Here is a 55,971-nt window from a genome sequence, read left to right on the forward strand (position 1 = left end):
CGCGGGAAAAGGGCGGCGGTAGCGCAGGACGCCGGTCTTCGGATCGGGGCCCAGGTACTTTATCTTCACATCCACAGTCATGCTCTTTTTGTACCACCCGGCGTACTACCGGAGGCTTAAAGAGCGACGGGTTTCCGCCATTCCCGCAGAAAAAAGCCATTCCTGGCTTGACTGGTGCCCCTGGCCCGACTCGAACGGGCACGCCTTTCGACAAACGATTTTGAGTCGTTCGCGTCTACCATTCCGCCACAGGGGCAACGTCAGGCGGGGCGACGCTTAGACGGCAGTTGCGCAGCGTTCAAGCCCGATCGCGGGCTGCGGGTTCAGAAATTCCAGTCCATCGCGACGTGCAGCAGCCGCGATTTCATCGCACCCTTGCGCGAGCCCAGCGTGCCGATCTCGAAGCGGGGGCCTTCATCGTCGGGCTGGTAAGTCAGGCGCAACTTGGTCTTGTCGGGTTTGGCTGGCTCGGTTTCTACGTCCATCGACTGGGACCGCAATGCCGGCCGGCCCGCTCCTCGAAGTGTCTTGCCATTCACCGCGCCCAAGTCGAAATCCGCAGCCTCGGAAGGCGGGGCGGTCTGGGCCTCCACCGAAACCGGCATCGCAGCGCAGATCAGCGCAAGCGCGCAATGATGAGGGACATGGCGTTCCATGGCCCCGCATCATCACGCCGCTTGGGGAAAATACCAAGACGATTGCATGGCATTTCAGAGACGGGCGGGCCCTGCACGACGAAGCGCCTTGCCTATACGACGAACGGAGCCGCCAAGCATGGTCGTCGCCATCCCAAATGAAGCGCGCGGAGTGTTGTTAGCGGTCCCGCTTTGGCCGGGACCGCGCGACTCGTCACGCCTTGACAGCGGTCGCCAGCAACTTGTGGAGGCGCGAGTGGAGCACGTCGTTACCGGCCAGAATCTCGGTGTCGCAGATCGGCTGCGAGCGGCCCTTCCAGTCCGACACGAATCCGCCTGCCTCACGTACCAGCAGGCAGCCCGCCGCAGTGTCCCAGGGCTTGAGGTCGGCTTCCCAGAAGCCTTCATAGCGACCCGCCGCGACCCACGCCAGGTCGAGCGAGGCTGCGCCGAAGCGGCGGATACCGGCTACCTGCGGCGCCATCGCGTGGTAGATCCTGGTCCACTGACCAGCGTCACCGTGACCGGCGAAGGGGATACCCGTGGCGATCAGGCTCTCGTCGAGGTGGCGGCGCGAGGAGACGCGCAGACGGCGGTCCTGCAGCCAGGCGCCGCGCGCCTTCTCGGCCCAGTAGCTCTCGTCGGTGACCGGGTTGTAGATCAGCCCGGCGGTCACTTCGCCCCAGCCGTTGCCGTCGAGACGCGGTTCCTGCACCGCAATCGAGATCGCGAAATGCGGAATGCCGTGAAGGAAGTTGGTCGTGCCGTCGAGCGGATCGACGATGAAGCGCGGCTTGGTCGGGTCGCCCTCGATCTCGCCGGCTTCCTCGAAGAGGTAGCCCCACTCGGGCCGCGCGGCGCGCAGTTCGTCCCAGATCGTGCGCTCGGAAGCCTGGTCGGCCTTCGAGACGAAGTCTGCGGGGCCCTTGCGGCTGACCTGCAGGTGCTCGATTTCGCCGAAGTCGCGGCGCAGGCGGCTGCCCGCCTTGCGGGCGGCCTTCTCGATGACGCGGATGAGACCGGAAATGGCGGCCATGACTTTACTCTACTCCTGTGTCCGGCGCGGCCCCCGATGGGCTCGCCGGCCTCGAATTAACGGCCGCTGGGGGCCGGTGCCGGTGCGGGCTGGGTCGGATCGCCCTGGAAGCCGCAGACGGCGGTCAGCACGGCCAGAACCTCGGCGGGCTTGTCGCGGTGAACCTTGTCGGCGTTTTCGGCGAAGACCTTGTCCATCGATTCGCTGATCTTGCCGAGCGGGTTCTCGTAGAGACAGCCCACGAGCGCGCTCTTGGCTTCCTGCTTGATCTGGTCAGACTGCAACGCGCTGATCAGGACCTTGAGATAGAGCACCGCATGTTCGGACTGCGCGGCCTGGGCGGCAGTCGGGGCAGCGGGAGCGGTCGCCTTGGGAGCGGCAGCGGCCTTCTTGGGGGTCGCGGCATTCGCGGGAACGGCGCCCAGCGCCAGGCCGGCGACCGCGAGGATGGGGAGGATCGCGCGCATCAGTCGGCCTTCTTCACGTAGGCTTTTTCGTAGACGTCGACGATGATGCGGGTGCCGCTCGCGATGTGCGGCGGCACCATCACGCGCACGCCGTTGTCGAGCATGGCGGGCTTGAAGCTGGAGGACGCGGTCTGGCCCTTCACCACGGCGTCGGCTTCGACGATTGTGGCTTCGACCTGCTCGGGCAGCTGTACCGAGATCGGACGCTCTTCCCACATTTCGAGAAGGACCTGCATGCCGTCCTGAAGGAAGGCGGCGGCATCGCCCAGGAGGTCTGCGGGGAGCGAAATCTGCTCGTAAGTCTCGGTATCCATGAACACCAGGTCCTCGCCCTCGGCGTAGAGGAACTGGAAATCCTTGGTGTCGAGGCGCACGCGCTCGACGGTGTCGGCGCTGCGGAAACGCACGTTGGTCTTGCGGCCGTCGATCAGGTTCTTCATCTCTACCTGCATGAAGGCGCCGCCCTTGCCGGGCTGGGTGTGCTGCGTCTTCGCAACCTTCCAGATGCCCTTTTCGTATTCAAGGATGTTGCCGGGACGGATGTCGACGCCGCTGATCTTCATGGGTTCTTGCCTTCAGACTGGGAAAGAGCTCGAGGATCGCACCGGCGGCGGCGCCGTCACGATCCTTGGAAAGCATGGGCCCTTAGACGAGGCAGCGAGGCATGGCAATTGCTTCGCGCCGATGCTAGCCAATCGCCATGATGCGCGCCCATGCCCAGTTGTCGTCCGCCGTTGCCGGCCTTGCCCTTCTCCTCGCGCAGACAGGCTGCGCTGCCAGTGCCACGCCGCCGCTCGCCCCCGGCGGCGCGATCGCGACGCTGGCGCTGGGCTCCTACACATGCGAAATGCCGGGCGATGCAGGCGGCGCCGTCGGCAAGCCGGTGCCTGACTATGCGTTCCGCGTGGTCAATTCCTCAAGCTACAAGGCAGGCGGGATTCGGGGCAGCTACCTGTTCGTGGGGGACAGGGTCACCATGACCGGCGGCAAGCTCAAGGGCCTGAAGCTCCACCGCATCTCCGCCGGGTTCCTTAGGGAAGTGAAACCCGATGGAACGGACGGCGACCTGCGCTGCGTGCGCGCGTCGAGGAAATAAAGGCTGATCGCTCCCGCGGTTTGCCCCTGCCCTCTGCCCGGCCTAGCTCAACGGTAGCTATGGATAACGGGAGCACGGCATGGATTTCCAGTTACAGGGCAAGGTCGCGGTCGTCACTGGCGCGACCGCCAACATCGGACGCGCCATCGCTCTCGACCTTGCCGTCGAGGGCGCCGCCCTCATCCTTGTCGGCCGAGACGCGCAGGCCGGCGCGAGGCTGGTGGAGGACTGCCGGCAGCGGCGCGCAGCCGACGCAGTGTTCGTCGCCGCGGATCTGATCGACCCCGCCTCGCCCGCGAAAGTGCTGGAGGCCGCCGAGGCGATCGGACCGATCGCGGTGTTGGTCAACAACGTGGGCGGGAACGTCGACCAGGGCCTTTTCGTCGACAGCGATCCCGGCAAGTGGATGGCCGATATCGACCTCAACTTCGGCACCGTGCTGCGCATGACCCATGCGGTGCTGCCCGGCATGATCGCGCGGAAGACCGGCGCCATCGTCAACGTCGGCTCCACCGCCGCGCTGGTGGGCGACTACATGCTGCCGGTCTACTCGGCCGCCAAGGGCGCGGTGCACAGCTTCACCGTGGTGCTCGCCAAGGAAGTCGGCCAGCACGGCATCCGCGTCAACGCGATCGCGCCATACGCCACGATCCCCACCGACCCCGCGAGCCTCAGCGCCGGCAGCCGCTTCAATCCCGAGACCGGCGTGTTCTCCAAAGGCCAGGCCAGCGTCAGCGAGGAGGACCGCGCCATCCGCCAGCGCCGCACCTTCGTCGGAAAACCTTTCGCGAGCCCTGAGGAAATGGCGGCGATGGCAACCTTCCTCGCCTCGGGCCGCGCGAGCTTCATCACCGGGCAGGTCTATCCCGTCGATGGAGGAGCGCTGCTCTAAAACATCAGAACCATGGGAGAGAACGAAAATGGCCATCGATGAAACCGCCCTGCAGGCGCTACTCGACAAGGACGCGATCCGCGATCTGGTGCTGCTCTATTCGCGGGCAATCGACCGGCAGGACATCGCCCTGCTGCGCGACCTCTACACCGAGGACGCCACGGACAGCCACGGCGACAGTTTCGACGGTCCGGCGGACGGCTACTGCAAGTTCATCGAGGGTGCGTTCCCCCACATGCCCTATTCGGGTCATCACGTGTGCAACCACCTGATCGCGGTAGATGGCGACGAGGGCAGCGGCGAGGTCTACGCCCTGGCCTACCACCTCATCCCCGGCCGCGACGGCGGGAGCGAGGAAGACTTCATGGCGGTACGCTACATCGACAACTACCGCCGCTGCCCCGATGGTCGCTGGCGTTTTGCCAGGCGCGTGGTGACCTACGACTTCAAGCTGCGGCGGCCTTTCGACGGCGGCGGACTGCTGGGCCTGCGCGAGCGCGATCCCAGCTACGACGTCTGCACCCAGGCACTCTTCGCAAGAGGGCCGAGCGGCTGAGCATTCACTCGCCGGACTTTGCCGCCGGCGATGCAGCCTTTTTCGCGCTGGCTCATTGCTAGGCCCGACGGGGCAGGCGACGGCAATCGTGCGCGCCTGCCGCCGCGGGAGGAACCCAATGCCAGCAAGCGTGCCCGGAACGGTTAAAGTCGGCGTGCTCAATGACATGGCCGACTTTTCCGAACCGGACAACGGCGGCGTCATACCTAGCGACGTCACGGGCTGGTTGGAGCGCGAGATCGGCGTCCTGCACGAAGCCGGGAGGCTGTCTGCCACGGTCGAGTTCGTGCATGCCTATGGCCTCGGCCTTCCTTCGGGAACCGCCGAGGCGGTGGAGCGGGCCTATCGCCAGTTGGCCGATGCCGGTGTCGCGCTGATCGTCGGCCCGGCGATCGGCGACAATGCTCTGGTGGCGACCCCGCTCGCCGAACAACTGCGCATCCCCACGATCAACTGGGCCGGCGCGGAGCGCGCGCGGGGGCGCTACATGTTCCATCATCAGGTCGGCAGCCACGAGGACGAATCGCTCGTCATGGCGCGGCACATGGCAGGTCTAGGATGCAAGCGCCTCGCCGTCGCATACGACATCTCGCCTATCGGCACGCGGCACCTCAAGTACCTCGAGGACGAGGCCCGGGTGCTGGGCATCGAAATCGTTGCGCGGCACGGCCTGTCTCCGCTTGCCGAAGATGCCGCCGAGGCGGTCGACGCCCTGCTCGAGGACGGGCCGGACGGCTTCGTCTACCTCGGCCTCGGCGTGTCGGCTCCGGCCGTCGCGCGCGAGCTGTCGGCCGATGGCTGGGATGGGCCGAACATCATGAACACCGCGGGCCTGCGCGGCTATCACGGCGACTTTGCACGCGCCTGCGAGGGCTGGTTTTACATCGACATGCATTCGGACACGAACACGACCTTGCAGGCACAGATGTTGCTCCTGAACGCACCCCGGCAGCACGCGCTTGCCGTCGCCAAGGGTCACGACATCGGCCGCCTCGTCGCCGAGGGTCTAGCCCGCGCCACCGACCTCAGTCGCGAAGGCGTGCGCATCGGTCTGGAGCAGGTCAAGTGGCTGCCCGCCGCCGAGGGGTACGAAGGAACCTTGCTCGGCTTCGGCATCCAGGACCACGGCGCGCTCCATGGGCGCTACCTCGTGGTGCGCCAGTGGCTCGGCGGCGAAACGCGCGAAGTGGCCCTCTAGCGCCCCCTACATCGACGGCGCGTAGCCGCCGTTGAGCGGGTAGGTCTGCCCGGTGATCCACTCCGCCGCGTCCGAGCACAGGAACGTCACGAGGCCAGCAACATCCGCCGACTTGCCGTAGCGGCGGATGGTGTAGCGCGCCAACTGCACTTTGGCGTGGTCGCTGGCCATGAGTTCGGCCAGCTTCTCCTCGGGCATGTCCGGCATCAGCGAGGACAGCGACACCGCGTTGCTGGTCACTCCGTAGCGCCCCAGTTCCTTGGCGATCGAGCGCACGAAACCTTGCGCGCCAGCCTTGGCCGAGGCGTAGACCGCCAGCTTGGGTTCGCCCACACGGCCCGAGTCCGAGACGATGGTGACGATCCGCCCGCGCTTCGCTGCCACCATGTTCGGAATGAAGGCGAAGCAGGCATTGTAGACGCCGTAGAGGTTGGTGCGCAGGTAACGGTCCCAGGCGGCCGGCTCTTCCTCCCAGAAGTTGAGCGTGGGGCGCAGCGAGCCGCCGGGCCCCGCCATGCCCGCGTTGTTCACCAGGATCGTCGCCGGCCCGAGCTTCTCCTTGATCGCGGCATCGGCAGCCCTGATCGCGTCGAGGTCGCCCACGTCGAACGGCACCGCGAGCGCCGGGACGCCGGTGGCGCGGATTTCCTCGGCCACCGCCTCGGCGCGCTCGGCCACGAAGTCGTTGACCGCGATGCCGCCCGCGTTGTGGCGCGCCAGCTCGAGCGCGATCCCGCGCCCGGCGTTCTGGCCGGCACCGGTGACGACGGCGACTTGTCCGCCAAGGTCGAGAAGATCGTGTGTGCTCATGTCAGTGCCGCTCCCAATGCCCATTGCAGGCCTTTTAGATAGTATATACTCTCTAGTCATGGCGAGTCCCGGCGAGGGTCCGCGCAGGAGAGGATCCCCCGGACGATGCAGCCTCAACAGCCCGGTCCGCTGTCGGAGTATCTGGCCGATCTTGAAGGGGCCGTGGCCCACATTGCCAAGACCTGGCGACCCGACGATCCGGAATATCGCGCCGACGTTTACCGGCAGATCGTGATGCAGTTCTCCTATGGCTACTTCGCGTTCTTCCATGCGAGCGCCGAGCATCCCGACTGGGCGCCGCTGTGGAACCCGGTCTACACGCTGCAGCCCAACCCCGACGACATCTACCTCCAGAGCCCGGTCAGCCCGGCCTATCGTTACCGGGTCAGCGGCACGCGCGGGACGGTGAAGATGATCACGTTCAACACCCAGATGAACAACGCCGGCTACCCCGGCCCGGTCGACATGACCGGCGAGCATTATTCCGATCTCGACGACCGGCAGCTTACGATCGCACCCGACGGCAGCTTCGAAATCCTGCTCTCGGCGGAGCGCCCCGAAGGCCACGCGGGCAACTGGCTGCAGATTAAGCCCGGCGCCACGCTGCTGATGGTGCGCAAGCGCTCCTACGACTGGGCGGGCGAGGTCGACCCGGTGCTCTCGATCGAGAACCTCGATCCCGTCCCGCCCAAGCCGCGCCTTTCGGTGGAGGAAATCCTGGAGCGCATCCGCCACATGGCCGCGATGCCCGGACGTGCGCAGGAGCTGTTCTTCGGGATGCAGAACCAAATTCGGTCGAGCGCGGGGATCAACGTGTTCCAGCCCGCCCCGATCGGCGGCGCCCTGTCGCGCCAGATCTACGTGCCCGCCGTGTTCGAGTTCGACCCGGGCGAGGCGCTGGTGCTGGAAACCGAGCTGCCGGAGACGCGGCCTTACTGGAACTTCCAGCTCAACGACCCGTACTACAACGCGGTCGAATACGTGTACCGCACCAGCAGCACCAACGGCCATTTCGCGCATATCGGCGGCGACGGCAAATTCCGGGCGGTGATCGCGCTCGACGATCCCGGCGTGCCCAACTGGCTCGACCCGGCGGGCTTCCTGCAGGGCACGATCTACGGCCGCTGGTACGATTGCGACAGTTGCCCGACGCCCACCCTCACCCGCGTGCCGCTGAACGAGCTGCGCGCCCACCTGCCGCCCGAAACGCCCCGGTTCTCGCCCGAGCAACGGGCCGCGCAGATCAGCGAACGCGTGCGCGGAGCGCAGCGCCGAAGGAGATGGTAATGCTCGAAGGATTCGACCTCACCGGCCGCGTGGCCCTCGTGACCGGCGGCGGCACCGGCATCGGCAAGGCCATCGCCACCCTGCTCGCCCAGCGAGGCGCCGACATCGTGATCGCCGCGCGGCGGGTGGAGGCTCTGGAAAGCGCCGCTGCAGAGATCGGCGCGTTGACCGGGCGGCGGGTGGAGTATCTCACCACTGACGTCACCGATGCTGCCGCCGCACAGGCGCTGATCGACGCCGTGGTGGAACGGCTGGGAGGCCTCGACATCCTCATCAACAACGCCGGAAAGTCGAGCTATTCGGGCTCCTCCAAAATGCCGCCGGAGATGTGGGACAAGGATATCCGGCTCAACCTCAACGCGGCGTTCTACTGCGCGCACGCAGCGTTCCCGCACCTCAAGGCGAGCGGGCACGGCGCGGTCGTGAACATATCCTCGCAGGCGGGCATCACCGGGACGACAGGCTGCGGGGCCTACTCGGCGGCCAAGGCGGGGCTCCAGATGTTCACCAAGGTCGCCGCCAGCGAGTGGGGCGGCGCTGGGGTGCGGGTCAACTGCGTGGCACCGGGCATGATCGCCACCGACCTCGCGCAGAAAAGCTGGGCCAAGACCGGCTTCGACGCGCTCGGCGCAGCTACCACCGCCTTCGCGCTGCGCCGTCCCGGCAAGCCCGAGGAGATCGCCCAGGCCGTCGCCTTCCTCGCCAGCGACGCCGCCAGCTACATCACGGGTGAAACTCTGGCCGTGAGCGGCGGGGCAGGACAGAAAGGCATGATCGACACGGATTAAGGAGGTGCCCCCCGAAACCGGGGACGAGACGCCTACTCCCAGAGCGCTTCCGCAGCTGCCAGCCCCTGCTCCCCGCGCCCGCCGAGTTCGGCGGTCAGCAGCTTGAGCCGGTAGGTCCAAAGGTGCAGCGGGTGCTCGAGCGTCATACCCATGCCGCCGAGGAACTGGTGGTAGTCGTAGCACACCCGCTTGGCCGCCTCCTGCGCATGGAGCAGCGCCATCGCGGCATCCCCCGCATCGCCGGTCCCGGCCGCGCGCAGGGCGAGCCAGTAGACGCTATTGGTGATGACCTGATCCTCGGCAAGGCGATGCCGCATGCCCTGGAAGGTCGCGAGCGGGCGGCCGAATTGCTTGCGCTCGGACACGTAGGTTACCGTGCTTGCCAGCGCCGCACCGAGCAGGCCTGCCGCCTCAGCCGCCACGGCGACGCGCCATGCGCGCAGAACTTCGGCGGGCGCGACCTCGTGCACGGTCATCGCATCGGGCAGGCCGGTCAGCATCGCCACCGGGTAGGCGTAGAGCGTGTCTTCCTGCGCTGGTGCGATCAGGCGAGCGTCCGCCGCGAAGCTGCGCACCCCGGACGGCCCGACGACCACCACCGTGGCGCCCGGCCGCAGGAAGCGCACCGGACCGCCGGTCCGCCCTTCCTCGACGAGGCAGAGCGGGCGCGGCAGTTCGGGATCGATCAGCGGGCGGACGAGGGCCGACGCCGCCGCCTCCACCGCGAAAGGCAGGCGCGCCAGCTTCTCCGCCACCAGCGCGGCGGTGACGGGGCCGAGTTCCTCGACCGCCATGACGTCGAGGAAGCCGTTCTCGACCAGCGCCGCGTCCAGCTCGGCGCTCTCCAGCGCCAGCGAGACGTCGTGCATCGGCAAAGTCGCGTAAGGCCGGGCGAGGCTGTCGATGAAGTCGAGGACCTGGGTCTGGTCCTCGCTGAGGGCAAGCTGCATCAGCGCGGTTCCCGGGGCAGTTCCAGCACTTCGCTGGCGATGATGTTGAGCTGGATTTCGGCCGAACCGGCGGCGACGCCGGCGACGATGCCGCGCTGGTGGTGCATCTTGAGGTAGGCCGAGGCGCCGGCCAGCGCCTCGGGTACGAACTCGATGACGAATTCGCACACCGCTCGCTCGGCCATGACCGTGGCGTAGCGCGCCGAACTCGATTCCGCGCCGATGGCAAGACCGTCGACGCGCTTCTGGACGACGGCGTAGTTGGCCGTCCCCGCCGCCTCGCACAGCGCCGCACAGCGCGCTGCCTCGATCCGAACGTAGTCGCGCGCGAAGCGGCCCTGCGCCTGCAACATCGCCACCGCACGGTCGAGCGCGGCGCGGGCCAGCGTGAAGCGCGGGATCCCGAGACGCTCGTTGCGCAGCGAATAGGCGACGATCTCCCAGGCTTGGCCTTCCTCGCCGAAGCGGGCGGTCTCGGGCACGGTCACGTCGTCGAAGAAGACTTCGTGGATGTCGCCCTCGCCGATCAGCGAGGGGATCTGGCGCACGGTGATACCGGGCGTATCCATCGGCACCAGGATGATGGTGATGCCCTTCTTGCGGTCGTCGCTGGTGCGGGTCAGCAGGAAGCAGGTGTCGGCGAGGCCCGCGTAGCTGGTCCAGATCTTCTGGCCGTTGATGACGTAGTTGCCGTCGGTCAGGGTCGCCCGCGTCCGCAGCGAGGCGAGGTCGGAACCCGCATCAGGCTCGGAAAAGCCCTGGCACCATAGCGACTGGCCCCTGGTGATCGGCTCGAGGTAGCGCGCCTTCTGCTCTTCGGTGCCGTACTTCTGGAGGGTCGGGCCGATCCAGTTGACGTTCATGTACTGGCCGCCGCGCGGCTCGCCCGCGATCCACATCTCCTCGGCGAGGATCTGCTGTTCCCACGGGCCCAGCCCCTCGCCGCCCATCTCGACCGGCCAGTGCGGGAACAGGATACCCGCATCAGCGAGCTTCACGCAGAACTCGCGCGCGAAGGCGGTCAGCGCCGGGGATGCGGGGCCGTGCTCGGAGAACTTCTCCCAGTCTTCCGGCAGGTTGTCGTGCAGGAAGTCCCGGATCTTGTGCCGGAAGGCGTCCTGCTCGGGTGTCCATTCGAATTGCATCGGCGCAGGCCTCTCCCAGTCCTCTGGCGGTGGGTTAGACCCTGCCTGCCTGCCCGAACAAGGGTGCGCCCCCGTTTACCGCCCCGACGAATGTCCTACCGCGCCAGCGCCGCCGGAGAGAGGTAGCGGGTGGTCGAAATGCCGCCGTCTACCGCGATGGTCTGGCCGTTGACGAAGCCGGCCTCGTCCGAGGCGAGGAACGCGACCATGTTGCCGATGTCCGCTGCAGAGCAGTCGCGCTGGAGCGGGGTCAGTTCGTGGTTGGTGCGCCGGAAGAAGTCGAGGTCCCAGAAGGCGTCGGTCATCTCGGTGCGTACCACGGTCGGCGCGACGTAGTTCGAGCGCACGCCGCGGGGGCCATATTCGGCGGCGAGGGTCTGCATGAGGCCGATCTGGCCCGTCTTGACCGTGGAGTAGGCGCCTCCGCCCGGCGTACCGTAGAGGCCCCAGGTCGAGCCGATGAACAGGATCGAGCCGCCCTCGCCCATCGTCCCCAGCGCCTCGCGGCAGAGGCGGAAGGGCGCGCGCAGCGAGATGTTCAGCACTTCGTCGAGCATGTCGTCGGTGGTCTGGTCCACCGGGCCGAAGTTGAATGAGCCGGCGTTGTTCACCAGCACATCGAGGCGGCCGAACTTTTCCACCGCGCCGCCGACGATGCGCGCGGGGGCATCGGCGGCGGTGGCGTCGACGGCGACGAAGTCGAACTCCACGCTGCCGGCCAGCTTGTCCTTGAGGTCGCCGAGCTTGTCCGCGTTGCGGCCAGTGCCGAGGACCCGCGCGCCCTTGGCTCCGAGCGCCCTCACGATCGCCTCGCCGATCCCCCCCGCCGCGCCGGTGACGATCGCTACCTTGCCTTGCATTCATTCGCTCCGTTCATTGCTGGTGGGCCGTTGCGTTTTGGCGCCAGAAAAGCAGGATCCCCGCCTTCGCGCGTCTCAAACCGCCGCCGCTTCGCGCACACCCGCCGCCGCCCGTTGGTTACCCGAACGCTCGGCGATGTCGTTGGCGGCGATGTAGCCGAAGGTCATGCCCGGCCCGATCGTCGCGCCTGCACCCGGATAGGTGTCCCCGAACGGCGTGCCTGCATTGTTGCCCGCCGCATAAAGACCGGCGATCGGCGTGCCGGACTGGTCAAGCACCCGCGCCCGCGCGTCACACCTGAGGCCGCCCTTTGTGCCTAGATCGCCATTGTTGATCGGCACAGCATAGTAGGGCGCGGTGTCGATGGGGCCGAGGTTGGGATTGGGCTTGGAACTGGGGTCGCCGAACATCTGGTCGTAGGGGTTCATGCCGCGCCCGAATTCGGGGTCGATGCCGGTGGCGGCATAGGCATTCATCTTCGCGACGGTCTGGCGCACCGCATCGACCGGAACGTGGATCTTACGAGCCAGTTCCTCAATCGTGTCGGCGCGGAAGACATAGTGATCCCACCAGTCGGCGGGGACTTTCTTCTCGGGAGTGTGGACCGTGGGCATGAGGCCGCCCGCGCTGAACTTGCGGCGGAACTTGGCGTCGAAAATCAGCCAGCACGGCATGTTGGCGCCGCTGGCCTCCTGATCGCGGACCATCGCCTGCCCGAACTGGTCGTATCCGCAAGCCTCGTCAACGAAGCGCAGCCCCTTGCGATTGACGACCACGCTCCACGGGCGGCCGACGTCGAAGGCGGCCTGGTGGATCTCGTGGAAGTTCGAGGCTCCCTTCATCGGCAGCGTCATGGTGGGGATCCACCAGCCCTGCTCGGTATGCTCGGTGCTGGCCCCGACCTGTTCGGCGGCGAGCAGCGCCTCGCCTCGGTTGCCGTCTTCGGGCGTCGAGGAGTGGCGCGTGAGACCGGGGACCGGGAAGAAGCGGTCGCGCAGTTCCTGGTTCCACTCGAACCCGCCCGCCGCGAGCACCACGCCGTGGCGCGCCTCGACCGCGTAGCTGCGTCCGAAGCTGGACACTTCGACCCCCGTGATGCGCCCACCTTCGTCGATGGTCAGCCGGTCGAGCTTGGTCTCCAGCCGCAGCTCCACCCCGCGCCTGAAAACCTGCTCATAGGTCGCCCCCATCAGCGCCGCGCCCTGCGTGAAGCGCTTGTCGCGGTGCGAGACCTTGCGGGTCCCCCGGTCCATCCAGTAGCGCCCGATCATCTTGCCGGCCACCGTGCGCCAGCCCTTCGACTGCATCATCAGCGCGAAGGTCTCCGTGAGGTCCATGGCGTAGCGGCCGAACAGCTTGAAGCGGTTGTACTGCTCGCGCATCAGGGCATAGCGCCCGTCGCCCAGCCTGCGCCCGTCGAAAGTCGGCACGATCACCGAGCGGTCGGAGCGTGCGCCGGGACGACCCGGGAAATAGTCCGGCCACGCCGCCGCCATCACCGCGACGCCGGTGGACTTGAGATACTGCAGCATCTTCGGGGCTTCATCGACAAAGGCCTCCAGACGTTCGCGGTTGACCGGCTTGCCGATCGTAGCGTCGAGGTATTCGAGCGCCGAGGCGCGGCTGTCGCCCACGTCGCCGTCAAGCCCGTGGTTGGGTATCCACATCACTCCGCCCGAAGTCGCCGAGGTACCGCCGAATTTGTGCGCCTTCTCCACGATCAGCACTTTCATGCCGAGGTCCGCACTGCGCAGCGCCGCCATCGCCCCGGCCGCGCCCGACCCGACCACGACGACATCGAAGGTTTCCGCAAAGGCCACCGGCACTCTCTCCCATTTGGGGGCGTTGATGCCCTCGCCCGCTCCTTATCGCGTCCACGGCTTGCCCTAGAAATGACCGCCGGGGTACTGCGAGTTGCTTGGCCCTGCTCTGGCGTCCGCGGCGCGCTTGCGCCATGAGGTCGTGCGAAGCAGGGACGAACGATGCAGAAAGTCGAAACAGCACAATGAGCGAAAAGGCATTCGTCGCCGTGGCGAAACTGGAAGAGATTCCGGCAGGCGGCAAGAAAGTGGTCGAAGTGAACGGCGTGAGCGTGATCCTCGTAAACGCCAAGGACCGCATCTTCGCGGTGCGCAACCTGTGCAGTCACGCCTACGAGACGCTGGAATGCGGCCGCGTGCGGGCGGGCTGGATCTCGTGCCCCGTCCACGGCGCCCGCTTCGACCTCGAGACCGGCAAGCCGCTCAACCCGCCCGCCTCGATGCCAATCGACACTTATGAGGTCCGCATGGACGGCGACACGATCGAGATCGCGGTCTAGCCCCCCGATATCGCCCGCGCGTACCGCCCGTTGTGGACGCGAGTCCGGCGGCTGTGCTTGGACGTGGGCATGACCGATACGCCCGATCTCGCAGCGCTGCGTTCCGAAGTACGCGCCTTCCTCGAAGCAGAGGCCCCGACCGGCTGGCGCGATGCCAGCCGGACCCAGGATGACTTCGTCGCCACCCAGAGGGGCTGGTTCGCGAAACTGGTGAAAGCCGGCTATGCGATCCCGCACTGGCCGGCGCGCTTCCCCGGCGGCGGCCGCAGCCTGGCCGAGCAGAAAGTCATCTACGAGGAACTCGCCAAGGCCGACTGCCCGCGCCTGCTGCTTTCGTTCGTCTCCACCTATCACGCCTTCGCGACGCTCCACGAATGTGCCAGCGAGGAACAGCAGGCGCGTTACCTTCCCCGTATTCTTGAGGGCGAGACGTGGTGCCAGGGCTTCTCCGAGCCGGGCGCGGGATCGGACCTCGCCGCGATCAAGACCAAGGCGGTGCGCGAGACGCGCGATGGCCGCGAGGTCTATGTCGTCAACGGCCAGAAGGTCTGGTCGACGATGGCCCAGTTCGCGCAGAAGTGCCTGCTGCTGGTGCGCACCTCGTCGGACGGCGTGAAGCAGGCCGGCATCACCTACCTGCTGATGGACATGGACGCGCCCGGCGTCTCGGTGCGCCCGATCCACCAGATCCAGGGCGACGAGGAGTTCGCCGAGATCTTCCTCGACAACGTCGAGATCCCCGTATCCGAGCGTGTCGGTGAGGAAGGCAAGGGCTGGGCAGTGGCGCAGGCGACGCTCGCCTCCGAGCGCGGCCTCACGCTGATGGAACTCAGCTACCGCATGCGCGGCGCGCTGGGCCGCGTCGCCGCGCTGGTGCGCGACTACGGCCACGGCGAGGACCGCGGCGTGCTGCGCGACTTCGGCGAACTGGTCACGCAGGTGGACGCGGTCTGCGCCATCGCAGACCAGTTCCTCGACAACCGCATCAGGGGCATCGAGCGCGTCGGCGACGCCTCGATCGTCAAGAACAGCTACAGCCGCGCGCTCAGGGCCTACTCCAAGCTTGGCCTGCGCCTTGGCGGCATCGACGAGCAGTACATCGCGCCGATCACCTTCGGCGACCTCAACACCGGCAACTGGATGGCGGACTACATGAACTCCTACGCCTGGACCATCGCCGGGGGCAGCGAGGAAGTGCAGCGCAACATCATCGCCGAACGCATGCTCGACATGCCGCGCGAGCCGAAGGGCTGGGTCCTCTGACATGATCGAACTGAACGAACTCACCGACGCCGCGCAGAAGGCCTTCCCCGCCGACGCACTCTCCCCCTCGCGCGACGAGAGTTGGCAGCTGGTCGCCGAGATGGGCTGGCTGATGGTCCGCCTGCCCGAGGACGACGGGGGCCTCGGTCTCGGGCGAGAAGCCTCCACGGCGATCCACTTCGAGATGGGCCGGGTTCTGGCGACCACGCCGCTGATCCCCGCGCAGCTTGGCCTGCAGGCGGTGCTGGCGAGCGATGTCCTGCAGGACCGCGCCGAGTGGCTGGAACGCCTCGCTGGCGGCGAGTACGCCCCGCTGCACCTCCTGCCCGCCCGGCTGGAGACGGCGGCAGACGGCACGATGTCGGGCACCACCGGCGGCGTGTTCGATGCCGACATGGCCGTCGCGGTCGTCGCCAAACTTCCTTCCGGCTACGCGCTGGTGCCCACCGATGCACCCGGCGTAAGCCTGGTCGAACGCCCGATCTGGGACCCCAGCCGCCGCCTGTTCGACGTCGTCCTGGATGGGTATGCTCCAGACCCCTCGCTCGCGCTGACCGATGCGGCGGGCGCGGCGGCGCTGCACGACGCGCTGTCGCCGGAGGCGCACCTCGCGATCGCCGCCGACTGCCTCGGCGCCGCGAACGCCGCGCTCGATCTCACCATCGAGTACATGAAGATGCGCCGCCAGTTCGACCGGCCGATCGCCATGTTCCAGGCGCTCAAGCACCGCGCCGCCGACATGAAAACCCGCATCGTCATTGCCGAGTCCCTCCTTTGGAGCCGGGTGCGCGACGAGGAAGCCACCCTAACCCAGCTCGGCGCCGCCAAGACGCTGGCAGCCGAGGCCTTCGCCTTCGTCACCGAGGAAGCCATCCAGCTCCACGGCGGCATCGGCCTCACCGAGGAACACCCCATCCACCGCTTCATGAAGCGCGCGATGCTCAATCTCCAGCTCTGCGGCCCCTCTGACCTGTGGAACGAGCGCAGCGGCCGAGAGGCGCTGGCCTTGGCGTAATGTCGTCGTCCCCCGGTTCGACCGGGGACCGCTGTCCGGGCCGCACAGGCGCAAGGCATGGCTTTGTCTGAAGACGGCCACCGATCCCCGGCTGCGCGGGGATGACGGGGTGTGCGGGGTCGATGCGTCATCGCTCCCGCAGGCAACGCAAGCCCCGGCCGCACGTTATCGCCCGCATGGCCACACCATCCGAGCCGGGCGCGACCGGGCACATCCGCGACAACATCGTCCTCTACGGCGCGCTCGCCGCGAATGTCGGGATCGCCATCGCCAAGTTCGCGGCGGCGGGGATCGGCGGGTCGTCGGCCATGGCGACGGAGGGCGTGCATTCGCTGGTCGACAGCGGCAACCAGGTGCTGCTGCTCTATGGCCAGCGCCGCGCCAAAAAAGTGCCCGACGCCGCCCATCCCTTCGGCTACGGGCGCGAGCTGTATTTCTGGGCCTTCGTCGTCGCCATCCTGATCTTCGCGGGCGGCGCGGGCATCTCGATCTATGAGGGCATCGTCCATATCCGTGCGCCCCACCCGATCGCCGACCCGACGCTCAGCTACGTGGTGCTCGGCGTCGCCTTCGCGATGGAGGGCACGTCGTGGGCGCTGGCAGTGCGCGAATTCAACGCCGGGCGCGCTGGCCAGGGGTGGTGGCAGGCGGTCCGCCGATCGAAGGACCCGCCGGGCTTCATCGTCCTGTTCGAGGACAGCGCCGCGCTGGTCGGCCTCGTCATCGCCGCGCTGGGTATCTGGGCGAGCGGCTATTTCGACGATCCACGCCTCGACGGCGCGGCCTCCGTGCTCATCGGGCTGGTGCTCGCGGGTGTCGCAGTGCTGCTGGCGCGCGAATCCAAGGGCCTGCTGATCGGCGAAGCAGCCGACCCCAAGCTCATCGAGGAACTACGCGCGGTAATGGACGGCAACCCTCACATCACCTCGGTCAATCACGTGCGCACCGTCCACACCGGCCCCGATGCGGTCTTCGTCGCCATCAGTGCCGACTTCGCCGACGACCTGCCGATGGGCGAGGCCGAGACGCTGATCGAGGATCTGGAAACTCGGATGAAGGCGCTGTCGCCGAAGATCACCTCGATCTACATCCGGCCGGAGAAGCGCGAGCAGGCTTTTTTGGGATAGCGCTGCCGTCCCCATAACGCGAAACCCCTCCCCCGCGCCGGCGGAAGAGGGGCTTTTCACACCGGTCGGCAATTCAGCCGATCAGTCGTATTCGCAAAGCGCCTTTGCAGCAGCGGCGATGTCGGCCGGCTGTACGAGGAACGCGTCTTCCAGCACCTTGGCAAACGGCACCGCGCTGTACGGCGCGCCGAGGCGGCGTACCGGAGCCTTCAGCTTGCGGAACAGCTCTTCCTGGATGGTCGAGGCGATCTCGCCGCCCGGGCCGAAGTGGCGCACCGCCTCGTGGACGACGATGGCGCGTCCGGTCTTGTCGGCGGAGGCAAGGACGGCGTCCTTGTCCCAAGGCGACACCGTGCGCAGGTCGATGACCTCGGCGGAAATGCCCTGGGTCTCGAGCTCCGCGGCTGCCGCGAGGCAGTTGGCGACCATGCCCGAATAGGTGATCAGCGAGATGTGCGTGCCTTCGCGGGCCACGCGCGCCTTGCCGAGCGGGATCGGACCCTGGTCGGCCGCGACTTCGCCGGGCACGAACAGGGTGCGGCTGTTCTCGATGAACAGGACCGGATCGGGGTCCTGGATCGCCGAGAGCAGCAGGCCCTTGTAGTCTGCCGGCGTTGCAGGCGCGACGACCTTGATGCCGGCGGTGTGGGCGAACCAGCCCTCGTAGTGGTCCGAATGCTGGCCGGCGGTCTGCCAGCCGGCGCCGGTCAGCGTGCGGATCACGAGGGGGACGGTGCTCTGCCCGCCCGACATGAAGCGCAGCTTCGCGGCGTGGTTGACGATCATGTCCATGGCGACCGTGATGAAGTTCATCAGCATGATCTCTGCCACCGGCTTATAGCCGGCCATCGCCGCGCCCACCGCCGCGCCGACGATCGACTGCTCAGCGATCGGGGTCGAGCGCACGCGCAGGTCGCCGAACTTGGTCGACAGGCCGCGCGTCGTGCCCATCACGCCGCCGCCTTCGCGGTCGGCCACGTCCTCGCCGAAGACGAGGACCTTGGAGTCTTCTTCCATGGCCTGGAACAGGGCGGCGGTGATCGCCGCCTGGCCGGTCATCTTGAGCATTTCTGCAGTCTCGGTGCTCATGCCGGAATCTCCTCGGCAAAGACGTCGCGGCGCAGTTCGTCCACCGACGCGTATCCACTCTCGAAGGCGAAATCGATGGCGTCCTGGACTTCGGCCTCGATGCTCGTCTTCATCTCTTCGAGCTGTTCTTCGGTAGCAATGCCGTCGTCGAGCAGCTTCTGGCGGAACAGGACGAGCGGGTCCTTGGCGAGGGCCGCGTCCTTCTCTTCCTTGGTCATGTAGCTGTCGGCGTCGCCGAAGACGTGGCCCATGAAGCGGAATGTCTTGCACTCCAGCAGGGTCGGGCCGTCACCGGCGCGGGCACGCTCGATCGCGGCGTGGGCGTGGGCGTACATGTCGAGCGGGTCGTTGCCGTCGACGGTGTAGCCGGGCATCCCGTAACCGATCGCGCGCTTTGAAATGAAGTCCACCGAAGTGGCATTCTCGTAGCGCGTATGCTCGGCGAAACCGTTGTTGGAGCACACGAAGATCACCGGCAGCTTCCATACGGAGGCCAGGTTCAGCGCTTCGTGGAAGGCACCGATGTTGCTGGCGCCGTCGCCAAAGTAGGCCACCGTCACGCGCTTCGAACCGTCGAGCAGTGAGGCCCAGGCGAAGCCGTTGGCGATCGGCATCGAGGAGCCGACGATGCCCGTCGTCACCATCACGCCGGTTTCCGGGTGGGTGAGGTGCATCGGGCCGCCCTTGCCCTTGCAGGTGCCGTCGATGCGGCCGCAGATCTCGGCCCAGAGCGGGCGTAGCGGCATGCCCTTGGCGACCATGTCGTGGATGCCGCGATAGATCGTGCAGATCACGTCGTCGTCGGTCATCAGGTTCGACAGGGTGGAGGGGATCACTTCCTGGCCGCGCGCCGAATAGTAGGGCGCGGTGATGCGGCCACGGCGGATCTGGGTCCGGGTGAATTCGTCGTTCCGCTCGATCCGCACCATGCGGCGATAGATGTCGAGCTGGGTGGCGGCATCGGGGCTCGCCCTGTTTTCTAGCGTCTGGCTCATGAGTCCTCTCTCGAACGGCTTAGCCTTGTCGCCCCTGCTGGATCGGGGGCTGAACATAGGTTCAGTACCTGTCACGCCGGGCCTTGCAAGGGCGAGCAAAACGCCTCGGCGGTATCGCCCTGGAGACGCCGCACCGCCAGCTCGCGAACCTGGCTTGACTTGACCTTTTCGCTGCCGGTGATGGCGTAATCCTCGTCGCTGAAGAACAGGACGCGGCGCGGCACCTTGAAGCTGGCGATCTCTGCCTTGCAGCGCGAGATGACCTCGGTTTCGAGCACCTGCGCGCCGTCGAGCGGGACGATGCAGGCGACGACCATCTCGCCGAGCAGGTCGTCGGGCACGCCCACTGTCTGGGTGCGCTTTACCCCCGGTATCCGCGCGATCACGTCATCCACCTCGAGCGGGGAGACGTTCGCGCCGCCGGTCTTTATCATGTCGGTGAGGCGTCCTTCCCAGAAGAACCGCCCCGCCGCGTCGACCCGCCCGCCGTCGCCGGTGCAGAAAAAGCCTTCGGCATCCAGGCACTCCTCCGGCGCCTTGCCGAGGTAGCCGGACATCAGCGTCGGACCCTTGATGCACATCTCGCCGACCTGCCCAACGGGGACCAGGCGGCCCGATATCGGCTCGACGATCTTTAGCACATTGCCCGGCAGCGGCGAGCCGAAGGCGCCCTCGACGCGGCCCTCCGCGTCGTCGGCGACGAACGAGGTGCAGATCGTCATCGTCTCGGTGCAGCCGAACGACATCGGCACGTCCCAGTCGGTATCGACAGTGGGATGCTGCCAGATCATCTCACCGCGCGTGATGTATCTGAGGCTGGAGAGGTCCGCTTCTGCCCACAGGGGCGAGGCGGCGAGGCGCGCCCATTGGTGCGGGCGGCCGTTGAGGAACGTCACGCGCTCCTGCTCGGCCAGCATCAGCGCTTCGTCGGCCTCGAACGTGCGCTGGAGGATCACCGCGCCGCCCGTCGAGAAGGCAGTGCCCACCACCATCGAGACGTTGCCCGACCAGAAGAAGCCGTTGCCGGTCCAGCTGCGCACCGGCCCCGTCATCGCGAACAGCCGGGGCCAGCGCCACCACTGGATCGCGAAGGCGCGCTGCGAATGGACGATGCCCTTGGGCAGGCTGGTGGTGCCGGAAGAAAAGAACAGCCCGCCCGTCTCCGCCGGATGCACCGCGTCGGCGCGGGCGAGAACGAGGGCGTCGTCGATGCCCACGCCGTGACCGAGGAACGCGTCCCAGTTCTCCACCACGCCGCCAGAGAAGGCGTCGAGAGGCTCGACCTCGCCCGGCGCGCCGCCGAGCGCGACGAGCCGCCGCAGGTAGGGGTAGCGCGCCGAGGTCAGTCTGCCCGGCAAGCCTTCCGTGATGCCCGGCTCCAGTTCAGCCAGCATCGCAGCGAAGTCCTTCTTGAGCACCTGCTGCTCGAACAGCAGGATCGAGACCTCCGAAGCCCGCAGCAGATGGTCCAGCTCGGGCTGTGTCGAGAAAGTACTCAGCGCGGCAGGCACGCCGCCGGCCAAGGCAATGCCGAACAGGCCGGACAGAAACTCCGGCCGGTTGGTCATCAGGATGCCGACGCGCTCGCCCTTGCCCAGTCCGCAGGCGACCAGCGCGCGTGCAACTTCCAGCGATCGGGCGAGCAATTCGTCGTAGCTCCACGACAGGCGATGCGCACCCTTGCGGAGCACCACCGCCTCGCGCGGACCATACCGGGCGACGACTTCGCGCAAGTAACCACCGATGGTCTGCGCGCCCTGTCCCGGCTCGTCCGCGAGCGACGGCCCGGCGATCACCGAGAGCGCCTCCGGCATGTGTTCGCCGATCCCCTGCATCGCGTCCGCCCTCTCCCGGTTGTCCTCGAAAGCCTCGCCTAGCAGCGGCTCGGAGCGCCCGGAAAGCAGCCTGGCCGGGCAGGGACGCCGCAGTCACATGGCTGCACCGCGGCAGGCAAACCCATCGCCCGAGCGCACCGGAATCCGGCTGCGCGCGAGGACGTCCGTGGTTAGGCTGGCGTCTGAAAGTCTGACTTCGCTCGACACGAACGGAGGTGGAAGACGGGAGAAGAACGATGAAGCAGGCCACGATCGAGAGCGGAAAGGGCATCGAGACCATCGCGATCCGGGAGGTTCCCGTGCCTAAGCCCGGCCCTGGCGAGGTGCTGGTCCGCATCCGCGCGGCAACGCTCAACTTCCGCGACCTGATCGTCGCCAAGGGACTGATCCCCGGTTACGGCAAGACGCCCGAAGTCGTGCCGCTGTCGTGCTGCGCGGCTGTGGTGGAGGCGATCGGCGAAGGCGTCACGCGCGTGGCAGTGGGCGAACGCGTCGTCCCTCTCTTCGCCCCGCACTGGCTGAGCGGATCGTCGCCCGACCCGCGTATGCTCGGCGGCCCGATCGACGGCGTCGCGCGCCAATACGCGGTGTTTTCGGCGCATAGCCTGTGCCATCTGCCTGACGAACTCGGTGACCTCGAAGGCGCGACCCTCGCTTGCGCAGGACTGACCGCATGGTCCGCGCTGACCGCGTTCCGGCCAACCGCACCGGGCGAATGGGTGCTTGCCCACGGCACCGGCGGCGTCTCGATCGCGGCGTTGCAATTTGCCAAGGCCATGGGCGCGAAAGTCGCCATCACCTCGTCCTCCCCGGCCAAGCTGGCGCGCGCGGCGAGCCTCGGCGCGGACCTCTGCGTCGATTACCGAGCGACGCCGGACTGGGCCGCGCAGGTCCGCAAGGCGCTGGGCGAGCGGCCGATCGCCAACGTCATCGACACCGTCGGCGACGTTCAGTTCGACGACAATGCCGCGCTGCTCTCAAGCGATGGTCAGCTCTCGGCGATCGGTATGCTCGCTTCCGACTTCAGCTGGGCGCGGATGGGCCAGACAGACGTGAACATCGCCCCCATCGGCGTCGGCAACCGGGACCAGCACGAGGCCATGACCGCTTTCATCGTTCAGCATTGCATCCGGCCCGTCGTGGACGCGGTCTACGACCTCGACCGGCTCGCGGATGCCTACCGCCACCTCGAAAGCGGCGCCTTCTTCGGCAAGGTAGGTGTGAACCTGCTCTAGCGCCGATCACCCTGGCGAAAGCGGCAACCCGCCGGGAACGGTTGTCATTGCAGGCCCTGCTCCGCTACCAAAGCTGCGGCACGACCCCTGTCGAATCGGCCGCAGGATGGGGACTGCGATGACGCTCACCGACCCGGCCCAGACCCGTATTCGCGACGGCGCGCTGACCGCCGTGGACCTCGCCGCGACGTTCGTCCTGGCGGCCGAGTGCGCGCTGACCGGAGTGCAGGCCGACTTCGACCTCTTCGGCATACTGGTGCTGGCATTCGTCGGCTCGGTCGGCGGCGCCGTCATCCGCGACCTCTTGCTCGGCGAGCATCCGCCCGCTCCCTTGCGCGACTGGCGCTATGCCGCGCTGGCGGTTGCAGCAACGACCGTGGTGATAGCCGCATCGCTCGCATTCGGGCGCGTCGCCGACTTCACCCCGCCGATCTGGATCGACGTGTTCGAGGCGGTCGGCCTTGCGCTCGCGGCAGTGGCGGGCGCGCGCAAGAGCCTCGACTACAATCTCAACGGCGCCAGCGTCGTCGTTATCGCGACGGTAAACGGATGTGGCGGCGGCATCCTGCGCGACGTGCTTGGCGCACGCGTCCCCCACGTCCTGCACGAAGACTTCTACGCCACCGCCGCACTGGCCGGCGCAGCACTGATGGTCGTGTTGATGAACCGCTTCGGGGTCCGCAAGGACATGGCCGGCACCATCGCCGGCGTGGCGATCTTCGCGCTTCGAACCGCTGCCCTGCTCGGAGAATGGCGGCTGCCGCACCTACGCTGACATGTGCACCGCCCAACCGCGCTCAGGCATCGAAGACGTTGAATATCCCGTCCGCCGAGCCGACCGTCTCGCCGTCGACCTCGAACAGCCCGCGAGCGAAAACCAGCCGCCGGGTCCTGCGGACCAGTTGCGGCCGGCAAGTCACCAGCGCACCGACCACGACACCGCGCACGAAATGATAATTGAGCTGCGCCGTCGCGCAGCGCGGCTCGCCCACGGCATCGACCGCGACGATGCCGAGCGCGATGTCGGCGAAAGTCATCAGCGCGCCGCCGTGGATCACCTTCAGGTGGTCGTTCGCTGCCATCTCGCCAGTCAGAAGCGCGACTTCCCGCGCGCCCGGTTCGCCGCGCATCCAGGTTGGACCAATCGCCGCGGAGAAGGCGCTGGCCTGCGTCGGCACCCAGCCTTGTGCCTCCAGTGCCGCTGCGTCCACCGCGTCAGGCAAGTTGATTGCCGAGCCCGGCCGCGTGCTTGGCGGCGATCCAGCCGAAGGTCATCGACGGACCTACGCTCGCTCCTGCTCCCGGATAGACCCGGCCCATGGGCGATGCCGTAGTGACGCCGCAGGCATAGAGCCCCGCAATGGCGCTTCCATCCTCGCGCAGGACCCGCGAGTCGCAGTCGCACACGACGCCGCCGTAGGTCCCCACGTCACCCGGCACGACCGGGATGGCGTAGAACGGGCCTTTCTCGATGGTGCCCATGCACTGGTTCGGGCCGTCCTTGAAGAACGGGTCACCAAGCCAGTTGTCGTACGCACGCTCGCCCCGGCTGAAGTCCTCGTCGCGGCCGCCGCGCACGAAACCATTCCAGCGCTCGACCGTCCCCTTGAGCGCATCAACGGGAACCTCGATCAGCGCGGCCAGAGCGTCCACTGTATCGGCCCGGCGCATCCAGCCCGAGTTGAGCCAGCTGTCCATGTTCTTCTTGGCCGTACCTTTCCCGGCGACGGCGTATTCGTCCATGTACTGCTGGTCCATGATCGCCCAGCTGGGGATGGCGGGAACGGTGCGGTTACGCACCAGCATGTTCTCGCAGAACTCCTCGTAGGAGCCGCCCTCGTTCATGTAGCGCACGCCGGTCTGGTCGACCTGGATGGCGTGTGGCTTGCCCGTGGTGCTCTGGGTGCCAGGCTTGACGTAGTCGGTGTCCCAGCCGGGCGCCTCGCTCATCTGGAAGCCGACCATCTGGTCCATCTGCCCGAGTTTGGCGCCCTTGGCGGCGAGTTCGACGTGCATGTCGCCGGTATCGGTCTCGATCCCGTTCGACCACTTGGACTGGGTGCCAGGCATATATTTGTCGCGCATGGCCTGGTTCATCGCGAAACCGCCGGCGTTCATCAGGATGCCGAGCCTGGTGCCGATCCGCCACGGCTTGCCGTCCCTGACCGTGACGACGCCGACCGCGCGCTCACCGTCCATGATGACCTCGTTGACCGGAGAATTGACGCGGATGTCGGCGGCCTGCTTCTCAAGCACTGCCTTGAGCATCCGCCCCTGCAGCGCGGCACCGGCGGTGACCCAGTGCTTGCCGGTCAGCTTGCCTGCGACGACCTTGAGCGCGATCTTGAAGAACATCCGCTTGATCGCCCAGGAATGCTTCATAAAGGGCAGCTTCATGCCGTCGTCGAGCCGGACAGGCACCTCGAGGAATCCCTGCCGAAGCTTGGGCGCCCATTCCTTGCCCAGTTCCTTCTTGTTGAAGGGCAAGGCGGTGACGGTGCGGCTGGTCTTCATGCCGCCGGGAAGTTCGTCGTAGTAGTCGGGCCAGAAGGTCGAGCCGCGCTCCATGTCGACACCTTGGCCGACGATGAAGTCGAGCATCTTGGGCGCTTCCACCGCGTAAGTCCGGCGGCGCGCCGGGCTGGTGCCGGGAGAATCGGGGCCGTCGGGAACGACTGCGTCGAGGTACTGGCAAGCCTTGTCGAGGCTGTCCTCACCCGGTTCCATGAAGCGGTTGGCGGGAATCCACATGACCCCGCCCGACTTGCAGGTAGTGCCGCCGACCCACTCGGCCTTCTCGAGGATGACGACTGACTTGCCCGCCTGCTTCATCAGCAGCGCCGAGGACATCGACCCCGCACCGCTGCCCACGACCACCCAGTCGAAAGTCTCGTCGAACTGCGCCATCGTGCCTGCTCCTCTCAACCGTCATGCTGCGCTGCTGCGCATGCGTTCAGCCCGGTAGATCGGACTTCGCTGAGTTTGGCAACGCCGCGCGGGCGATCCCTCACAAGGTTTCGCCGGAGCGAAGGGTTGGCCGCCATCTTGCGTTTTCGCGTGGCCTCGGCGGCGTGGCTGCCTATGAGGTGGGGAAGAGAGAGGGAGACCAGCCGCAATGACCGAAACCGCGCCCGCGCTACCGACCCTGGGCACTATCGAAATGGCCCGCGAAGGTCGGCTGCTGCGCATCACCCTCAACCGCCCGGATGCCCTGAACGCGGTGAACCTGCAGCTTCACGATGACCTTGCCGAGGCCATGTGGTTCGCGCAGATCGACACCGGCTCGGACGTCATCGTGCTGACCGGCGCCGGGCGCGCGTTCTCGGCCGGCGGCGACCTCGACCATATCGAGCACAATGCCCGCAACCCGCACCTGTTCGATCACGAGACCCGCGTCGCCAAGCGCATCGTCTCGACCCTGCTCGACATCGACAAGCCGGTGATCTGCCGGATGAACGGCCATGCGGTCGGCCTCGGCGCGACGCTAGCGCTGCTGTGCGACGTGATATTCGCCGCAGAGGGCGCGAAGATCGGCGATCCGCACGTCGGCCTCGGCCTCGTCGCGGGCGACGGCGGCGCCGTGATATGGGCGCAGCGGATCGGCCTGACGCGCGCCAAGGAATACCTGCTCACCGGCGACCTGCTGACCGCCGCCAAGGCCGCAGAAATCGGCCTTGTCAACCACTGCGTATCGCTGGACGAACTGGACGAGCGGGTCGATGCATTCTGCGCGAAGCTGCTGAACGGCGCCACGGTCGCCATCCGCGCGACGAAAATCCTCACCAACCTCGAACTGAAGAGGCTGGCGACGGCGCTGATGGATGCGGGCATCGCCTATGAAAGCGTCAGCGTCCGCAGTGCCGACCACCTTGAGGGAATCCAGGCGCTGAAAGAAAAGAGGAAGCCGCACTTCACCGGCCGGTGAGACTTCCGCTCGGCAGGAAGCAGGTTGCCGGCGGCCAGGACGTCCTTGCTGCCGGTCGCGCCGATCCCACGCGGGACCGGCGCGCAATTGATCAGCCCGGAACCACGCGCTCACCGTGTTCGGTGAACAAGGCGGTGTAGCAGGTGCCGAAATCCTGCGCGTCGCTCTGGGTCAGTTCGCCGCCCTGCGCCGCCGCGCCCATCGCGCCGAGGAACGCCATCGGATCGTCCGCCTCGATGTCATAGATCGCGAGGAATTCGTTCTCGTCGCTGCCCATGAGCTTGGCTGCGAGCTTGTAGCGCTGGGCGCCGGCCATGCCGAACTTGTTGACCAGTTCCGGCAGGTGCGTGTTGTTGTACCAATCGTGATATTCCGCCTCGCGGCCGGGCTGCGGGCGAGTGAGCGCAACGAGTTTCATCTTCATGGGCATCTCTCCTGATTCCATTTCCGGAGAACATTCGCCGGCCTAGGGAGCGATGCAAGTGCGCGCTATCTTGCGCGCGCAAGCATCGCCTCCCCGCGCTTACTGGAGCAAATTGCTGGCGACCGGGTACTCCGGGAAAGGCTCCGCTGCCGGGATGAGCACACCCGCCGCCATCTCGCCGCCCGCCGGTTCATTGCCGCATTCGCCGCGATATTCGCGGGGATTGGCACCGAACACCCGCTTGAACATGCGGCTGAAATGGGCCGGGCTCTTGAAGCCGACACCGTAGGCGATCTCGCTGATCGAGATGTCGCGCGGATCGGAGCTGGAAAGCCAGGCCTTAGCCTTCGCCAGCCGCTGCTCCCACACCAGTTCGGAGAACGACGTCTCCCGCAGCCGCAGTAGGAACGAGAGGTAGCGCGGGCTGATGCCGCAGCCCTTGGCGACCATCGCGGTCGACAGCTGGGGGTCGGACAGATGCACCTCGATGAAGCGCAGCACTTCCTCGAGCCGTCGGTCGGCGATCGACTGACGCACCGGCTGGACGTCCTCGCCCGCACGCACTGCATTGCCTATGAGGCCCAAGGCGGTCTCCACCAGCAACCGAGCCGATTCCTCGCCGAGACCGCAGTCATCGTGGAAGACGTCGGTCAGCATAGTCTCGGCGATCGCCATTTCGGGGCGCTCCATCGCCATGAACAGCCCGGTGCTGAAGTCCTGCCGGACGTGCGCGCGCAGGATGTGCGTGGGCACGGTCACGTGAAGGACCTCGTGAACGCCCTCACCATCCGTGCGGCATTCCATGAAGAACGGCGACATCGAGCGAGTGATGATGAAGTCGCCCGGGCGCGCCACCTTGTTGCCGCACTGGTTGGAGAACGCGAGTTCACCGCGCTTGACGAACCACAGGATCGACAGGTCGGTCGCGTCCTCGCGGATGTGCTGGCGCGAGCGGCGGAAGAACAGGTTGGCCGCCGAACGCTGCCGGATGATCGAGACGGGTCCCACGGCCTTGCGCTCCGAGCGGACGTCGATGATCGAGCCATCCTCGATCCAGAAGTCGCCGCGATAGTATTCCTGGTCGCGGGTGCCGCGGAACATGTGCTGGCATTCGCGGTAGTTGCGCTTGTCGAACGAGAACAAAGTCTCTGCCATGGCTCTCTCCCAATGGCGGGAGAACGGGCGCATTGCTGCGTCACCATCGTTCCCACCCCTGACTGCCGCCGATTCTTTCCGGTCGGGTCGATGTCCTTGGTAACACGAGAGGGCGCGCAGGCTCTACCTTGCGCGCAAATCGATCTTCATTGCGCGCATTGTCGATAAATATCGGTACAAGCCCGCGCGAACTCCCGCAGTTACCCTTCGCGCCCTTTCTTCGAAAGACGCCACTCGGGGGGATAATTGAGGTCGTGGTTCTTCACGACCTTGCCGATGCCCTGCTGGAAAGTATCGCCCTTGCCGAGGTTTACGTCGTTGGCACCGTCGTCCTTCATCAGCGGCAGCATGCCTTCGAGCCAGCCGGTAAGCAGGCTGCCCATGTATTCGCCGCGGTACTGTTTGTAGGCTTCGATGAAGGTCTTCTGCGCGACGACCACGTCGGTCGGCCGGGTAATCGAGCAGGCATGGGCATATTTGGCAGTCTCGGCTTCCAGCTTGTCTCGCGGAACCACCGAGTTGACGAAGTTGCAGTTCTGCATTTCGTCCGCCGTGAAGGGGCGGCCGGTGAAGAGCATCTCCGAGAAGCGGCGCAGGCCGACCATCTCCAGCCACTGCCACATGCGCGGTCCCCAGCCGGCGTAGCGGAACGAGGGGTGGCCGAACAGCGCGTCGTCCGAAGAGACGATGATGTCGGCGTCGGCGCACTGGTAGAAGTGCCAACCGTAGCAGTAGCCCTTGGCCTCGATGATCGAGATCTTCTTGAATTCCTGCAGCGGCCGGTTGCCCGAGCGTGCCTTGGCGTAATAGTCCGTCAGCCCGTGGAGGTAGCGGAACGAGCCCGGGGGCGGATACTTCACGTCGGGGTCCTCGATCTCGAGATCCGTGAGGAAGCCGTCGCCCGGCTGCGGGTTGAGGTAGAGATCGCCGTGCTCGTCGAGATCGCCGCCGCTGCCGAGGTTGTCGCCCTCGCCGCGGATCACCAGGACCTTCACGTCGTCGTCGATGTTGGCCTTGAACACCAGTTCGCCGAAACGCGCGCGCATGCCGATGGTGGCGGTGTTGTGCTTGTCGAGGCGGCTGAAGGTGATGGTGGCGATCTTGGTCGCCTTGTCCTTTTCGTAGCGGACGTGTTCCTCGGCCACCTTCTTGTGGTCGGCAATGGTCTTCATGAATCTCCCTCCCGCTGTTTTCGGTGCGCCACTGGAGTGGCTGCGCCGTGCTTTCCCGGGTGCTGCCACAGGCAATGCGGGGGGTATTGGCAATTCATGCGGGGTTCTCGATACTGCGCGCCGAAGGATGCGAGGCGCGCCGGTCCGAGCGCGCCCGGCCTGAGAGGATATGCCATGGGCCAGAACAGCTTTTTCAGCCTGGACGGACCGCTCGACGTGACGCCGGGCGGCGGCCAGGTGCGCGCCGCGAATTTCGCCGGGCTCGCCGGACTCGCCCGCAGCCATGGCCGCGATGCGCGCGGGATCGTCGAGCGGCACGGGATGGAGGCGCGGGTGCTGATCGACCCCGAAAGCCTCGTCGCCCCGCAGCAGGTGGCCGACACGCTCGAATACTGCAGCGCCCTGTTCGACGACCCGCTGTTCGGCCTCCACATGGCCAGCACGCAGGACCCCGAGGTGTTCGGCTGCGTAACCGCGCTGTGCCGATCGGCCCCCACGGTGCGCGCCGGCATCCGCTGCCTGATCGACTTTCTGCCGGTGGTCCACGCGCCCGACTGCGAGGTCGTGCTGATCGAGGGCCGCGAGACCGCCGAGCTGACCTGGCTGGTCAACACCGACATCGGCGTCAACGAACAGGCCAACTACCAGGCGGCCATGCTCAACGTGAAGCTGCTCCAGGCGATCGGCGGCCCGGCCTTCAAGCCTAGCTGGGTGAGCCTTTCCGCCGACCCGCGCGCCACCGACCTGCCAGAGATCGAGAAGACGCTCGGCTGCCGGGTCATGGGCCAGTCGACCCGCAACTCGATCGGCTTCCCCGTCCGCGCGCTGGAGCAGCCGGTGCCCAGTGCCAACCGCCTGCTCTACCGTCTGCTCGGCTCCTATCTGCAGCGGGTGAAGTCGGAGCACAGCCAGTCCATCATCGACAAGGTCGACAGCTACATCCGCGGTGCCCTCGCGACGGGTTCATGCTCGATCGAGCGCTGCGCCGAGAAGACCGGCATGTCGGTTCGCACGCTGCAATCGCGGCTGGCGGCGGAGGACGCCAAGTTCTCCGAACTGGTCGAGAAGCAGCGCGAAACCCTCGCCCGCGCCCATCTCGCCGACCGCCGGCTTTCGCTCGACGAGATCGCCGACCGGCTGGGGTACGGCGAGCAGACCAGCTTCGGGCGGGCGTTCAAGCGCTGGACCGGGATGACCCCGCAGCAGTTCCGGGCGGGCTGCTGAGGCTGCACAAGGCGACACAGGTTTACACGGTTTACACGGTCCAGGGGGGAAACTGCTCCCTCCGGGCCAAAATGTGTCGCCTTGCGCCCGAAAAGTGTCGCCTTGCGCGCAAAGAGTGTCGCCTTGTGGGTTACAGGTGTCGCCTTGCGCGGGGAAAGTGTCGCCTTTGGTGTCGCCTTGCACGCTCGCCCAAGGTGACACCTGTCACCTTGCGGGGGCGGAGACGGGGGAAGTTTACCGTGTCGGAACATGCCCGCCACCGTATCGCGGGCGGGGGTGTGTAGGAAAATGGATTGTCCTGACCGCCCTTTCTTGGACAGCGGCCGAGCCTCCTTGCTTCGTCATCTCCGCAAAGTTGGGAATGACGAGAGAAGGGGGAGCCGCTGGCAGATCAGGCCTTGGGCGTGACCCATACCTCCACCGGCGCCACGAACTTGCCCGGCGCGGGCTTGCCGACGTTCACGCGGTCGGCGGTGACCAGTTCGCCGGTGGCGAGGTTGAAGCTGGCCCAGGGCTTGGGCATGCGCCCGAAGGTCATCTTCTGGATGGGCTGGCCGGTGGCCGAATTCATGATCGTTGCGATGATGCTCATGAGCGCGCCGCTACCGAGCGGGCCACCCCTTCGTCCATAGGGCGCGCCCACGTTTTCCACGCTCACTCCATGGTGAGCACCACCCTGCCCGCCGCCTTGCCCGAGAACGCCGCGTTCATCGCCGCCGCATAACCGGCGATCGGATAACGCTTTGCAATTGCGGGGGAAAACAGCCCCTCGCCCGCCAGTTCCATCACCTTGCGGCGCATGGCCTCGGCCTCGGCCGGGCGCTTGAGCGCATGGTCGCGCATCTGCACGCCGATGAGGCTGGCGCTCTTGAGCAGCGGCAGGTTGGTGCGCAGCGCCGCGATCCCGGCGGGGAACCCGATCACCAGATGGCGCCCATCGTAGCCGAGGTTGCGGAAGGCGAGTTCGGTCGCATCGCCGCCGACCGGATCGAAGACGATGTCGACCGGCCTCCCGCCGTTCGCCGCCGCCACCTGCTCGCGCCAGTCGTCCGCGCCCGTGGTGACCACCGCGTCGGCGCCGCCCGCCAGAGCGGCGGCCTGCTTCTCCGCGCTCGAGGCCGAGGCGATGACGTGCAGGCCAAGGTGCTTGCCGACCTGGATCGCCGCGAAGCCCGTTCCGCCCGCCGCGCCGAGCACCAGCAGCGTCTCGCCCGCCTGCGCGCGGCCCCGGTCGGCGAGCGCGTAGTACGCCGTCTGGTAGTTCACCGCGAAGACCGCGGCGGATTCGAAGCTCATCGCGTCCGGGATCTTGGCCATGTTGGCGGCGCGGAAGCAGTTGGCCTCGGCAAACAGTCCGCCGAGCCCACCGCAGAACACGCGGTCGCCCGTCGCCAGATGCGTCACGCCCAGCCCCACCGCCTCGACCACGCCCGCGGCCTCGCTGCCGGGAATGAACGGCAACGGCGGCTTGAACTGGTACTGGCCCATGGCGGTCAGCACGTCGACGTAGGACACGCCCGCCGCCCGGATGGCGACGCGCACCTGTCCCTCACCCGGGCTGCCGGGGTCGAAGGGTTCGAGGGCGTAGCTTTCGGGCGGGCCGAACTGGCGGCCGATCACGGCGTGGGTCATGAAAGAGCTCCCAAGACGAGGTCCTTGGCCCCTGAACTTCCCTCCCGCAGGCGGGAGGGGTTGGGGGAGGGCTTGTTACGTTTCATAAAATCGCCGCAGAAAGGTCCACAGGCCCTCCCCCGGCCCCCTCCCGCCTGCGGGAGGGGAGATTGATGGGTTTCTGCCTGCGGCGGAACGGTTTTTTCAATGCTGGCCGCCGTCGCAGCGGACGATCGAACCTGTCACGTTCACCGAGGCCGGGCTCGCCAGGAACAGCGCGGCGGTGACGATCTCCTCCGGGTTCGCGGCATGGCCGCGCGGGATGGCGATCGGTCCCTGACCCTTGTCCGGCCAGGCCTCGACGATGTCGGTGCGGAAGGCGCCGGGCGACAGCGTGTTCACCCGCACATGCGGCGCATATTCCCACGCCAGCGAGCGGCTCATCGCATTGAGCGCCGCCTTGGACGACCCATAGGTCACCACCTGGGGCAGCGGCATCATCGAGCCCGACGACGTCACGTTGATGATGCAACCGCCCGGGCCGCCCGCCTCGGCGCGATCGAACATGCGTTTGGCGATGAGTGACGAGAGCCGGAACGGGCCCTTGAAATTCAGGTTCAGGACGGAATCGAACAGCTTCTCCGTGACCTCGTGGCTGGGCATGCGCGGGCTCATCCCCGCATTGTTCACAAGGATATCCACAGCCCCGAAGGCGGCGTAGGCCTCCTCGACCAGTCGGTCACACTCGTCCCAGCGGCCGACATGGGCGGCGATGGTCTGTGCCTTGCGGCCCAGGCTGCGCATCTCCTCGCAGACCACCTCGCACGCCTCCAGCTTGCGGCTGGCGACGATGACGTCGGCGCCGCGCTCGGCGAAGGCCCGGACCATCTGGTAGCCAAGCCCGCGCGAGCCGCCGGTGACCAGCGCCACCTTGCCGGTGAAGTCGAACAGCGGGTCCATCAGGCGTCCCGCGCGTTCGGGTAGCGTTCGAGCGCGGCAGCGGTGCGCGTGGGGATATGCTCGGAGGGGAACATGGTATCCACCGGCTTGGCGCGCTTCAGGTACGCGCGGGCGAGCTGCGAGCGGTGCGCGTCGGTCGGCCCGTCGGCGAAGGCGAGCGCCATGTTGCCGCCGTACCACTTGGCCAGCGGCATATCGAGCGAGATGCCCAGCGATCCGTGGATCTCCAGCGCCCGCCCGACCACGTTGGCGTAGACCGACGCCATCGCCACCTTGCACATGCCGATGTGCTTGCGCGCGGCGCCGTGCTTCAGGCGCCCGGCCTCGATCTCGTCGATCAGCCACGCGGTCTTGAGCACGAGGAGGCGGAACTGCTCCAGCTCGATCACCGAGTCGGCGATCTTGCCCTGCACCAGCTGGTGATCGCCCAGCTGCTTGCCCTTGGTGTGGCGCGAAACCGCGCGCTCCAGCATCATGTCGAGCGCGCGGTTGCACATGCCGACCGTGCGCATGGCATGGTGGATGCGCCCGCCGCCGAGCCGCGCCTGCGCGACCTTGAACCCCTCGCCCGGACCTCCCAGCATGTGGTCGAGCGGCACGCGCACCTTGTTGTAGCGCAGGTGCGCGTGGTGGCCGTTCTCGGGGTCGAAGTCGCCGGCGATGGCGACGTTGCGCAGGATTTCCAGGCCGGGCGTCTCGGCGGGGACGACGAACATGCTCATCCGCTCGGTCAGCGGAGCGTCGGGGTCCGTCACCGCGATGACCAGCAGGAAGCTGGCGAAGCGGGCGTTGGAGGAGAACCACTTCTCGCCCTCGATCACCCATGCGTCGCCCTCCCGCGTCGCCTTGCAGGTGAACACGTCGGGGTCCGAACCGCCCTGCGGCTCGGTCATCGAGAAACACGAGACGATCTCGCCGGCCATCAAAGGGCCGAGGTACTTCTGCTTCTGCTCCGGGGTTCCGAACAGGGCAAGGATCTCGGCATTGCCGGTGTCGGGCGCGGCGGTGCCGAAGACGGTGGGCGCCCAGGTGGAGCGGCCGATGATCTCGTTCATCAGCCCCAGCTTGACCTGCCCGTAGCCGGGCCCTCCCAGATGCGGGCCGAGGTGGCAGGCCCAGAGTCCCTGCGCCTTCACCTGTTCCTGCAGCGGCCTGAGGTGGCGCCTCGCCGCCGTGTAGCCGGGATCGAACTGCGCGCCCTGTTCGGGGAACAGCAGGTCCATCGTCTCGCACTCGTCGCGCACGAAGCGCTCCATCCAGTCGAGCTTGGCCTGGAATTCGGGTTCGATTGAAAAGTCGATCATGAAAGCCTCTCCACCATCCGGCCCGTGTCGACGAAGCACTGTTCCACGATCCTCGCGAAGAACCGCCCCGTCTCCTTGCTCAGTATCCCCGCCTCGGCCTGCGCGACCTTGTATTCGAGCAGGCAGCCCGACTTGAACTTCGCGAGGACCCCGAAGTAATCGAAATCGCGGATATCGCGGCCCGTGCCAGCGCAGTAATAACGCCCCAGTTCCTGCCGCGTCGGGAAGTTGGCCGGGTTGTTGAGCGCGGTCGGGAACTCACGGTCCGGCTCGTCCTCGTCGCGCATGCCGCCGGTGAACCAGCCCATGTCGATCATCGGATCGCCGATGGTGGAAAGCTCCCAGTCGATCATCGCCGCGAGGCGCGCGGGCGGGCCGTGATGGAACATCATGTTGGGCGTGCCGACATCGCCGTGGATGATGCCGCGCGTCTCATTCGGCAGGACATTACCGCGCAGCCATTCCTCGGTCGCGGCGTATCCCGGCAGTTCGCGCCCCTCGTAGCCGTAGCGCTCCTTGTACGAGGCGAGCTGGCCGGCCCAGCGATCGACCTGCCGCTGCAGGAACGGGCCGGGCTTGCCGTAGTCGCCGAGCCCGATCGCCTCGTGGTCGACGTTGGCGAGCTTGATGAGCCCGTCGACGATGGCGAAGGGGATGCCGTATTCGTAGGGCATCGTGTCGAACGGCGGCTCGTTGTGGATCTTCTCGTCGCGCAGGTTCGGCGCCCAGCCCTCGACCTTCTCCATGACGTAGAACGGCGCGCCGGCCACGCTTTCGTCGGCGCAGGAGCCGTAGCAGATCGGGCGCGGCACGTCGGTCTGGTTGAGCGCGGTGAGGATGCGCGCCTCGCGCAGCACGCCCTTTTCCGCGCCCGGCGGCGGCACCGCGGGCGGGCGGCGCATGACCATCGGCTTTTCCCCCCGGTCGAGCGTCAGCACGACGTTGGACGTGCCGCCCGAGAGCAAGCTGGTACGCAGCGGCCCGTTGCCCAGCTCCGGAACGTGTGCGTCCAGCCACTCGGTGAGCGGGCCTATCGGCGCGAGTATGTCGAGATCGGCGTCCATCATCTTCTCCTCAGCGGGCGCCCACCGGCTGCCTGAGCCGCGCCTCTATCTGTTTCCTGAGCGCTCGCAGCGCCGCCGCCGCCGCCCGGATCTCCTCCGGGTCGAGCCCGGGGACCAGCTGCTGCGCGATCTCGTCAGCGCGCGCGTCGATGGCGCGCTTGAGCGCCACGCCCGCCGGCGTCGGGCGCAGCAGCGCGGCGCGCTTGTGGTCGGGATTGTCGATGCTCTCGATCAGTCCGGCGTCGCGCAGCGCATTGGCGGCGCGCTGCACAAGCTGGCGGGCATGCCCCATCGAGCGGCCGATCTGCGCCACCGTCGGCGCCTGCTCCGCCTCGACCACGGCGTTGAGCACCATGTGCTCGCTGTCGTTGAGCGCGCATCCCGCCCGCGCGGTGCCGAAGACACTGCGCAGGCGGCTGTTCAGGCGGATGGTCTCATCGACGAGGCCCACCAGCGGATGACGCGACTCAGAAGCTTCGGTATCCATGACAACGGCGTGTCATGTTGACACGATCATGTCATTTCTTTGCCGCTGCCTGCTCGTCAAGCATCGCCCGGGCGAGCTGGAGGAACGCGGCGGTATCACCCTGCGCGGAGGGGATCGCCTTGCGGAACGTGGCGAAGCCGTGGATCAGCCCCTTGCCCTCGTAGAACGCGGTCGGCACGCCTGCCTCGACCAGCCTGGCGGCATAGGCCCGCCCCTGGTCGCGCAGCGGATCGAGTTCGGCGGTGACGAGCACCGTCGGCGGCAGGCCCGTCAGGTCGCCCAGGATCGGAGAAGTGCGCAGGCTCTTCGGATCGGCGGCGTAGTGCTGGCTGAAACTCGCCATGCTCTTGGCGTCGAGCATGTAGCCTTGCGCGTTCTGCGTGTTCGACGGATAGGTCCGGGAGAAATCGGTCGCCGGGTACATCGGCACCTGCAGCACCACGGGCACGGCCGCCGGCTTGTCCCGCAGCGCGGCCGCCGTGACGAGGGTGAGGTTGCCGCCCGCGCTGTCCCCGCTGAGGACGAGACCGGTGAACTCGCGCCCGAACGCCTTGCCGTTGGCCGCGACCCAGCGCGCCGCCGCTTCGCCGTCGTCGGGCGCGGCGGGCCAGGGATTCTCGGGCGCGAGGCGGTATTCGACCGAGACCACCGGCAAGTCGAGCTGCCGCGCGATCTCCGCGGCGATCCCCGCATGGGTATCGATGCTGCCGAGCACGTAGCCGCCGCCGTGGTAGAACACCACGACCGGGCCGGGCGCCCGCGTCGCGCGCGTGTCGAACAGGCGCAGCGCGATCGGGCCGGCTGGTCCCGGCATGGTCAGGTCCTTCGTCACCGCCATCGCGCCGACCGGCAGGTCCTGCTGTGACATCGCGGCGAGCGCGGCGGGCGGCAGCTTGTGGATCTGCATCAGCATCTCGCGCGTGAACGCGGGCTGGGGCTTGGCGTAATAGGCCTTGAGATAGGCTTCGACATCGGGCCGGATGTAGGGCTTGGCAACCTCGGGAGCCTTGGCGGCAGCCGCGACGGGCGCTGGCTCCTTTGCTGCCGCCAGCATGGGACTGAGGGAGAACAGGGCCGCGCCGGTAACCAGCAGGCAGCGAAGGGCAGGCATCCTCGACATCGTCATCATCGACTTCCTCTCTTGCGGGGGATCGTTCTTGTAGCAGCGCAGTACAGCGCATTTTGGTCAGCGGCGAAGTATTCTGCCTCAGACCACCGCGACCGAATTGCCGTAGAGCTTGCGCAGTTCATGCTTGGCCAGCTTGCCCGAGGGCAGTCGCGGCAGTTCGGGGACGAATTCGTATTCGCGCGGGGCGGTGACGGCGGAGATGTTCGCGGCGCACCAGTCGCGCAGGGATGCCTCGAGCGCGGGCCCGGCCTCGGCCCAGTCCTTGGGCTGGACCACCGCCTTGACCTTCTCGCCGTACTCCGGATCGGAGACGCCCAGCACCGCCACGTCGAGGACCTGCGGGTGGACGATCAGGCAGTCCTCGATCGCCTGCGGGTAGATGTTCACCCCGCCCGAGATGATCATGAAGTCCTTGCGGTCGGTGAGGTAGAGATAACCCTCCTCGTCGAGCCGCCCGATGTCGCCCACCGCGAACCAGTCGTCATGGTCGGGATGCGTCGCCCCGCGCGTCTTGGCGGCATCGTTGAGATAGTTGACGCGCCGTCCCCCAGGAGCCTCGAAGTAGACCACCCCTGCCTCGCCCGGCGGCAGTTCGCGGCCCGTCTCGTCGCAGATGTGGATGGGGCCGAGGGATGTGCGGCCGACCGAGCCGGGATGCGCCAGCCACTCCTGCGAGGTGATCGCGGTGGCGCCGACGCCCTCGGTACTGCCGTAGTATTCGAAGAGGATCGGGCCCCACCACTCGATCATGCGCCGCTTGATCTCGACCGGGCACGGCGCGGCGGCGTGGATCGCCATGCGCAGCGAGGACATGTCGTAGGCCGACCGGACCTCGTCCGGCAGCGCCAGGAAGCGCACGAACATGGTCGGCACGAACTGGGCGATGCCCACCTCGTAACGGTCGATCGCGGCAAGCACGCCCTCGGCATCGAACTTGCGCTGGGTGACGAAGGTGCCGCCGAGCCGGTGCGCGCAGATCATGCCGGACAGCGGCGCGCCGTGGTAGAGTGGGCCGACGTTGAGCGATACCAGCGGATCAAGCTGCCGGTACATCGGCAGCACGCCCTCGAGCGCGTTGAACTCGTCGATCGGGCCCGGCGTGAAGGGCAGGACGATGCCCTTGGGGCGTCCCGTGGTGCCGCTGGAGTAGATCATGTGAAAGCCGGAAATCTCATCCGGCACGGGCTCGGCGGGCTGCTCCGCCAGCGCTTCGGCCAGCGACCGGGCGCCGGCCATGGCGCCCTCGCCCGCCAAGTCGCCGGCGTGGAACACCTGGGTCACGCCGGGGACAAGGCTCTCGCGGTCCTGCGCCAGCGCGCGCGGCGTCTCGCCGATCGAGGCGGAGAGGAACAGCACCCTCACCTCCGCGTCGCCGATGATGTAGGCCGCCTCGGCGGGCTTGAGATGGGTGGAGAGCAGCGTCACGAAGCACCCGCACCGCGTCGCGCCCCAGTAGACCATCGCGAACTCGGGCGAGTTGCGGAGCATCACCGCGATCCGGTCCCCCGGCTTCAGGCCGAGCGAACGCAGCAACTGCGCGACGCGGTTGGAGCCTTCGTCGAGCGCGCGGTAGGTCAGCGTCTCGCCGGTGTCGGCGACGACCAGCGCGGCGGCGTCCGGCGTCGTTTGGGCGTGGTGCGACGGATGATGACCCGGCATCGTGACTTCTCCCCTGAGCGGCCGCGGCGTGATCGCCGTCGGCCTTCAGGGGATCAATATACGCCGCCCTGCTCTTCCGCAAAGTTCCCGGCATCGGCGTGGTTGGCCGCGGCGGATGCCTCGCGCGCATCGCGGGCACCCCGGATCTGCGACACCAGCGCATCGCGGCGGCGGGTGAATTCGTCCTCCGCGGTGTATTGCCGAGGTTCGGTGTCGGGCTTGAAGGCTTCCCAGATTACCGCGGCTTTCGGCTCGTCACTGGGCTCCACGCCCATGACGCGCTTGCCGGTCACGCGGTCGATGCGGACCATGCGGACGCCGGTCGGAGCGACGAAGGGCTGGTGGCCCCAGCGCGCGCGCGTGGCTTCCAGCACGTCCTTGAATATCGGCGCGGCGATGCGGCCACCCTGGGCATAGCCGCCCAGCGAGCGCGGCGAATCGTAGCCGAGGTAGACGCCGCCGACGTAGTCCTGGTTGCCGCCCATGAACCACACGTCGGTCGGCCCGCTGGTGGTGCCGGTCTTGCCGAACAGCGGCAGCTTGAGGTCGCGCAGGCGCTCGGCGGTGCCGCGGGTGACCACGCCCTCGAGCATGTGGACGGTCTGGTAGGCGGTCGCGGCGTCGATCACCTGCTTGCCCTTGCGGGCGACGCGCGGCATCGGCTTGCCGTCCCACTGCGGCATGTTGCAGGTGTCGCAGCGGCTCTTGTCGGCGCGCCAGATCACCTTGCCGTTGCGGTCCTGGACGTAGTCGATGACCGAGCCCGAGAACTGCACGCCGTTGTTGGCGAGCGCCGCGTAGGCGTTGATCATGCGCGCCACGGTGGTCTCACCCGCGCCGAGTGCGAACGAGAGATAGTTCTGATAGTCGCCGATCCCCATGTTGTGGAACGTGCGCGTGACCTTCTTCATGCCGACGTCGTTGGCGATGCGCACCGTCATCAGGTTGCGCGACTGCTCGAGCCCCCAGCGCAGCGTATGGCTGCCGCCCCCGCCCCCGCCGAAGTTACGGAAGCACTTGTTGCCCAGGTTCGCGCCCTGGAAGACGCAGAACGTGCCGTCGAGCACCTGCGTCGCCGGCGTCATGCCGTTCTGCAGCGCGGTGGCATAGACGAAGGGCTTGATCGTCGAGCCCGGCTGGCGCTCGGCCTGTACGGCGCGGTTGAAGGAATCGAGGCCGGCGTCGAAGCCGCCCTGCATCGCGACGACGCGCCCGGTTGCGGGCTGTTCGATGACCATGCCGCCCGAGACCTCGGGAACCGCGCGCAGCGCCCAGGTTCCGGCGGTGACCGGCGCGGCGGTGACGAGGTCGCCCGCCTTCGCGCGCTCGGAAATGCCGGTCAGCGTGGCGATGTTGCCGTCGGAGAAGCCGATGCGGCCCGTTCCGCCAATGGTGCCGGGCGTGTCGAGGATGACGCCGACGCGCCAGTCCTTGTAGTCGACCGTCTTGTTGGCGACGACGAGCTGGGACTGCCAGTTCTCGAGGTCGTTGAGATGCGCGATCGGCCCGACCCACCCCCGGTTGCCGTGATAGCGCAGCAGTCCGCCGCGCAGCGCGTCGCGCACGGCCACCTGCATCCCGGTGTCGAGCGAGGTGCGGACCCAGAGCCCGCCTGCATAGACGCTGTTCGGGCCGTCCTCGGCCTTCTCGCCGTACTTGTCGATCAGGCGGCGGCGCACTTCCTCGACGAAGTAGCCGTTAGACGCCTGGTAGGCGTTGCCGCGCTGGGTGACGAGGCCGAGCGGCTCGGCCTTGGCGGCGGCGGCGGCATCGGCGGTGACCCAGCCGTTGCGGACCATCTGGTCGAGCACCCAGTTGCGGCGCTCGATCGCACGGTCCTCGTTCTTCTTGCGGCCGTAGACCTCGGGCGCGCGCGGCAGGATGGCGAGGAACGCGGCCTGGCTGAGCGTCAGGTCTTCCACGTCCTTGTCGAAATAGGCGCGCGAGGCGGCCTGGACACCGAACGAGCGGCGGCCGAGCGGAATTTCGTTGAGGTAGAGTTCGAGGATCTGCTGCTTCGTCAGCACGCCTTCGATACGGCGCGCGAGGAGCATTTCCTTGAGTTTGCGGGTGACCGAATACTCGTCACCGATGAGGATGTTCTTGGCGACCTGCTGCGTGATCGTCGAGCCGCCCTTGGCGCGCACGCCGGTGCCATACTTCGACGCATAGTCGACCACCGCTCCAGCGAGGCCGCCGATATCGACGCCGCCGTGGGTCCAGAAAGTGCGGTCCTCGGCCGAAAGGAACGCGTTGACCAAGGGCCTCGGGAAATCGACGAAGCGCAGCTGCACGCGCCGCTCGCGGGCGTAGGAATAGACGATCTCGCCGTCCATGCCGCGCACCATGGTCGGCAGCGGCGGCTGGTATTCCAGCAGCTTGTTCGCATCGGGCATGTCGCGCGTCAGCACGATCCAGAATACCCCGAGCCCGACCAGTCCGGCCGCGCAAAGGTAGCCGAAGCGGCGAAGCCACTTGCGCTCGCGCCAAGCCCTACCGATCGAGCGCTTTACGCCGGCGAACCCGCCGGAAGCCTCGCGGCGGATGCGGAAGGTCGCGTCTTCGGGCGGCTGCTCGCCGGGATCATTCGCGTCGGTCATTGCGCCGGTCCTCTAGCACGGCGATTTCGCGCAAGGCCAGACACCTTGAGGCGAGCGGTTGGATCAGGCACCCAGCTTCCTCGCGAAATAGGCCCGGATCGCCTTGGCCCCGGCCTCCGCCAATGCCTGCTGGCCCTGGGCGGAGCCGAGCACTTTCGCGTCGGCGGGATTGTTTATGTACCCGGTCTCGAACAGGATCGAGGGAATGTCGGGCGACTTCAGCACCGCGAGCGCAGCGGTCTCCGGGCGGTCGCGGTGCAGGCCCATGCCGCCGTCCGACAGTTCGCGCAGCAGCAGACTTGCAGCCTGCGTCGAGCCCGACTGCGCCCCGCGCTGCGAAAGGTCGAGCAGGATCGCGCCGACGGTGGCGCTGGTCTTCGACAGGGCGACGCCGTTGATGCGGTCCGCCCCGTTCTCGCGCGCGGCGAAGCGAGTCGCGGCCTCGCTCGATCCGCTTTCGGAGAGCACGTAGACGCTGGCACCGCGCGCCGAATCGCTGGTTGCGCTGTCCGCGTGAATGGAAACGAACAGGTCCGCGTTGAGGCGGCGGGCGATGTCCGGGCGGTCGGCGAGCGCGATGAAGCGGTCGGTGTCGCGGGTCAGCGCGACGCGCAGCCCGCCGCTCGCCAGCAGCTTGTCGCGCAGCGCGAGCGCGACCTTGAGCGCGACGGTCTTCTCGCGCAGGTCGCCCTGCCCAGCGCCGGGATCGAAGCCGCCGTGGCCGGGATCGATCACCACCAGCGGACGGCTCGCATCCGGCGGTCCGTCGACGCGCGGCAACCCGACCGGCGCGCTCGCGCTCGGCAGGTCGAAGCGCACCACGTAGTCGTAGGCGTCCGCGCGGGTTGGGAAAGTCCCGTTGATCACGAACACGGCGACGAGCAGCGCCAGCGGCGTCGTCATGACCAGGATCAGCTGCAGGGTACGCGACATGGCCGGATTGACTAAGTCGACATGACGGCCACCGCAATCCGCCGCCGCCCGGCTTTCCCACGGATTTCTGTAAAGGAACGGCTAACCACGCGGTCCGTAAAACCGATTAAGCCAAGGAACTTGCCGTCATCCGTCATGAATGCTAGTCCAACCGCACCGGAGCCACGACGCTTTCGGTCCTCGCATTCCGGAACAACATCACCATATGATGCCGGGCAGGATCGGCAGAGCATAACTCCGGTCCAGGGAGCCGGGAAATCCTTTCCGGAAGACCTCACAGGTTGAAGCGAGCCATGAGAAGCCAATTGCCGCCCTGCCAGCCGGCGCCCGAACGGGCGGTGGCGGTGTGGTCGCAATTTTCCGCGCGTGCCCCAGAGCAGCGCGATCTTCCGCTCGCAAAATCAACGGCTTCCCTCAGGCACGCTGCCTTCATGGCAGAACATCAATTCGCCGCGCACGAGGCGCTGGATTGCCTCGGCTCTGAGCCGCTCCCGAAGCGGCAGATGCACACGCACGAACTCGCCCGCGAAACGAAAGGCCCCGCCGCTGACGGCCGGGCCATCGCCACGCACATGGGCACATCCGACACAATCGAACACAAGCGCGTCCCCCCGGCTGATCCGGCCGGGCGTCGACGCGCACGGAGACTATCAAATGGCAACGCGCATGCTTATCGATGCGCGCCACCCGGAAGAAACGCGGGTGGCGGTACTCAAGGGCAATCGAATTGAAGAATTCGATTTCGAATCGAGCGAACGCAAGCAGATAAAGGGTAACATCTACCTGGCAAAGGTCACCCGCGTGGAGCCTTCGCTCCAGGCAGCCTTCGTCGATTTCGGCGGCAACCGCCACGGCTTCCTCGCCTTCAGCGAAATCCACCCGGACTACTACCAGATCCCCAAGGAGGATCGCGAGGCGCTGCTGGCTGAAGAAGCCGCCCACGCTGAGGAAGAAGCCGCGCTCCGCGCCACCGAAGGTGACGACGAGGACGAAGACGGCGACTACGGCGACGACGACGGCGGCCTCACCGAGGTCGACACGTCCGACAAGGACCACGTCGCCACGATTGAGGACGGCGCTGTCGAAGGCGCGTTCCCGGCCGACGACGACGGCGAGCATTCGGAAGACGAAGGCGATTCCGGCAACCGCCGTGGCCGCGGCCGTCGTCGCCAGGGCCGCCCCTCGGGCCGCTCGAAGGAAGCCGACGACCTGCGCGCGCGCCGCATGGCGCTGCGCCGCCGCTACAAGATCCAGGACGTCATCCATCGCCGCCAGGTGCTGCTGGTGCAGGTCGTCAAGGAAGAGCGCGGCAACAAGGGCGCTGCCCTCACCACCTACCTCAGCCTTGCAGGCCGCTACTGCGTGCTCATGCCGAATTCGAGCCACGGCGGCGGCATCAGCCGCAAGATCAGCTCGGCCTCGGACCGCAAGCGCCTGAAGTCGATCATCTCGGAACTGCAGCTGCCCCGCTCGATGGGCTGCATCGTGCGCACCGCCGGCCTGCAGCGCACCAAGACCGAGATCAAGCGCGACTTCGACTACCTCGCCCGCCTCTGGGACGACCTGCGCGAAGTGACGCTGCGCTCCGAAGCGCCGACGCTCATCCACTCGGACAGCGACCTCATCAAGCGCGCCATCCGCGACATCTACAACCGCGACATCGAGGAAGTGGTCGTCGAGGGCGAGGAAGGCTACCGCGCCGCGCGGGACTTCATGAAGCTCCTGATGCCAAGCCACGTGCGCAAGGTTAAGCCCTACTCCGACCCCGTGCCCCTGTACCAGCGCTACGGCGCCGAGGACCAGCTGACCGCGATGTACGACCCCGTCGTGCAGCTGCGTTCGGGCGGCTACATCGTCATCAACCCGACCGAGGCGCTCGTCTCGATCGACATCAACTCGGGCCGCGCCACCAAGGAGCACGGGATCGAGCAGACGGCGGTCGCCACCAACCTCGAAGCCGCGCAGGAAATCGCGCGCCAGCTGCGCCTGCGCGACATGGCGGGCCTGGTCGTGATCGACTTCATCGACATGGAATACGGCTCGAACGTCCGCAAGGTCGAGAAGGCCGTCAAGGACGCGCTCAAGAACGACCGCGCCCGTATCCAGGTCGGTCGCATCTCCAGCTTCGGCCTGATGGAAATGAGCCGCCAGCGCCTGCGCACCGGCGTCCTGGAAGCGACCACGCGCTCGTGCCCGCACTGCGACGGCACCGGCCTCGTCCGCACCGCCAGCTCCGCCGGCCTCTCGGCGCTGCGTCTCATCGAGGACGAAGCGGCCAAGGGCAAGGGCGTGGTGGTTTCGCTGTTCGCCTCCACCGAAGCGGCCATCTACATGCTCAACGCCAAGCGCGCTGACCTGGCCGACATCGAGGACCGCTACGGCGTCACCGTCGAAGTGATCCCAGAGGGCGAGAACGAAGGCGCGAAGATGCGCGTCGTCTCCTCCGGTCCGCGCAACGAGTTCGTCCCCCGCTTCGACCCGATCGCCGAGGAAGTCGAAGACGACTTCGTGATCGAGGAAGAGGAAGAAGAGGAAGAAGTCGAGCGCGAGGAAGCCGCTCCCCAGCGTGAGCGCGGCGAGCGTACCGAACGTGCCGAGAGCGAAGAAGGCGAAGGCAGGGGCCGCAAGCGCCGCAAGCGCCGCCGTGGCCGCAACCGCGATCGCCAGAACGAGGACGGCAGCGAGTCGACCGAAACCGAGGCAGAAGCTGCCGAGGGCGAGGAAGGCGAAGCCGGCACCGAGGTCGATCAGGCCGAGGATGAAGGCGAGGCCGAAACCACTTACGCGGAAGGCGAAGAGGGCGATGCGCCCAAGAAGCGCCGCCGCCGTGGTGGTCGTCGCCGGCGTGGTCGTCGCAGCGAGGGTGAAACCGGCGCTGAAGGCGAAAACGGCGAAGCCTACGGTGACGATGTCGCCGAAGCTGCCGAGCCTGCTCCGGCCGCCGAAGCGGTGAGCGAAGCCGAGCCCGAGGCGCCCGCTGCCGAGGACGCTCCGGCCAAGCCCAAGCGCACGCGCCGCAAGAAGGCCGACGCTGTGGAAGCCGTGGTCGAGGCGCCCGTGGAGGCCGCCATCGAACCAGTCGCCGAGGAAGCGCCTGCCAAGACCAAGCGCGCGCCGCGCCGCAAGAAGGCCGACGCAGCGGAAGCTGCCGAGGTTGCGGTCGAAGCGCCCGTCGAGGCCGCCATCGAGCCGGTCGCCGAGGAAGCGCCTGCCAAGGCCAAGCGCGCGCCGCGCCGCAAGAAGGCCGAGGCCGAAGCTCCGGTCGAGGTCGTCGCCGAGGAAGCGGCCGCCAAGCCCAAGCGCGCGCCGCGCCGCAAGAAGGCCGAGGCGTCCGCCGCTCCGGGCGAAGCGACCGTCGCTGCTGCCGAGCCCGAGGCGACCTCCGCCGAAGCGCCTGCCGATGAAGCCGCTCCCGCGGACGCGCAGTCGGAAGCCGACGGCTCGCCGCGCCGCGGCTGGTGGCAGCGCACCTTCGGCGCCTAAGCCAGGCTGACAACAAGGCAAACGCCGCGCGCGATCTTCGGATCACGCGCGGCGTTTGTCGTTTCAGGCCTCGCGCTTGCTCACGTTCACCGGAATGCCCGAAAAGCGCGGCATGAAGTTGATCGGCTCGAGGTCCTGCGTGAGCGAGGTCAGCTGACCGACGTTCGCGCCGCCGTCGGCATCGAGATCGCCGGTGGACACGAGCGGCCCGAACATGTGCGTCATCGAGATCACGCCCCGCCGCAAGCGATCCTCCGCCTTAGCCCGCGTAACGATCACGCCGTGCTCGGAGGCGATTTCGACGGGATCGTCGTCCGCCAGTCCCTCGCGTGCCATGTCGTCGGGGATCATGTAGGCGAAGTTGACCTTCAACCGCCGCCGCGTCTGGCCGGCATCGCGGAACGCCCCGTTCAGCGCGTGGAGTATCCGCCGGCTGGTCAGGCGATAGGCGAAGCGCCGGTCCTCTTCCTCCGCAAGAATGGCGGCGAGTTCGGCGGCGACATCCGGCGGCATCAGCTCCAGTCGGCCTGTGTTGATGGGAGCGGGCTGCACGAAATGGTCCTGCATCGCGGGTCGCACGCCTTCGGGATGGGTCAGCAGTTCGTCGAAGGGAACCGCGCTACCGGCAGCGAGGAATCGGCACAGGTCCTCCGGATCGGGCCGGACGTCGCCGCTCAGCGGCAGGCCCTCGGCGATATCCTCGAAACGCAGGCCATAATTCCAGAACTTGAACGTCAAGGGCAGCCCCATGCGCGCGGCGAGCGCCCAGAACACCTCCCAGTCGTGCAGCACGCCTCCGGGTTTCTCCACCACGGGGCGCGTGTATTGCGCAAAGGGCGCCGGATAGAGCGCATCGCCGGGGATCGAGATTTCGTGCCGCTCGAACGGCTGGCTGGTGGCGAGGACATAGTCCGCGATCCGTCCCGTCGCGTTCAATCGCGCGTCGAGACACACCAGCAGGTCGAGGTGCTCGAACGCCGGCTGCGCCACTACCGGATCGCCGACGGCCATCAGCGGATCACCGCCCAATACGATCAGCGCTCGGATGCGATCCGGATGGTCGGCCATGATCTCGCCGGGCAGCAATGCGCTCGGCATTTCGCCGAGAAGCTGGCCTGTATCCGCGCTGAGGCACCTGGGCTCCTGCTCGAAGCTGCGGGTCGGGGAGACCGCCATCTCGTAGGCCGGCTTGGTGCGCAAGGTGCCGGGATTGCGCATCCGGTCGCCCTCGCGGCGATAGCCTCCGCACAGCGCGTTGACGAGTTCGATCATGTGGTCGTTGGTATTGGAATGGGCCGAGAAAGACGGCCCGGTGCCGCTACCGGCGTAGACCCGCCGCCCCTCGCCCAGCCATTTCGCGGCCAGTTCAATCTGCTCGACAGGAATGTCGGCGCGCGCCGCCGCCAGTTCGGGCGTGAACGGGGCGACCGCCTCCCGCACGGCATCGAGGCCGTTGCACCATTTCTCGACGAAGGCCCGGTCGAACATGCCGTCGCGCAGCAGGATATGGGCGATCGCTGCGAAGATCGCAGCGTCGTGGCCCGGCAGCGGCTGGATCAGCAGATCGGCATGGCGGGCGGTTTCGGTGCGGCGGGGATCGACGAGAATAACCTTGCACCCATTCGCCCGCGCAGCCTCGAACCCGCGCGAAGGGGCGCCGCTTTCCGCCAGCGCAAAGGGCGCGCCCTGGTGGGTGACGAGCGGATTTCCGCCCGCCAGCAGCGCGACGTCGCAGTCGCGTAGGGCGTTCTTGCCGCTCGCCATCACGCCCATGCGCGCCATCGTCACCCACTTGGCCGACTGGTCGATGGTCATGGTCGAGAAGAAGTTCGGCGTGCCCAGCGCGGCGACAAAGGCCCGCTCCATCAGCCCGCCAAGCACCGTGCGGTAGGCCCCGGTGCCGTGATAGACCGCCACGCAGCGCGGGCCGTGCTCGGCGACCAGCGCCTTCAGCTTCGCGCCGATCGCATCGAGCGCGGCTTCGGCCTCAATCGGAGCGAGCACGCCGTCGACGCCGCGCGCCAGGCTCTCGAACAGCCGATTTTCCGCGCCATTGTGGAACTCGATCGCCGACTGGCCCTTCGGGCACAAGTAGGCGCCATAGGGCGAGACGCTGCCGTCGGGCCGGGCGCGCAACATGCGGCCGTCCTCCACCTCGATCTCCATCGCGCAGAGCGCGCTGCAGTTGCGGCAGAAGGTCTTCACGTTCTCGATCATGCCGATGCTCTCCCGGCAGCCAGCCTAGCAGCCGCTCAAGCCGCATTCGACGCCCGCGCCTTGTCCCTTGCGGCAAGCGCGAGCGTCGCCCGGTTCAGACCCCGGCGGCCATGCCTCCGGTCACGCGCAGCGTCTCGCCGGTGACGAAGCGTGCTTTGGCCGAGGCGAGGTAGAGCATGGCATCGACGATGTCCTTCTCGATGCCGTCGCCCGGGATCAGCTGCATGGCCTGGACACGCTGCTTGGTCGCCTCGGGCAGTTCGTTGCGGATCGTCTCGGTTAGGATGAGGCCCGGCGAGATGGCGTTCACCCGGATGCCGTCGGCGCCCAGTTCGCGCGCGAACGTGATCGTCAGCCCCGCCACCGCGAGCTTGCTGTCGCCATAGGCCGAGCCGCCCATGTGCGCCGCGCTCGAGGAGATGTTGACCACCGATGCGCCCGCCCTGCCCTTCATGTGCGGATGCGCGGCGAGGGTGCAGCACACCACGCCCAGCACGTTGACGTCGAACAGGCGGCGCACCTTGGCGAGACCCATCTTGAGGATCGGCTGGCCATATTCGTCGGAGTGGAGACCGGCGTTGTTGACCAGCAGGTCGACGCCGCCGTTCACCGCCGCGGCCTGCTCCATGATCGCGGCCATGCGCGCCTCGTCGGTGACATCGCCGCCCACGCCGTCCGCCGAGCCGCCCGCCGCACGGATTTCCTCAGCAGCGGCCTCGGCCACGGCGTCGTCGATATCGACCAGCACGACATGTGCCCCTTCCGCCGCCAGCGCCGTGCCGAACGCCTTGCCGAAGCCCCTGCCGCCGCCGGTTATCACCGCCGTGCGTCCCTGCCATTCGCCCATGTAACCGCTCTCCGCTCATTCGATTTACTCTGCAGGACAAGCATCTGGCTACGCACCAGACAAGCGGATTGCTGCCGATCCGCATCGCTCCCGCGGTTCCGGCAACGACGACGGCGACGCGACTTGATTGCCCCGGAGGTCCCTCGCCGATTCCTTCCCGCTGCCGTTCGCGATCGCCTTCCCACCCACCCCATCGGCCCGATTGCTGCGAACGCATCGCAACTGGGGGCTGGTATCGTACTTTGAGCCAAAACCTCGCCATTCTCACCCCTTGCCCTGTGCCGACGAATCGCTAGAGGGGTGACATCAGTCGCGGTTCATGCCGCAGTGCAAGATCACGGGGATTCTTCATGGCGACCTTCACCCTCCCGGCCAACAGCAAGATCAAGAAGCAGGGCAAAGTCCACAAGGCCGAGGGCGCCACCAAGGTGAAGAAGTTCACCGTCTATCGCTACGACCCGGATTCGGGCGAGAACCCGCGCTACGACACGTTCGAGATCGACCTCGAAAAGTGCGGCCCGATGGTGCTCGACGCGCTCATCAAGATGAAGAGCGAAGCGGATCCCTCGCTGACCTTCCGCCGCTCGTGCCGCGAAGGCATCTGCGGTTCGTGCGCGATGAACATGAACGGCAAGAACGGCCTCGCCTGCACCACCGCGATCGAGGACCTGAAGGGCGAGATCCGCATCACGCCGCTGCCGCACATGGACGTGATCAAGGACCTCGTGCCCGACTTCACGCACTTCTACGCGCAGTACGCCTCGATCCGCCCCTGGCTGCAGACCGTCTCGACCACGCCCTCGGGCAAGGAGCGCCTGCAGAGCCCCGAGCAGCGCGAGAAGCTGGACGGCCTCTACGAGTGCATCCTGTGCGCCTGCTGCTCCACCTCGTGCCCCAGCTACTGGTGGAACTCCGACAAGTTCCTCGGCCCGGCGATCCTGCTGCAGGCCTATCGCTGGCTGGCCGACAGCCGCGACGAGATGACCGGCGAGCGCCTCGACGAGCTGGAAGATCCGTTCCGCCTCTACCGCTGCCACACGATCATGAACTGCGCCAACGTGTGCCCCAAGGGCCTCTCGCCCGCACGCGCCATCGCCGAGATCAAGAAGATGCAGGCGGAGCGCCAGGTCTAAGGGGCCAGGGCCGAAGCGGGCCTTTTCGTGGCGACAGGTGCATTCATCCACGAGCCGGACCCGGAATTTCCGGGCTGGCATACGTGGACGTCGAGCAACGGCGTGCGGTTCAACGCCCATGGCCTGGGCCGGATGATCATCCGCCGCGAAGGTGAACGCAGCACTCGCTTTCGCCTGGTCGAGACTACCGGCCTGCACAGCAACATGCATGACAACGTCCACGGGGGCGTCACGCTCGCGCTGATCGACGTCGCCATGTTCGCGACCATCTTTGCGGTGCTCGGCGCCGACGCCGCCGGCTCGGTCACGCTCGACCTCCACAACCAGTTCATCGGCGCCGGCCGCGTCGGGCAGCCGCTCGACGTCGTGTCCGAAGTGATGAAGGAAACGCGCCGACTCGTGTTCCTGCGTGGCACCGTCGAACAGGGCGATCATCTCGTCGCCAGCTTCGTCGGGACCCTGCGCAAGCCCAGCGCGGCAGCCGCATCATGACAGCCATGCTCGAACGCTACGAAGCGCTGGTCGCCACCGGCGAACTGCGTTCAGACCCGGAGCAGGCCGCCGCCGCCGAGCGCCTCAGCCGTCTTCAGCGCGATCTCTACAAGGCGCAGTCCTCGACCGGCCTCTTCGGCAAGCTGCTCGGCAAGAAGCCGGCGCCGCCACGCGGCATCTACATGTGGGGCGGCGTCGGGCGCGGCAAGTCGATGCTCATGGACCTCTTCGTCCAGACGCTCGACATGCCCGGCAAGCGGCGCATCCACTTCCACGCGTTCATGCTCGAAGTCCACGCGCTGCTCCGCGACGAGCGCAAGAAGGAAACCGGCGACCCGATCCCGCCCGTCGCCGCGACGATCGCCAAGGGCACGCGCTGCCTGGCCTTCGACGAGATGGTGGTCAACAATTCCGCCGACGCTATGATCATGAGCCGCCTGTTCACGTACCTGATCGTGAACGAGGGCGTGACCGTGGTGACCACCTCGAACCGCGCGCCGTCGCAGCTCTACAAGGATGGCCTCAACCGTGAGCACTTCCTGCCGTTCATCGCGCTGATCGAGCAGGAACTCGACGTCCTGACGCTCAACGGCCCGACCGATTACCGCATGCAGCGCCTCGGCGGCATGGCGACCTGGCACCTGCCGCTGGGCGAGCCTGCCACCGAAGCCGCGCGCGAGGCATTCTACCGGCTGACCGACTATCCGCCCGAGGACAGCGAACATGTCCCCTCGACGGACATCGACGTCGGCGGCGGGCGCATGCTCCATGTCCCCAAGAGCCTCAAGGGCGTGGGTGTGTTCAGCTTCAAGCGCCTCTGCGGCGAAGCGCGCGGCGCGGCGGACTACCTCGCCATCGCCCGCGCCTACCATACGGTGATCCTGGTCGGCATTCCCAGGATGGGGCCCGACCGCCGTAACGAAGCCGCGCGCTTCGTGACGCTGATCGACGCCCTCTACGAGAACAAGGTCAAGCTGATCGCAGCAGCCGATGCCGCGCCGGAAGATCTGTACCAGGCGGGGACCGGACGTTTCGAGTTCGAGCGCACCGTGAGCCGTCTCAACGAGATGCAGAGCGCTGACTATCTCGCCCTGGGCCACGGCGAAGACTGAAACTCGTTAACGAATCCCGAATCGGGATGTGATTCGCAGGCCTCGTGATGCCGGAAGCGAGCCACGCAAACTCAATACCGTTAACAATCTCGGCGCAAATGATGCGCTCGGGAAGAAGCGCGCCCTAGGTATCGCCACGCGTTCATCAAGTACGTGCACGGCAGACAAAGAAAAAGCGCTTTCCAAAAGACAGGAGTTCTTCTGGAAAGCGCTTCTTTTTTCGTGCAGCGGCCCATTCTATTCGAAGTGGGCTTTAGCAGGTAACGGCATCAATTAGATGCCGCCGCCCCACCAACCGCCGCCCCAGATGTCCTTGTTCATAGTCATTCCCCATGTGAACGACCGCATCGCTGCGGCCGATCAAATGGATAACAACAGGTTAACGAAGCATCAAGGAATTTTTAACCAATCAATCGCGCCCTCCGCCCCGATACGAAGTCGAGGAAATCCCGGAATGGGACGGGACGGCTGATGTAGTAGCCTTGGACCAGGTCGCATTTCATCCCGGTAAGCATTTCCAGGACCTGTGCCGTCTCGACCCCTTCGGCCACGACGACGCGGTCGAGCGAGTGCGCCATCTCGATGATCGACTGCACCAGCAGCAGGTCATCCTTGCGGCCTTCCATCGAGGATACGAAGGTTTTGTCGATCTTCACTTCGCTCGCCGGCAGGTAGCGCAGGTAGTCGATCGTCGCGTTGCCGGTGCCGAAATCGTCGATCGACAGGCGCAGGCCCGACTGGACCAGCCGCTGCAGCATCTGGAAGGTGCGCGAACTGCGGTCCAGGCGATCGGTCTCGGTGATCTCGAGGATCAGGCGATTGGGCGAAAGGCCGTGCGTCGCCAGGATTTCCGAAATCATGCCCGGCAGGCCCGGGTTGCGGAGAAGTTGGGCCGAGATGTTGACCGACATGGTCAGCTCGTAGCCGTGACGCTCCAGGTCCACGGCGACGCGCACGGCATCGTTGATGACGAAACGCGTGATGCGCTCGATCCGGTGGAATTCCTCCGCGATGCGGATGAACTTGTCGGGGCTGATCGGCCCGCGCTCCGGGTGGGTCCAGCGCACCAGGGCTTCTGCGCCGCAGATGCGGTTGGACTTCAGCTCGAGCTTGGGCTGGTAAGCGACCCATACCTCGCCGTTGTCGATCGCACGGTCTAGCGAGGTGAGCAGCGAGATCTCCCACTGCGCCTCGTGCTTGCGCGCATCGTGCTGGTAGACCAGTTCGTCGTTGCGGACGGCTTCCTCGGCCGCCTGCATGGCGCTGGCCACGCGGCTCGACAGCGGGCGGTCGAATTCGGAATCGATCCCGCAATTGAACGACAGGTCGATGTCGATGCCGCCGACCTGGATGCCGTTCTGGACGATCCGATGAAGGCCCTCGAGGTTCTCGAACAAATCGAAGCTGCTGCGGATCGACGACAACCAGACGAACATGCCGCCTTCGTGATAGATCAGCACGCTTTCATCGCTGATGCGGATGCGGCGCACGATCTCCTTGGCGAGTTGGGCTTCGACGTGTTCGGCGAAGCTACCGATGATCGCGCCGTAGTTGCGGATCTTCAGGGAAACGAGGATGCGTGAAGACAGATCGCCCGAGCTTCGGAGCGCCTGCACACTCGGAAGTCCAGAACCTGCATTGGTCTCCCCGGCCACCTCCACGCGGTCGAGGTTGCGCATCCGGATGACCGCGACCAAGGCGACCGCCAATGCCGGAATTACCTCGACCTGGATGCCGAAATAATCGAGCACGAACGGCGCTGCTCCGAGCACGGCCACCAAGCCGGTGAAGCGATAGACGTCGAGCATACGCCCCCTGCCGAGGCCGGTTGCGATCACGATCATCACCAAAAGGAACGGCGCAAACCACCCGTAATCGCGAGGTATGCCACGCTTCAACGTCTCCGCACCTATGAGATGGAAGAAGGCACCGGGCGCGGTGATATTCTGCCCGGGAATCCGGTGCACGTCGTTCAGGCTAGTCGCGGCAGGCGCGATCAAGACGTCTTTTCCACGCACCTTCGACTGATCGAAGTTATCGCGCATCACATCAATGTAGCTAAGCGTGGGAACCGATGCTGCCGAAATGGAAAAATCAGGGAAGAAAAGATCGTCGGAGTTGTTCGTAACGCCAGCCAGCTTGGCCGACAAAGAAGGAATACGGCCAACTGCGCTGTCCGAGGAATAGGTGAGCTGGACATTCAGGTTCAGCGGCCGATGTCGCACGAGAATGGACACCGGACCGGCGTACTTGCGGAATTCCTTGAGCGGAAGTGCACCGGCGTAATTGCCCTTGCCGACATCATCGCCCGGAGTAGCTCCGAGATACACCCTTCCAGGATGAGCGCGCAGCACGTCCACGAGCTTCAGGTCGTCGGAGACGCTGCCCCGCTTGGCAAAGGACCGTGCGAAATACACATCACGCGCGCCCGCAGCGAACAACCGCCGCAACATGTCGGCATCGTTGCCATGTGTGACATCGATCGCGCCCAGCTCGTCCAGAGTGCGATCGTCCTGCTGAACAACAACAACCTGCTTGTCGGAGGAATGCATCCGGGACCACCAGCGCATGTTGCGCATGCCGTCTTCCAGCGGCAGGCCAAGGCCGCTGACGCCCATGGCGAGGCCGGTCAGCGCCGCCCAGAAGACGATGCGGACGCGCGGCCTTTTCCAGAAATTGGTGGTGCGCGCGAGAAGGCCGTTCATCTCCCGACCCCGCCGTCATGATGCCGGCTGCGCTGCGCGTGGGTCGTCGCCGCAGAAATCATCTGCTTGGGATCCCGGCAATGGCGCCCGATTCTGTTCATTCACGTCCCGTCATGACGCTGCGATAGAGCCGGAGTACCCCAAAGGTCCTAAGAATGAGTGTAGTTAAGTGAACGCAACGATCAAATCGTAAAATACGCGCGAACCCTCAGGCCGCTGCCGTTTCAACCCATACCAAGACCGGTAAACGCCCTGTCAAGCATGAGGAGCTGCCATAGCAGACGGGAATTATCCGTGGTTCCAGCGACATGCGCATCCACCAGGGTGGCCAGGCGGCGCGTGTCGAACCAGCCCGTGCGGGCGATCGCGGCGCTGCCGGCGATCTCGCGGGCGGTCTCGGCAAGAGGCCCGCGAAACCATTGGGCGATGGGCGTCACGAAGCCCTGCTTGGGTCGGTACAGTATGTCGTCCGGCAAATAGCGGCGCATGGCCTTTTTCATGAGCCACTTGCCCTGCCCTCCGCGCACTCGCATGCTTTCCGGAAGGCTGGCGGCAAATTCGATCAGGCGGTGGTCGAGCAGGGGCTCGCGGGCTTCCAGGCTAACCGCCATGCTGGTGCGGTCTACCTTGGTGAGGATGTCTCCGGGAAGCCAAACCTTGAGATCGGCATATTGCGCCCGGTCGAGACCGGAGCGCGCAGGGGCCGAACGCATCAGTTCAAGCACTGCATCCTCGGCACGGTAACTCCCCCGAAGCCGGCGAAATTCGTGCGAATAGAGCACGTTGCGCACTTCGGGCGGAGTGAAGGCCATCGATCGCGCGTACCCTTGCGCGGAATCCCCTGCGAGCGATAGCAAGGTGGACTTCGCGCGCAACGGGCGCGGCGCCCAGTCGGCCTTCGGATAGATCCCGCCCAGTGTCCTGAACAACGGACCGCGCAGGGATTGCGGAAGAAGCGCCCTCACCCGGTCCTCGCCTCGCTGGAAGACGTGGCGACGATATCCGCCGAGTGCCTCGTCCGCGCCGTCGCCTGAGAGCGCGACCGTCACCGATTCGCGGGCCAGTTGGCAAACCCGCCAGGTGGGAAGCGCGGAGGCATCGGCGAAGGGCTCGTCGAACATGCCGGCGAGCTGGTCGATTGCGGCAAAATCGTCGGGGGAAACCGTGCGCGAGGCGTGGTCGGTCGCGAACAGCCGGGCGACCTGCGACGCGTATGCGCTTTCATCGAGACCGGCAACGTCGAAGCCGATCGAGCAGGTGCGGACCGGCCGACCGCTCGCCTCGGCCATCAGCGCGACGACGCTCGAACTGTCGACACCGCCCGAAAGGAACGCGCCGAGCGGAACGTCGGCGACCATGCGCGAGGATACCGCCTGGCGCATCAGGTGGACCAGTTCGGCTTCCAGATCGGCCGGCTTGCCCTTGCGGCGATCGGCGAACGACACGTCCCACCACTGGCTCGGGCGAGGCAGCGGCATCCCGTGGCGCAGGAGCAGCGAATGCCCCGCCGCAAGCTTGCACACACCCTTCAGGATCGCGCGGTCGTCGGGGACGTAGCCCCAGGTGAGATAGTCCTCCACCGCCAGCGGATCGATGTCGCGCCGCAGCAGGGGATGAGCCGTCAGCGCCTTGAGTTCGGACCCGAAGGCGACGCTGCCGTCGCTCAGCGGCGCGTAGTAGAGCGGCTTCACGCCGAGGCGGTCGCGGGCAAGGAACAGCGTGCGCGCTTCCAGGT

50 protein-coding genes and 1 tRNA gene (2 of these 51 only partly in view) are annotated in these 55,971 nt (G+C 66.8%); 18 read left to right on the forward strand and 33 right to left on the reverse strand.

All coding sequences use genetic code 11. The annotated features are described in order from the left end of the window. From PMI02_RS00425 to efp, 6 genes are all read right to left on the reverse strand, one after another. On the reverse strand, positions 1-75 hold the start of the coding sequence (locus PMI02_RS00425; RefSeq protein WP_157222302.1) for a hypothetical protein. 1,752 nt of this gene lie to the left of the window's left edge; 75 of the gene's 1,827 nt are visible here — the first part of the coding sequence; the start codon lies at positions 73-75; its stop codon lies off the left edge, out of view. Between the two features lie 97 nt (positions 76-172). Continuing rightward, positions 173-256, reverse strand: a tRNA-Leu gene (locus PMI02_RS00430). 67 nt (positions 257-323) lie between these two features. Then, complete coding sequence (locus PMI02_RS00435; protein WP_007677134.1) at positions 324-605, reverse strand: hypothetical protein; 282 nt, start codon at positions 603-605, stop codon at positions 324-326. 244 nt (positions 606-849) lie between these two features. Continuing rightward, positions 850-1,671 carry an inositol monophosphatase family protein gene (locus PMI02_RS00440; RefSeq protein ID WP_007677135.1) on the reverse strand — a complete coding sequence of 274 codons (822 nt, stop codon included), beginning with the start codon at positions 1,669-1,671 and terminating at the stop codon, positions 850-852. 56 nt (positions 1,672-1,727) lie between these two features. Then, positions 1,728-2,138, reverse strand: coding sequence for a hypothetical protein (locus PMI02_RS00445; RefSeq protein ID WP_007677136.1), 411 nt, complete (start codon positions 2,136-2,138; stop codon positions 1,728-1,730). After that, positions 2,138-2,701 (reverse strand): elongation factor P, encoded by a 564-nt coding sequence (efp, locus tag PMI02_RS00450; RefSeq protein ID WP_007677137.1) that lies wholly within the window; start codon positions 2,699-2,701, stop codon positions 2,138-2,140. Before efp ends, PMI02_RS00445 begins: the two co-directional genes overlap by 1 nt. Before the next feature lie 137 nt (positions 2,702-2,838). Between efp and PMI02_RS00455 the strand changes: the two genes are divergently transcribed. The 4 genes from PMI02_RS00455 (at position 2,839) to PMI02_RS00470 (ending at position 5,880) form a co-directional block, all read left to right on the forward strand. Then, a complete protein-coding gene (locus PMI02_RS00455; protein ID WP_007677138.1) occupies positions 2,839-3,234 on the forward strand; it encodes a hypothetical protein in 396 nt (131 codons plus the stop codon). A 79-nt stretch (positions 3,235-3,313) separates the two neighbouring features. After that, the gene (locus tag PMI02_RS00460; RefSeq protein ID WP_007677139.1) at positions 3,314-4,126 is read left to right on the forward strand and encodes an SDR family NAD(P)-dependent oxidoreductase; all 813 of its coding nucleotides are present in this window, start codon (positions 3,314-3,316) and stop codon (positions 4,124-4,126) included. A gap of 28 nt (positions 4,127-4,154) precedes the next feature. Then, positions 4,155-4,682, forward strand: coding sequence for a nuclear transport factor 2 family protein (locus PMI02_RS00465; protein ID WP_007677149.1), 528 nt, complete (start codon positions 4,155-4,157; stop codon positions 4,680-4,682). A gap of 118 nt (positions 4,683-4,800) precedes the next feature. After that, a complete protein-coding gene (locus tag PMI02_RS00470) occupies positions 4,801-5,880 on the forward strand; it encodes an ABC transporter substrate-binding protein (RefSeq protein ID WP_007677152.1) in 1,080 nt (359 codons plus the stop codon). Between the two features lie 6 nt (positions 5,881-5,886). Here PMI02_RS00470 and PMI02_RS00475 read toward each other — a convergent pair whose 3' ends face one another. After that, positions 5,887-6,690 carry an SDR family NAD(P)-dependent oxidoreductase gene (locus tag PMI02_RS00475; RefSeq protein WP_036501601.1) on the reverse strand — a complete coding sequence of 268 codons (804 nt, stop codon included), beginning with the start codon at positions 6,688-6,690 and terminating at the stop codon, positions 5,887-5,889. Between the two features lie 105 nt (positions 6,691-6,795). Here PMI02_RS00475 and PMI02_RS00480 point away from each other — a divergent pair, with 105 nt between their 5' ends. Together PMI02_RS00480 and PMI02_RS00485 are read left to right on the forward strand one after the other, a co-directional pair. Beyond that, positions 6,796-7,977, forward strand: a complete 1,182-nt coding sequence (locus tag PMI02_RS00480) for a DUF1214 domain-containing protein (protein ID WP_007677158.1) — start codon at positions 6,796-6,798, stop codon at positions 7,975-7,977. Next, the gene (locus tag PMI02_RS00485) at positions 7,977-8,765 is read left to right on the forward strand and encodes an SDR family NAD(P)-dependent oxidoreductase (protein ID WP_007677160.1); all 789 of its coding nucleotides are present in this window, start codon (positions 7,977-7,979) and stop codon (positions 8,763-8,765) included. The genes PMI02_RS00480 and PMI02_RS00485 overlap by 1 nt, the downstream gene beginning before the upstream one ends. A 32-nt stretch (positions 8,766-8,797) precedes the next feature. Here PMI02_RS00485 and PMI02_RS00490 read toward each other — a convergent pair whose 3' ends face one another. From PMI02_RS00490 to PMI02_RS00505, 4 genes are all read right to left on the reverse strand, one after another. Then, complete coding sequence (locus PMI02_RS00490) at positions 8,798-9,715, reverse strand: acyl-CoA dehydrogenase family protein (RefSeq protein ID WP_007677161.1); 918 nt, start codon at positions 9,713-9,715, stop codon at positions 8,798-8,800. Then, the gene (locus PMI02_RS00495) at positions 9,715-10,860 is read right to left on the reverse strand and encodes an acyl-CoA dehydrogenase family protein (RefSeq protein ID WP_007677175.1); all 1,146 of its coding nucleotides are present in this window, start codon (positions 10,858-10,860) and stop codon (positions 9,715-9,717) included. Before PMI02_RS00495 ends, PMI02_RS00490 begins: the two co-directional genes overlap by 1 nt. Before the next feature lie 95 nt (positions 10,861-10,955). Further along, a complete protein-coding gene (locus tag PMI02_RS00500; RefSeq protein WP_007677176.1) occupies positions 10,956-11,720 on the reverse strand; it encodes an SDR family NAD(P)-dependent oxidoreductase in 765 nt (254 codons plus the stop codon). Positions 11,721-11,795: 75 nt separating this feature from the next. Continuing rightward, on the reverse strand, positions 11,796-13,541 hold the full coding sequence (locus PMI02_RS00505; RefSeq protein ID WP_007677178.1) for an FAD-dependent oxidoreductase: 1,746 nt from the start codon (positions 13,539-13,541) through the stop codon (positions 11,796-11,798). Between the two features lie 185 nt (positions 13,542-13,726). Here PMI02_RS00505 and PMI02_RS00510 point away from each other — a divergent pair, with 185 nt between their 5' ends. The 4 genes from PMI02_RS00510 (at position 13,727) to PMI02_RS00525 (ending at position 17,446) form a co-directional block, all read left to right on the forward strand. Beyond that, positions 13,727-14,041, forward strand: coding sequence for a Rieske 2Fe-2S domain-containing protein (locus PMI02_RS00510; protein ID WP_007677180.1), 315 nt, complete (start codon positions 13,727-13,729; stop codon positions 14,039-14,041). A 69-nt stretch (positions 14,042-14,110) separates the two neighbouring features. Then, a complete protein-coding gene (locus tag PMI02_RS00515) occupies positions 14,111-15,304 on the forward strand; it encodes an acyl-CoA dehydrogenase family protein (RefSeq protein ID WP_007677183.1) in 1,194 nt (397 codons plus the stop codon). Position 15,305: 1 nt separating this feature from the next. After that, the gene (locus tag PMI02_RS00520; protein WP_007677186.1) at positions 15,306-16,319 is read left to right on the forward strand and encodes an acyl-CoA dehydrogenase family protein; all 1,014 of its coding nucleotides are present in this window, start codon (positions 15,306-15,308) and stop codon (positions 16,317-16,319) included. A gap of 176 nt (positions 16,320-16,495) precedes the next feature. Beyond that, a complete protein-coding gene (locus tag PMI02_RS00525; RefSeq protein WP_007677189.1) occupies positions 16,496-17,446 on the forward strand; it encodes a cation diffusion facilitator family transporter in 951 nt (316 codons plus the stop codon). A gap of 81 nt (positions 17,447-17,527) precedes the next feature. Here the strand turns inward: PMI02_RS00525 and PMI02_RS00530 are convergent, their stop codons facing one another. From PMI02_RS00530 to PMI02_RS00540, 3 genes are all read right to left on the reverse strand, one after another. Continuing rightward, the gene (locus PMI02_RS00530; RefSeq protein ID WP_007677196.1) at positions 17,528-18,535 is read right to left on the reverse strand and encodes an alpha-ketoacid dehydrogenase subunit beta; all 1,008 of its coding nucleotides are present in this window, start codon (positions 18,533-18,535) and stop codon (positions 17,528-17,530) included. Beyond that, the gene (locus tag PMI02_RS00535) at positions 18,532-19,530 is read right to left on the reverse strand and encodes a thiamine pyrophosphate-dependent dehydrogenase E1 component subunit alpha (RefSeq protein ID WP_036501606.1); all 999 of its coding nucleotides are present in this window, start codon (positions 19,528-19,530) and stop codon (positions 18,532-18,534) included. Before PMI02_RS00535 ends, PMI02_RS00530 begins: the two co-directional genes overlap by 4 nt. Positions 19,531-19,601: 71 nt before the next feature. Then, the gene (locus PMI02_RS00540) at positions 19,602-21,365 is read right to left on the reverse strand and encodes a class I adenylate-forming enzyme family protein (RefSeq protein ID WP_007677201.1); all 1,764 of its coding nucleotides are present in this window, start codon (positions 21,363-21,365) and stop codon (positions 19,602-19,604) included. Positions 21,366-21,601: 236 nt separating this feature from the next. Here PMI02_RS00540 and PMI02_RS00545 point away from each other — a divergent pair, with 236 nt between their 5' ends. Further along, complete coding sequence (locus PMI02_RS00545; protein WP_007677203.1) at positions 21,602-22,600, forward strand: NAD(P)-dependent alcohol dehydrogenase; 999 nt, start codon at positions 21,602-21,604, stop codon at positions 22,598-22,600. Positions 22,601-22,718: 118 nt separating this feature from the next. Then, on the forward strand, positions 22,719-23,375 hold the full coding sequence (locus tag PMI02_RS00550; RefSeq protein WP_007677205.1) for a trimeric intracellular cation channel family protein: 657 nt from the start codon (positions 22,719-22,721) through the stop codon (positions 23,373-23,375). A gap of 22 nt (positions 23,376-23,397) precedes the next feature. Here PMI02_RS00550 and PMI02_RS25685 read toward each other — a convergent pair whose 3' ends face one another. Then, on the reverse strand, positions 23,398-23,823 hold the full coding sequence (locus PMI02_RS25685; RefSeq protein ID WP_052025395.1) for a PaaI family thioesterase: 426 nt from the start codon (positions 23,821-23,823) through the stop codon (positions 23,398-23,400). After that, entirely contained in the window at positions 23,816-25,507 is a 1,692-nt protein-coding gene (locus tag PMI02_RS00560; RefSeq protein ID WP_007677209.1) for an FAD-binding protein, read from the reverse strand. The genes PMI02_RS25685 and PMI02_RS00560 overlap by 8 nt, the downstream gene beginning before the upstream one ends. 208 nt (positions 25,508-25,715) lie before the next feature. Between PMI02_RS00560 and PMI02_RS00565 the strand changes: the two genes are divergently transcribed. Then, on the forward strand, positions 25,716-26,525 hold the full coding sequence (locus tag PMI02_RS00565) for an enoyl-CoA hydratase/isomerase family protein (protein WP_007677210.1): 810 nt from the start codon (positions 25,716-25,718) through the stop codon (positions 26,523-26,525). A gap of 91 nt (positions 26,526-26,616) precedes the next feature. Here PMI02_RS00565 and PMI02_RS00570 read toward each other — a convergent pair whose 3' ends face one another. The 3 genes from PMI02_RS00570 to PMI02_RS00580 all read right to left on the reverse strand — a co-directional run bounded on the left by PMI02_RS00570 (position 26,617) and on the right by PMI02_RS00580 (position 29,276). After that, a complete protein-coding gene (locus tag PMI02_RS00570) occupies positions 26,617-26,949 on the reverse strand; it encodes a DUF4286 family protein (protein ID WP_007677211.1) in 333 nt (110 codons plus the stop codon). Between the two features lie 99 nt (positions 26,950-27,048). After that, positions 27,049-28,104 carry an AraC family transcriptional regulator gene (locus tag PMI02_RS00575; protein WP_007677212.1) on the reverse strand — a complete coding sequence of 352 codons (1,056 nt, stop codon included), beginning with the start codon at positions 28,102-28,104 and terminating at the stop codon, positions 27,049-27,051. Positions 28,105-28,304: 200 nt separating this feature from the next. Beyond that, positions 28,305-29,276 carry an enoyl-CoA hydratase/isomerase family protein gene (locus tag PMI02_RS00580; protein WP_007677213.1) on the reverse strand — a complete coding sequence of 324 codons (972 nt, stop codon included), beginning with the start codon at positions 29,274-29,276 and terminating at the stop codon, positions 28,305-28,307. Positions 29,277-29,450: 174 nt separating this feature from the next. Between PMI02_RS00580 and PMI02_RS00585 the strand changes: the two genes are divergently transcribed. Further along, positions 29,451-30,500 (forward strand): AraC family transcriptional regulator, encoded by a 1,050-nt coding sequence (locus PMI02_RS00585; protein ID WP_007677215.1) that lies wholly within the window; start codon positions 29,451-29,453, stop codon positions 30,498-30,500. Between the two features lie 391 nt (positions 30,501-30,891). On the opposite strand, the gene PMI02_RS00590 is transcribed toward PMI02_RS00585, so the two are convergent. From PMI02_RS00590 to PMI02_RS00635, 10 genes are all read right to left on the reverse strand, one after another. Continuing rightward, positions 30,892-31,092 carry a hypothetical protein gene (locus PMI02_RS00590; protein WP_036501610.1) on the reverse strand — a complete coding sequence of 67 codons (201 nt, stop codon included), beginning with the start codon at positions 31,090-31,092 and terminating at the stop codon, positions 30,892-30,894. A 62-nt stretch (positions 31,093-31,154) separates the two neighbouring features. Next, a complete protein-coding gene (locus PMI02_RS00595) occupies positions 31,155-32,132 on the reverse strand; it encodes an NADPH:quinone oxidoreductase family protein (protein ID WP_007677221.1) in 978 nt (325 codons plus the stop codon). A gap of 183 nt (positions 32,133-32,315) precedes the next feature. Beyond that, the gene (locus PMI02_RS00600; RefSeq protein ID WP_007677223.1) at positions 32,316-33,071 is read right to left on the reverse strand and encodes an SDR family NAD(P)-dependent oxidoreductase; all 756 of its coding nucleotides are present in this window, start codon (positions 33,069-33,071) and stop codon (positions 32,316-32,318) included. Next, positions 33,071-34,375, reverse strand: coding sequence for an acyl-CoA dehydrogenase family protein (locus tag PMI02_RS00605; protein ID WP_007677227.1), 1,305 nt, complete (start codon positions 34,373-34,375; stop codon positions 33,071-33,073). Before PMI02_RS00605 ends, PMI02_RS00600 begins: the two co-directional genes overlap by 1 nt. After that, complete coding sequence (locus PMI02_RS00610; protein ID WP_007677230.1) at positions 34,372-35,439, reverse strand: phosphotransferase family protein; 1,068 nt, start codon at positions 35,437-35,439, stop codon at positions 34,372-34,374. The genes PMI02_RS00605 and PMI02_RS00610 overlap by 4 nt, the downstream gene beginning before the upstream one ends. A gap of 10 nt (positions 35,440-35,449) precedes the next feature. Further along, the gene (locus tag PMI02_RS00615; RefSeq protein WP_007677238.1) at positions 35,450-35,926 is read right to left on the reverse strand and encodes a MarR family winged helix-turn-helix transcriptional regulator; all 477 of its coding nucleotides are present in this window, start codon (positions 35,924-35,926) and stop codon (positions 35,450-35,452) included. Between the two features lie 31 nt (positions 35,927-35,957). Continuing rightward, a complete protein-coding gene (locus PMI02_RS00620; RefSeq protein ID WP_007677239.1) occupies positions 35,958-37,055 on the reverse strand; it encodes an alpha/beta hydrolase in 1,098 nt (365 codons plus the stop codon). A gap of 78 nt (positions 37,056-37,133) precedes the next feature. Next, positions 37,134-38,714 (reverse strand): AMP-binding protein, encoded by a 1,581-nt coding sequence (locus tag PMI02_RS00625; RefSeq protein WP_007677241.1) that lies wholly within the window; start codon positions 38,712-38,714, stop codon positions 37,134-37,136. Between the two features lie 53 nt (positions 38,715-38,767). Then, on the reverse strand, positions 38,768-41,314 hold the full coding sequence (locus PMI02_RS00630) for a penicillin-binding protein 1A (RefSeq protein WP_007677243.1): 2,547 nt from the start codon (positions 41,312-41,314) through the stop codon (positions 38,768-38,770). Between the two features lie 63 nt (positions 41,315-41,377). Next, positions 41,378-42,247: an N-acetylmuramoyl-L-alanine amidase gene (locus tag PMI02_RS00635; RefSeq protein WP_007677245.1), complete on the reverse strand. Its 870-nt coding sequence runs from the start codon at positions 42,245-42,247 to the stop codon at positions 41,378-41,380. 654 nt (positions 42,248-42,901) lie between these two features. Here PMI02_RS00635 and PMI02_RS00640 point away from each other — a divergent pair. Further along, the gene (locus tag PMI02_RS00640; protein WP_007677248.1) at positions 42,902-45,730 is read left to right on the forward strand and encodes a ribonuclease E/G; all 2,829 of its coding nucleotides are present in this window, start codon (positions 42,902-42,904) and stop codon (positions 45,728-45,730) included. A 63-nt stretch (positions 45,731-45,793) separates the two neighbouring features. Here PMI02_RS00640 and PMI02_RS00645 read toward each other — a convergent pair whose 3' ends face one another. Beyond that, complete coding sequence (locus tag PMI02_RS00645) at positions 45,794-47,947, reverse strand: molybdopterin-dependent oxidoreductase (protein WP_007677250.1); 2,154 nt, start codon at positions 47,945-47,947, stop codon at positions 45,794-45,796. Positions 47,948-48,041: 94 nt separating this feature from the next. Beyond that, complete coding sequence (locus PMI02_RS00650; protein ID WP_007677252.1) at positions 48,042-48,794, reverse strand: SDR family NAD(P)-dependent oxidoreductase; 753 nt, start codon at positions 48,792-48,794, stop codon at positions 48,042-48,044. 350 nt (positions 48,795-49,144) lie between these two features. On the opposite strand from PMI02_RS00650, the gene PMI02_RS00655 reads away from it, so the two are divergent. Genes PMI02_RS00655 through zapE form a run of 3 tightly spaced genes read left to right on the forward strand, consistent with a single transcriptional unit; the run spans position 49,145 to position 51,531 of the window. Further along, positions 49,145-49,927 (forward strand): succinate dehydrogenase iron-sulfur subunit, encoded by a 783-nt coding sequence (locus PMI02_RS00655; RefSeq protein WP_007677256.1) that lies wholly within the window; start codon positions 49,145-49,147, stop codon positions 49,925-49,927. 27 nt (positions 49,928-49,954) lie between these two features. After that, positions 49,955-50,419, forward strand: coding sequence for a PaaI family thioesterase (locus tag PMI02_RS00660; RefSeq protein WP_007677257.1), 465 nt, complete (start codon positions 49,955-49,957; stop codon positions 50,417-50,419). Continuing rightward, the gene (zapE, locus tag PMI02_RS00665; RefSeq protein ID WP_007677259.1) at positions 50,416-51,531 is read left to right on the forward strand and encodes a cell division protein ZapE; all 1,116 of its coding nucleotides are present in this window, start codon (positions 50,416-50,418) and stop codon (positions 51,529-51,531) included. The genes PMI02_RS00660 and zapE overlap by 4 nt, the downstream gene beginning before the upstream one ends. A 401-nt stretch (positions 51,532-51,932) precedes the next feature. On the opposite strand, the gene PMI02_RS00670 is transcribed toward zapE, so the two are convergent. Together PMI02_RS00670 and PMI02_RS00675 are read right to left on the reverse strand one after the other, a co-directional pair. Further along, positions 51,933-54,149, reverse strand: coding sequence for an EAL domain-containing protein (locus PMI02_RS00670; RefSeq protein WP_238538929.1), 2,217 nt, complete (start codon positions 54,147-54,149; stop codon positions 51,933-51,935). Between the two features lie 311 nt (positions 54,150-54,460). Beyond that, positions 54,461-55,971, reverse strand: the 3' portion of a protein-coding gene (locus PMI02_RS00675; RefSeq protein WP_007677263.1) for an XrtA/PEP-CTERM system amidotransferase. 385 nt of this gene lie beyond the right edge of the window; the window shows 1,511 of its 1,896 coding nt (coding positions 386-1,896); its start codon lies off the right edge, out of view — the gene reads right to left on this strand; the stop codon is at positions 54,461-54,463.

Source organism: Novosphingobium sp. AP12 (assembly GCF_000281975.1).
Classification (GTDB): domain Bacteria; phylum Pseudomonadota; class Alphaproteobacteria; order Sphingomonadales; family Sphingomonadaceae; genus Novosphingobium.

What these genes read in the sequence shown, in the direction of transcription:
- PMI02_RS00520 (WP_007677186.1), top strand. Translation starts at nt 15,306, where the DNA reads ATGATCGAACTGAACGAACTCACCGACGCCGCGCAGAAGGCCTTCCCC.
- PMI02_RS00480 (WP_007677158.1), top strand. Translation starts at nt 6,796, where the DNA reads ATGCAGCCTCAACAGCCCGGTCCGCTGTCGGAGTATCTGGCCGATCTT.
- PMI02_RS00585 (WP_007677215.1), top strand. Translation starts at nt 29,451, where the DNA reads ATGGGCCAGAACAGCTTTTTCAGCCTGGACGGACCGCTCGACGTGACG.
- PMI02_RS00620 (WP_007677239.1), bottom strand. Translation starts at nt 37,055, where the DNA reads ATGATGACGATGTCGAGGATGCCTGCCCTTCGCTGCCTGCTGGTTACC.
- PMI02_RS00575 (WP_007677212.1), bottom strand. Translation starts at nt 28,104, where the DNA reads ATGGCAGAGACTTTGTTCTCGTTCGACAAGCGCAACTACCGCGAATGC.
- PMI02_RS00640 (WP_007677248.1), top strand. Translation starts at nt 42,902, where the DNA reads ATGGCAACGCGCATGCTTATCGATGCGCGCCACCCGGAAGAAACGCGG.
- PMI02_RS00475 (WP_036501601.1), bottom strand. Translation starts at nt 6,690, where the DNA reads ATGAGCACACACGATCTTCTCGACCTTGGCGGACAAGTCGCCGTCGTC.
- PMI02_RS00670 (WP_238538929.1), bottom strand. Translation starts at nt 54,149, where the DNA reads ATGGGCGTCAGCGGCCTTGGCCTGCCGCTGGAAGACGGCATGCGCAAC.
- PMI02_RS00570 (WP_007677211.1), bottom strand. Translation starts at nt 26,949, where the DNA reads ATGAAGATGAAACTCGTTGCGCTCACTCGCCCGCAGCCCGGCCGCGAG.
- PMI02_RS00605 (WP_007677227.1), bottom strand. Translation starts at nt 34,375, where the DNA reads ATGATCGACTTTTCAATCGAACCCGAATTCCAGGCCAAGCTCGACTGG.
- PMI02_RS00645 (WP_007677250.1), bottom strand. Translation starts at nt 47,947, where the DNA reads ATGATCGAGAACGTGAAGACCTTCTGCCGCAACTGCAGCGCGCTCTGC.
- PMI02_RS00580 (WP_007677213.1), bottom strand. Translation starts at nt 29,276, where the DNA reads ATGAAGACCATTGCCGACCACAAGAAGGTGGCCGAGGAACACGTCCGC.
- PMI02_RS00650 (WP_007677252.1), bottom strand. Translation starts at nt 48,794, where the DNA reads ATGGGCGAATGGCAGGGACGCACGGCGGTGATAACCGGCGGCGGCAGG.
- PMI02_RS00500 (WP_007677176.1), bottom strand. Translation starts at nt 11,720, where the DNA reads ATGCAAGGCAAGGTAGCGATCGTCACCGGCGCGGCGGGGGGGATCGGC.
- PMI02_RS00635 (WP_007677245.1), bottom strand. Translation starts at nt 42,247, where the DNA reads ATGTCGCGTACCCTGCAGCTGATCCTGGTCATGACGACGCCGCTGGCG.
- PMI02_RS00540 (WP_007677201.1), bottom strand. Translation starts at nt 21,365, where the DNA reads ATGCAGGGGATCGGCGAACACATGCCGGAGGCGCTCTCGGTGATCGCC.
- PMI02_RS00565 (WP_007677210.1), top strand. Translation starts at nt 25,716, where the DNA reads ATGACCGAAACCGCGCCCGCGCTACCGACCCTGGGCACTATCGAAATG.
- PMI02_RS00630 (WP_007677243.1), bottom strand. Translation starts at nt 41,314, where the DNA reads ATGACCGACGCGAATGATCCCGGCGAGCAGCCGCCCGAAGACGCGACC.
- PMI02_RS00615 (WP_007677238.1), bottom strand. Translation starts at nt 35,926, where the DNA reads ATGGATACCGAAGCTTCTGAGTCGCGTCATCCGCTGGTGGGCCTCGTC.
- PMI02_RS00655 (WP_007677256.1), top strand. Translation starts at nt 49,145, where the DNA reads ATGGCGACCTTCACCCTCCCGGCCAACAGCAAGATCAAGAAGCAGGGC.
- PMI02_RS00470 (WP_007677152.1), top strand. Translation starts at nt 4,801, where the DNA reads ATGCCAGCAAGCGTGCCCGGAACGGTTAAAGTCGGCGTGCTCAATGAC.
- PMI02_RS00550 (WP_007677205.1), top strand. Translation starts at nt 22,719, where the DNA reads ATGACGCTCACCGACCCGGCCCAGACCCGTATTCGCGACGGCGCGCTG.
- PMI02_RS00530 (WP_007677196.1), bottom strand. Translation starts at nt 18,535, where the DNA reads ATGAGCACCGAGACTGCAGAAATGCTCAAGATGACCGGCCAGGCGGCG.
- PMI02_RS00600 (WP_007677223.1), bottom strand. Translation starts at nt 33,071, where the DNA reads ATGGACCCGCTGTTCGACTTCACCGGCAAGGTGGCGCTGGTCACCGGC.
- PMI02_RS00445 (WP_007677136.1), bottom strand. Translation starts at nt 2,138, where the DNA reads ATGCGCGCGATCCTCCCCATCCTCGCGGTCGCCGGCCTGGCGCTGGGC.
- PMI02_RS00435 (WP_007677134.1), bottom strand. Translation starts at nt 605, where the DNA reads ATGCCGGTTTCGGTGGAGGCCCAGACCGCCCCGCCTTCCGAGGCTGCG.
- PMI02_RS00610 (WP_007677230.1), bottom strand. Translation starts at nt 35,439, where the DNA reads ATGGACGCCGATCTCGACATACTCGCGCCGATAGGCCCGCTCACCGAG.
- PMI02_RS00525 (WP_007677189.1), top strand. Translation starts at nt 16,496, where the DNA reads ATGGCCACACCATCCGAGCCGGGCGCGACCGGGCACATCCGCGACAAC.
- PMI02_RS00485 (WP_007677160.1), top strand. Translation starts at nt 7,977, where the DNA reads ATGCTCGAAGGATTCGACCTCACCGGCCGCGTGGCCCTCGTGACCGGC.
- PMI02_RS00460 (WP_007677139.1), top strand. Translation starts at nt 3,314, where the DNA reads ATGGATTTCCAGTTACAGGGCAAGGTCGCGGTCGTCACTGGCGCGACC.
- PMI02_RS00625 (WP_007677241.1), bottom strand. Translation starts at nt 38,714, where the DNA reads ATGCCGGGTCATCATCCGTCGCACCACGCCCAAACGACGCCGGACGCC.
- PMI02_RS00465 (WP_007677149.1), top strand. Translation starts at nt 4,155, where the DNA reads ATGGCCATCGATGAAACCGCCCTGCAGGCGCTACTCGACAAGGACGCG.
- zapE (WP_007677259.1), top strand. Translation starts at nt 50,416, where the DNA reads ATGACAGCCATGCTCGAACGCTACGAAGCGCTGGTCGCCACCGGCGAA.
- PMI02_RS00590 (WP_036501610.1), bottom strand. Translation starts at nt 31,092, where the DNA reads ATGAGCATCATCGCAACGATCATGAATTCGGCCACCGGCCAGCCCATC.
- PMI02_RS00510 (WP_007677180.1), top strand. Translation starts at nt 13,727, where the DNA reads ATGAGCGAAAAGGCATTCGTCGCCGTGGCGAAACTGGAAGAGATTCCG.
- PMI02_RS00440 (WP_007677135.1), bottom strand. Translation starts at nt 1,671, where the DNA reads ATGGCCGCCATTTCCGGTCTCATCCGCGTCATCGAGAAGGCCGCCCGC.
- PMI02_RS00545 (WP_007677203.1), top strand. Translation starts at nt 21,602, where the DNA reads ATGAAGCAGGCCACGATCGAGAGCGGAAAGGGCATCGAGACCATCGCG.
- PMI02_RS00490 (WP_007677161.1), bottom strand. Translation starts at nt 9,715, where the DNA reads ATGCAGCTTGCCCTCAGCGAGGACCAGACCCAGGTCCTCGACTTCATC.
- PMI02_RS00455 (WP_007677138.1), top strand. Translation starts at nt 2,839, where the DNA reads ATGATGCGCGCCCATGCCCAGTTGTCGTCCGCCGTTGCCGGCCTTGCC.
- PMI02_RS00495 (WP_007677175.1), bottom strand. Translation starts at nt 10,860, where the DNA reads ATGCAATTCGAATGGACACCCGAGCAGGACGCCTTCCGGCACAAGATC.
- PMI02_RS00595 (WP_007677221.1), bottom strand. Translation starts at nt 32,132, where the DNA reads ATGACCCACGCCGTGATCGGCCGCCAGTTCGGCCCGCCCGAAAGCTAC.
- PMI02_RS00535 (WP_036501606.1), bottom strand. Translation starts at nt 19,530, where the DNA reads ATGAGCCAGACGCTAGAAAACAGGGCGAGCCCCGATGCCGCCACCCAG.
- efp (WP_007677137.1), bottom strand. Translation starts at nt 2,701, where the DNA reads ATGAAGATCAGCGGCGTCGACATCCGTCCCGGCAACATCCTTGAATAC.
- PMI02_RS00560 (WP_007677209.1), bottom strand. Translation starts at nt 25,507, where the DNA reads ATGGCGCAGTTCGACGAGACTTTCGACTGGGTGGTCGTGGGCAGCGGT.
- PMI02_RS00515 (WP_007677183.1), top strand. Translation starts at nt 14,111, where the DNA reads ATGACCGATACGCCCGATCTCGCAGCGCTGCGTTCCGAAGTACGCGCC.